Source organism: Hydrogenispora ethanolica, from assembly GCF_004340685.1.
GTDB classification, from domain to species: Bacteria; Bacillota; UBA4882; order UBA8346; family UBA8346; genus Hydrogenispora; species Hydrogenispora ethanolica.
Genome location: NZ_SLUN01000016.1, coordinates 57672 through 115342, shown reverse-complemented (window position 1 = coordinate 115342; position 57671 = coordinate 57672). Strand labels below are relative to the sequence as shown.

The following is a 57671-nucleotide window of genomic DNA, read 5'->3' as shown; positions in this document are numbered from 1 at the left end:
TGATCACGCCCAGGTTGGCGTATTCGCCGTCCACCGCCTGGCTGTACCGGTAATAATCGCGCAGGTTGTTAAAGTTGCGCGAAATCAGATACTTCTCCAGGCAAATGACGACGTTGTCGACATCGGCCCGGAACTCTTTCAGTTTGAGGTTATGGGTGAGCAGCACGTTCACCCGGTTTAAGAGAAAACGCTCGCTATAATACGAGATGAAGCTGACCAGGGCGAAGGTGGCCAACATCAACAGAAAGGCGATCAACAGCTTGCTGCGGATGGTCTGAAAGGCCGGCTGCTTGGTGGCCATGGCTCACCTGGACTCGGCCAGATTGAACTGGCGGTAGAATGAGTCGACATTTTTGGCGTTGATGAGATATAAGGGCATGTTGTAAACCTCCTGGGTCGACTGGCCCTCTTTCAAACGGATCAGAGCCGACAGTCCCTGAACCCCCAGGGCGCCCGGATCGTCGGCCAGGACTCCGGCGATGACGCCGCGCCGGATGTAGTTGGCGATCTCGGAGGTCAGGCCATAACCGATGATGGTGATGCGTGAGACCTGGTTCAGGTCGACCACCAGTTTGGCCACGCCCAGGGTGTCATTGGGGTCGGAACAGATGATCGCCTGAATCTCGGGGTGGTTCTTCAGAATCGATTGGGTTTGATCCTCGGCGCTGATGCTTTCGCCTTTGGAGTTGACCACCAGGCTGATGGAGAGCTCGGGCCGGTTGCGGATGGCCGCTTCAAAACCCCGCAGGTAGTTCCGGGAGCCGTTCTCCGAGAAGTTGGAGTTGACCAATAACGCCGCCCGGATTGGGCCCGTCGCCGCCTGGCCGAGCGCCTGGCCGGTTTTGTAACCCAGATCATAGGTGGAGGTGCCGACAAACGAGATGCGCCCGGACGTCTCCAAATGGTTGGAGAGGGCCACCACCGGGATGTCTTTGGCCATGGCCTCTTCGACCAGGGATTTTAGGGTCGGATCGTTGGGCGCGGCGACGAGGATCCCGTCAACGCTGGAGAGGACCGCCATCTCCAGGAACCTCTCCAATTCCTTGGGGTTCATAAACCGCGGCCCGTAGTTTTCCAGGGCAATCTTCTGGCTGCGGCAGAGTTCGGCCGAACCGGCCAGCACCTGCCGCCAGTAGCTTTCCTCGGTAACGTGGGCGATCATCACGAAATGGTAGCGGTAATTCTGATATTTCTGCGAATTCAGGGCCTCCGCCTCGTCGCCGAAGTAGCCCACGGTCTGGGTGACCAGCGTGAGCGCGACGGCAATCATGATCAGGGAGATTAAGGCGACGATCAGGGTGGTTCGCATTCGCTTTTGCAACCTTCTTTTTTCAGGAGATGCAAAAATTGTTATCTGCAGTTAAATTTTACACGGTTTTAAAAAATCCTTTTTCTAAATGTAAAACTTTCTTTGAGGGATTCTGGAAAGAAAAGAGCCCTTAACAGTGGGGAACGAATTTGCATATGGAAAAAGCGCCCTCTTATCGAGGACGCTTTTTTCATTCGTGATGATTAACCTTTGTAAAGCTCCTCGAAGATTCCGCAGGCGTCCACCAGGGCGGCGCGCATCATGTCTTCGGCCTTGGCGGTCTCGCGTTGCTCCAGATGCTTCAGGAGCTGCGGGGTGTCGAGCCGGCGGGCGGCTTGTTCGCAGGCGTCCCAGTAGAGGATGGAGCGGACCACCCGGTCGATGCCCTGTTCTTCGTCGTCGTAGGCCCGGACCTGCATGTCATGGCCTTTCCAACGGTTGAAGCCCGCCTCCTGGATCAGGCCGGCGATGGCGATGTTCATGCCGTTGATCCGGGTGCCGTGGTCGATATCGTATTTGCCGGGGCCGCCGAGGATGATTCCGTCGTTATAGCCCTGGCTGTTGAGGTGCATGTGGACCATGGCGTTGTTGTCCAGCTCCTCGACGGAGTCATAGACGTGGTCGAGGCCGATCATCTCGGAGTGGCCGAACTCTTTGTTGACGCCTTTCTGCTTGCGGGAGACGCCGAATTCCTCCTCCAGCTTCCGCCAGAAGAGCAGCGCCGAGGCGACGGTGGGGATCAGCATCGCCGGATGGCCTTCGTTCGGTTTGGGCTCGAAGCCGATGTGCAGTTTCCCGCCCAGCTCGGCCTCGCGGCGGCAGAGACCGGCCACGCTCTCCTTGAGGTTCTGGTACATGCGGCGGATGCCCACCGAGGCCAGGTCATAACCGTAGGAGCCGTTCCAGAGGATCAGGGACGGCGCCAGCGCCGGATCGGGATGCCAGGCTTTCTTCATGGTGCCGTAGGCCAGTTCGACGGTTCGGGTGCCCAGATCCTCGGCCGCTTTGCGTTCGTTGGGATCGAGCGAGGCGATCCCGCCGTAGGCGAAATGGGAATGGCCGCCGGGGGTGATCATCGCCAGGTGCATGCCCGCGTCGAGCAGGGCGTCGGCCATGGCCGCGGCGTTTTGGTCGTTGATCTCGGTGTCGTAGTGGACTTCATAACCGAGCTCGATGTGCTCAGGCATGCGGGGGGCGATCTTCTTTTTGATCAGGCCGATGACCGCCACCGAATCCAGGCGGTCGGCGCTCCAGCCGGGCCGCATGTCGGACGGGACGAAGCCGCCCTTGCCGGGGTTGAAGGTCCAGCGACAGACGCTGTGGTAAGACTTGGGAATAGCCATTGCGAAATTCCTCCCTTATTGGTTTTTATGGAGCTGCTGGTCGAGGATGGCCCGCCAGCGTTGGTACGCTTCCTGATAGGCCGGTTGCAGCGCCGGATCGGGTTCGATGACCTTGATCGACTGCAAGCCGGCGAAGGCTTCGTCAAAATTGCGGTAGAGGCCCGCGCCGACCCCGGCGCCCCGGGCCGCGCCCTGGGAACCGTCGGTGTTGTACAGCTTCACCTGGGCTCCGGTGACCGACGCGAAAGCCTCGCCGAAGAGCGGACTGAGGAACATGTTGGCGTGGCCGGCCTTGACCGCCTTGACCCCGACGCCCATCCGGCCCATGATCTCCAGGCCGTAATTGAGGGCGAAGACGATCCCTTCCTGGGCGGCGCGCAAGACATGGCGGCGGTCGTGGATGTTGAAGTTCAGGCCGTGGATGGCCGCGCCGATCTCCCGGTTCTGCAGGGTCCGTTCGGCGCCGTTGCCGTAGGGCAGGATCGACATTCCGGCCGAGCCGACCGGCGCTCCGGCCGCCAGCTGGTCCATTTGCTTGTAGGAGATGGCCGCCGGATCGAGCAGATCCCGGAGCCAGCGGTTGAGAATGGCGGTGCCGTTCAGGCAGAGCAGGATGCCGTAACGGGCCGCCGCCGCGCTGTGATTGACGTGGACGAAGGTATTCACCCGCGATTGCGGATCATAGTTGGGCTGATCGCCGACGCCGTAGACCACGCCGCTGGTGCCGGCGGTGGCCGCCACCTCGCCCGGGTTCAGGACATTCAACGAGAAGGCGTTGTTCGGCTGATCGCCCGCCCGGTAGGCGACCACGGCGCCGGGCTTCAGGCCCAGCTCGGCGGCTGCCGCGGCGGTCAACTCGCCCTGGTTCGAGAAGAGCGGCACGACCTCCGGCAACAGTTCCGGATCCAGTCGGTAATGGTCCAGCACCAGCCGGGCCGGGGCTTGCTCCAGGAAGTCCCACCAGATGCCTTCGGAGAGGCCGGAGGGGGTGGTCCGGATCAGGCCGGTCATGCGCATGGCGACATACTCGCCGGGCAGCATCGCCTTGTCGACCCGGCTGAAAATCTCCGGCTCGTTCTCGCGGATCCAGCGCAGCTTGGAGGCTGTGAAGTTCCCCGGCGAGTTCAAGAGGTGCTGGAGACAGGTCTCCGGTCCGATCGCGGCGAAGGCTTTGTCGCCGATGCCCACGGCCCGGCTGTCACACCAGATGATGGCCGGCCGGAGCACTCGCTGCTGCCGGTCGACGACCACCAGCCCGTGCATCTGGTAAGAGAGGCCGATGGCCGCCACCTCCAGCAGGTCGACGCCGCTTTTCGCCTTGATGGCCGCGGTCGCCAGCTTGACATGCTCCCACCAGGTGGCCGGATCTTGTTCGGCCCAGCCCGGTTGGGGCGCGGCGATGGCCAGTTCGGTGTTTTGGGGCGAGGTAGCCGAGGCGACCACCGCTCCGGTGGCCGCATCGAGCAGCGTGGCCTTGATCGAGGAACTGCCGATGTCATAACCGAGTAAATAAGCCATGAAATCACTCCTTTTATATTGAGAATAAAAACATTTAGTTTGGCGGGAATATCCTGTGCGAAGGGGCCGCTTCCCGCCGACCAAAAGCGGGGCAAAAGTCGCCGGTGGAACCCAGGTTCCCCCGACCCCTCCTTTATCCGGCGGCATCCATGACCGCCGGACTTTCTCTACACCATCCGATCCAGCGCCATCTCCGCCACGCCCAGGGCGGTGGCCCGGTCGCCCAGGCTCGAAAACTCCACCGTCAGCCCACGGAAGGTCCGTTCCAGGGTGCGCTCCTTGATTTCCTTCAATAGCCGGTTGCGCAGCATTTCGCCGCAGGTGGCGATCTTGCCGCCGACCACCACCAGCTCCGGATTGATGCCGTTGACGATGCCGGCGATGCCGATCCCCAGATAGGTGGCGATCTCCTCTAGCACCGCCCCGGCGTCGGGGTCGGCCGCTGCGGCCAGGGCCAGCAGATGGTCGTAAGAGGCGAGCTTGCGGCCGGTACGGTGCCAATACTGCTTCAGGGCGGCCTCGTTGGAGGCGAAAACCTCCCAGCAGCCGTGATTGCCGCAGCGGCAGGCCGGCCCGTCGGGGTCCAGGGTCATATGGCCGAATTCGCCCGCATGATGGCTGGCGCCCCGGTAGAGCCCGTTATTCAGGATCAGTCCGGCCCCGATGCCGATCCCCACCGAGATGAAGCAGAGATTAGCGGAGAGCCGGCCCGCGCCGTAGACCTTCTCGCCGAGCGCGGCGGCGTTGGCCTCGTTCTCGATCAACAGCGGCTGGTCCAGGGCCAAGAGCTGCCGCAGGTTGACATTGCGCCACTCCAGGTTGGGGGCGAACTCGACGATGCAGGAGTCGGGGTCGACGATCCCGGGGATCCCGATGCCGATATGGGCCAGTTTGGCGGGATCGATCCCCGCCTGGGCGACGGCGTCCCGGATGGTGGCGCGGATGGCCGCGGCCACCTCCCATTCGTCGGGCGCCTGGAAGGGGACGCTGTCCCCGGCGACCGGCTCGCCGTTGAAGTTCAGGACCACGCTGACCAGCCGGTCCACCTGCAGGTCGATCCCCAGACAATAGAGGGCGTCCGGGTTGAGGGTAAAGATCTCCGACTTGCGGCCGCCGGTCGATTTGGAGGTGCCCGAGGGAGTTAGCTTGTGCTCCTCGATCAACTCGTTGATGAAGGTTGAGACCGTCGTCAGGCTGGTCCCCAGGAGTTCGGCGATCTCCTTCTTGGAGACCGGGCCGTGGTTTTTGACGCAGCTGAAGACCTGCCGTTTATTGATGGAACGCATCCGTTCCTGATTGATGGCTTTACGCACAGGCTATCCTCACAACTTTTTAAAAAACTTTTTAAAAGTATTTTATAATATTCGGCTGAAGCGGCCGGTATTCCTTCCGGCCCCGAAAATTTTTTGAAAGCCGGACTCCGGGGCGGGGAAGAACCCGGGCGAACGCCGCAGGAATCTGCTGGAGAACTTCGGGGAAGGGAGGAAGGGAATTTCTTCAAAAAATTTTAAGAAAAGCGGGGCCAGGGCCGTACGGGGGCTGCATTTTTAAAAAAAGCCACTTTATGCAGGATTTTTATTTTCCGGCGCCGGACGGCGCTTCCTGACACTTTCAGGAAGGAGTAATGCGAATGACAGCGAATTTTTTTAATAGAGCCGCGCCGGCGGTTACTCCACTCAAAGGACGGAGAGGCATGGGTAAACGAGTCAATCGGGTCCATTATACCCTTGATCCCAAGAATATCACGGATTTGCCGTTCGAAGAGATCCGGACGATCCTGCGGGGCGCCGACGGTATGATTCTGCGCGCCGGCCGGACGATGCTCGCCAAGGTGCTCAAAGGATCCCGCGAGAAAAAACTGCTTGAGCTCGGGCTGGATCAGAATCCGGCCTACGGGTTCTACCGGCATTGTTCCATCGAAGCGATCACCGCCAAGATCGATTGGGCCATCCTCAATGGCTTTCTGGATCTGGAATACGACCACCGTCTGCCGCTGCTGGTCTATACCGAACGCGGCTGGGCCATTGAGAAGGATACCTATAGCGACGAGCTGCTGGAAAGGCTGCGCCAGGAAGCGCTGAGCGGCAGCTTTGAATTGGTGACCACCCTGAAGGACCGCGACCGGGGGCTGATCCTGCTGTTGTTGGCCAAGATCGAGGCCACCGGGGACCGTCGCTTCATTCCGGCCCTGGAGGCCTGGTGCAAGGCGGACTACAAGAAGGTGCAACGGGCGATCCGCCACGTCATCAGCACCCTGCAGCAGGCCGGCGATCTGCCCCTGCCCGAGGAAGCCCCCGAATCGCAAACGCGCGGCAATGTCATCGACCTGGCCGCCTACCGCGCCCGCAAAGAGGCCCGGAGCGCCACCTCGTAGCGCTGAACGTCTCGGAGCTCCCGGGACACGGGCGGCGAAAATCCGGGAAACGTAAGGTTGATTTTTATAGCAGGATAACGAAGCCGGGGGCCGATGGGTTCCCGGTTTTGCGCGCGCCGGACCGGCCGGGCCGGTCCGCTCCTCCGGAGCAGCAGCCGGAAGGACCGGATCCGGGTCCGGAGGAACCGGAATTTGGTTTAGCGGAACCGGCAAAGCCGCCGGAAGAGCCGCCGGACGGTTTGGCGGTTCCGGAAAGGGTCCGGGCGGTGCCGCCGGCGCCGGATCCGGAAGCGCCGGAGGCGGGAGAAGGGCTGCCGCGGCCGGCGGACGGACCGCGTTGCCCCAATACGCCAGAACCCAGCCGCCGGGGCTGGGTTCTGGGGTGGGAATGAATCGTTTCAATGGTTTCGCCCCGGCGCTCAATCCCGCCGGGTGGCGATGACCGCCGCCAGCTTGGCGAGGTCGGGGCGGCGCCGGTAGAGCGGTTCGCTCCGGTCGGCATAGGCCGGCAGCGTTTCCTCGAAGGGCCGGCGCTCCCGGTTCAGGTAGAAGACGCCCAGGGGCAGGCGGTCGGTCCGGAGCGCCTGGGCGAAGGCGGCCTCGCGGTCGGAGGGATCATGCCCGGCGTCCAGGTATTCGGTGTGCTCCTTGAACCACTGGAAGGTATTGAGCTTATTAAAGGAGACACAGGGATGGAGGATATCGACCAGCGCGTAACCGGGATGGCGGATCGCCTGCTTCAGGATTTCCTTGGTCTGCTGCAGATCGCCGCTGAAGGCCCGGGCCACGAAGGAGGCGTCGAGCGCGATGGCCGCGGCCAGCGGGTTGAAAGGCTCGTTGACCACGCCGCGCACCTGGACCGGGGTGATCATCCCCTGCGGGCTGGTGGGCGAGGCCTGCCCCTTGGTCAGACCGTAGACCATGTTGTCGTGGACCAGATTGGTCAGGTTCGGGTTGCGGCGGATGGTATGCAGCCAATGGTTGCCGCCCTCGCCGTACATGTCGCCGTCGCCGCTCTCGGCGATCACCGTCAGCCCGGGATTGGCGGCCTTGATGGCGGTGGCCGCCGGCAGCGCCCGGCCGTGCAGGCCGTTGAAGAAGTTGCACTTCAGGTAGTGGGGGGTCTTGGCCGCCTGGCCGATCCCCGAGACCATCACCAGCCCCTCCGGAGCGATGTCCAGCTCCGCCAGGGCCCCTTTTAGGGCGTTCAGGATGCCGAAGTTGCCGCACCCCGGACACCAGGCGATCGCGGCGTGTTCCAGGTTGAAATCCTTGGCTTCCATCAGACAGCACTCCCTTCGGCGGCCGTATCGGCCGTTAGCAATGCGGCGAACCGCTCCGCCAGTTCTTCCACTGCGAAGGGCATGCCGTTGTACTTCAAGATCCGGTCGCTCGCGGCCCTCCCGGTCTCCTGCCGCAGCAGCTTGCCGAACTGGCCGGTGGCGTTGTTCTCGACCAGAATGATCCGTTCGGCCTTTTGCAGATAGGCTACGGCGGACGGCGGCAGCGGATAGACCTGCTCCAGATGGAGCTGGGCCACATCCGGCCGGTCCAGGCCGGCCAGGGCCTCGCGGATCGCCGGGTAGGTCGAGCCCCAGCCGACCACCAGCGTCCGGTAGTCGGCCGGCCCGTGGAAGAGCGGCGGAACCAGGTCGGTCCGGAGCAGCTCCAGCTTGCGGAGGCGCTTGTCGACCATCCGCACCCGGAGCTCCAGGTCCTCGGTGATATGCCCGGCCTCGTCGTGCTCGTCGCTGTCCACGCCGACCAGGCCCGCGCCGTGGCCGGGAATGCCGCGCGGCGAGAGACCGTCCGGCGTCAGCTCATAACGGCGGTAATCGGCCGGGGTGGCGACGATCCGGGGCTCGTTCTCCAGCCCGGCGGGATCGAGCTCCGGCAGATTCAGGAAGGAATCCACCAGGAATTGATCGGTCAGAATGAACACCGGCACCTGAAACCTGTCGGCCAGTTGGAAGGCCTCGGCGGTCCGGTAGAAGGCGGCGTCGATGGAGCGCGGCGCCAGGATGAGCCGGGGGAATTCGCCGTGCCCGGCGTAGAGGGCCAGCTCCAGATCGCCCTGCTCGGTGCGGGTCGGCAGTCCGGTGGCCGGTCCGGGCCGGCCCGCGATGTGGATCACCATCGGCGACTCGATCATCCCGGCCAGGCTGACTGCCTCGGTCATCAGGGCGAAGCCGCCGCCGGAGGTGGAGACCATGGCCCGGGCCCCGGCGTACCAGGCGCCCAGCCCCATGTTGATGGCGGCGATCTCATCCTCGGCCTGCTCGGCGACGATGCCGAAGTCGGCCGCGAATTGGGAGAGGTAGATCAGCACCCCGGTGCCCGGGGACATCGGATAGGAAGCGATAAAGTTGCAGCCGCCGGCGACGGCCCCCAGGGCCAGCGCCTCGCTGCCGTTGATGATCGGGTCCCCGGCAACGGCCGCGTCCTTATCCGGCGGCGTCAGGCCGGCCCGCCCCGCGGCGGCCAGCTCTCGGCCGGCCTCGTAGCCGGTGCGGGCGGCCGCGATATTCTGGTCCACCATGGCCTGGGGCTTGCCGCGGAAGTAGGCGGCGATGGCCCGTTCGACGCCGGCGAAATCCACTTGAAAAAGGCCGGCAACCGCGCCGCTGGCCACGCTGTTGGCGAAGAGCTTGTTGCCGGCGGCCGCGGCGATCGCGGCGAACGGAATGTCGAGCACCGGCCGGTCCAGGCCGAGCCCGGCGGCGTCGCCGACGATGATGGTGGCGGGGCTCAGCCGGTCGGCGAGATGGGCCGGGGCCTCCCGGTCCAGCGCCACCAGCAGGTCGATTCCCGCGGCATAGGCGGCCACCCGTGCGGAGCTGACCCGGATGGCGGTGGAATTGGCGCCGCCCCGGATTCTGGACATATACTCCTTGGAGGCAAAGATGTGGTAGCCTTCGGACTTTAAGATCTTGGCCAGCAGGTATTCGACGGTCTGGATCCCTTGGCCGGCCTCGCCGGCGATGACCACCGTCACCCCAGTCCGGCTTGGTGTGGCTTGATTCGTCTGGCTCACTTTGAGAAGTCACCCTTTCTGCATGACAAATTTGGAGACCAGGCATTCTGCGGGCTTGGTTTGGAAATCCTCTTGGTAAACTTACCATAAACAATTCGGCGTTTTTTCCCAGGAACCTGCCGTGGGCGGGCGCGATATTCCCGGGAAAATTTCACCGTGAGCCGATGCTCTGACATCCGAGAGAATTTCAAATCGCTTCGGAAAAAGCTTCGCCATACAATATATTGATTGATATATCCTGGCTACTCACTATATATTGTATGGCGAAGGGAATGTTAGGGTAATTTGAAATTCTCTGATCCCATAGAATAATATTGCTATAATGGTTCTGAAAATACATGAAGAAAAGCCGGCCCGGGGCGGCCGGAAATTGAACGGGGGAATGCGAGATGGTTCGATTGCGCCAGATGGCGGCGGCTTTTTTGGCCAATGGGGAGGACCTGCTGTTGATGAAACGGGCGGAGACCCGGGAGTTGGCGCCGGGGTTGTGGGCGCCGGTCGGCGGCCACTTGGAGCCGGCCGAGCTGAACGATCCGGCTGCGGCCTGCCTGCGCGAGATCTGGGAGGAGACCGGGATCCGCCCGGAGCGGCTGGCCGACTTCAAGCTGCGCTATATTATCTCCCGGCTGCGCGGCGCGGAGATCCGGTTACAGTATATTTATTTTGGGCGGACCCTGGACCGGTTCTTCCACCCGACCGGCGAGGGCGAGCTGCACTGGATCCCCGCCGCTCAGGCGTTGAGCCTGGAGATGGCGCCGACCTCCCGTTTGCTATTGGAACACTACCGGCGGACCGGCAAGGAGAACGGCGCGATTTATATCGGGACCATGGCGGCGGCGCCCGATGGCCGCCACCCCCTGGTCAGCTGGGCGGAACTGAGCGATTGGGAGTGAGCCCTTTCCGTGCCCCAGGCTGTCCTGCCGGCGGCGCCCGGCAAAAAACCCGGCGGTTTTTTGAGAACCCGCCGGGTTGACTGCGTATCAAACTTACAATTTGCGATAGATGTATCGCGCTCCATATTCCGGACAAATTTCAGTTTCCAGCGAATTCCATTCCGACGGGGTATCAGATGGCAAAAGTGCTGGTGGAGACGATCAACAGGATCAGGACCAAAAAGATGAGAAACGCCAATTCCTCGCCACCCAAACCGAAAAATCCGTCAATGCCGCGACTGCGTTTATCCTTCTTGCAACTGCATTTATGCTTGTGTTTCTTTTCGCAGGGGTCGCACGGGCAGCAGAAATTACGATGCTTCGACATAGGCGATACCTCCTTATTCCAAAAGACTGGTTGGTACCAGGGCCTTTATTCCCTTTGGTAATAAAATATTAAAAATCCCGGGCGGGTGGAACGAGGCGTTTGGAATTTGTTGCAAAACGGGCTTCCGGCCGGGTGGGACGGAATGCCTCCGGAAACAAAAAACCAGCCCTGCGGCTGGTCCGTCCCGTAATGGATTCTCCGGCCGTTTACGACCGTGAGCCGGATTTTTGTTTGAAGCCATAGTCGAAAAGCTTGATGCTGTCGTCGTAGATGGCGTTGGATTTGAGTACGACCGAGATCAGGGTGGCGCCGTCTTTCTTGGCCGCCGCCACCAGGCAGCCGCCGGCGGTCAGGGTGTAGCCGGTCTTGACCCCGGTGGTGTAGGGGTAGCGCCAGAGCAGCTTATTATGGTTGTAAAGGGTCACCGTCTCGCCCGGTTTGGAGCCGGGGATCGTCTTGACCTTGGTGGCGACGATGCGGGCGAAGATCGAATTCCGCATAGCGTAGGCGGTCAGTTTGGCCAGATCCCGGGCGGTGCTGTAATGGTTTAGGGCCGGGAGCCCGTTAGGGTTCTTATAATTAGTGTTGGTCAAGCCGATCTTCCGGGCCTTGGCCGTCATTAGCCGGGCGAATTCTGCCTCGGAACCGGCGATGGCGTCGGCGATAGCCACGGCGGCATCGTTCCCCGAAACCAGCATCAATCCGTAAAGCAAGTCCTCCATGCGCAGGCGTTCGCCGCTTGCCAGGGCCATCGAGGATCCGTCGATCCCGACTGCGTTGGGACTGACGCGGATGGTCTGGCTGAGGCCGCCGCGTTCGATGGCGAGGATGGCGGTCATGATCTTGGTGGTGCTGGCCGGGGCCATGGCGGTATCGGGATTCTTGGCGAATAGCACCTTGCCGGTGGCCGGATCCAGCAGGACGGCGGCCTTGGCGTCAACTTGGGGCAGAGCCGCCGCTTGGGCCCGCCAGTTGGCGAAACCCGCGATCAGAACGGTGAGGCCGATGAGCCCAAGCAAGAGAAAGCGAAAGCGATGGCCTGTTTTGAATTCCACGGATTTTCATGCTCCTTTGCCCACAGGGAAATGGAATCTTCCGCTGCAATAATTGTAGTCACGGTTACGAGCGAATGAGTCGAGCTTTTGCCAGTAGAGGTGACCGCCGACGCATCGATTTCGACGTATAGATGTATATTCAAAAACCACCTCTAAAATTATCGGCAAAAAGGGGAACTCCAGCTAGAGATGATTAATAAATTTTGGAAGTTTTTTGGGCCGCTACCAGCCTTTGCAGCAACTCCGCCAGCGCCGGGGCGGAGCGCTCGTGCCGGCAATAGACATAGCAGTCCCACCCCCGGCTGCGCCATCCTTCCAGCTTGGCCAGGATCGGTTCCAGTTGCGCCGCGCTGTACGGGGCGGACCGCAGGCGCAAATAAGCCGCGCCGCCGCTCGGTTCCGGCCAGTCGCCGGGCCGGAGAAATTGATCGTTTAAACATATTCCCAGGCCCTGGCCGGCCAGAAAGTCAAAGAATCCCGGCTGGAGAAGCGCCGGGTTGCGCATCTCCACAAAGCAATGGTTAAGTAAGCTTTGGCTAAAGTCGGTCGCGGCGGCCAGGGCCGCGACCAGCCGGTCGACTTCCGCCGCGCCACGGGCCGGCGGGAACTGGAAAAGCACCGGACCCAGCTTGGCGCCGAGCTCCACGATGCGGGACAGAAACAACCGCAGCAGAGCCGGGTCCGGCTCCTCGGCGACGGTGAGGGTGCGGCGCGCCTTGACGCCGAAGCGGAACTCCGGCCCGACCGCCGCCGCCCAACGCTGCAGGGTGGTCACGGCGGGCAGCCGGTAGGCGGTGTTATTCAGTTCCACGGTGGGAAAGCGCGCCGCATAGTACGGCAGCATTTCCGCATCGGGGAGGCCGGGCGGATAAAAGATCCCGCGCCATTCCGAATATGAGAAGCCTGAGATCCCGATATAAATGTCCGCCATGGCCCTAGTATGCCCCGTCCGGACGCGCCAAACGCATCGTCGGGGGGAACGGGCCTTCCCGGGTTTATCTTTTTAAAAGAAGGCTGGCTCGATCTGGAACCTTCGCCCAGCTGCGGATCATACAATGTCATAGACGGGAACGGAGGGAGGAATGTTCATGACTCCGGAAGCAGTGGCTGATTTTCTCATTGTCGGCCTGCCCTTGGTCACCGCGGGCGGCGTCTATGCCATGACCGCGACGGCGCTCTATCTGACGACCCGCTACCGCGACAATAGGCTGGCCCAGGCCCTGGTGGTCCTGGATGAGGTGGTCATCAGCGTGGTCAAGGAGCTTAACCAGACGGTGGTCGACGATCTCAAGAAGGCCCGGGCCGACGGCAAGCTTACCCGGGAAGAGGCCGAACAGATCAAGAAACAAGCCGTGGAGCTCGTGATGAGCCGTTTAGGTGCGGGTTTGCCTCGGATCCTGCAGAAAACTTTCGGGCCGCTGTTTGATCTGGTATCCACCAAGATCGAGGCGACGCTGTACGATTTGAAAAAGGGCCGGCAGTCGCCGCGCCAGCAACGCCCCGCCGGGGCCCCTGCTCGGCCGCGTTTGGCCGCGGTTCGCTGAGCCAGGCTGAACCGGTAAACCGGAGAGGATTGGAAAACCCGGACGGGCCGAAGAATGCCTCCGAAAATGGAAGAGAGGGTGTTTGGGATGGGATTGCAAATCAATGGCGAAAAATGCAACGGCTGCGGCCGCTGTGTGGATATCTGCCCCGGGGATCTATTGGCCCTCAATGAGCAGAAACGCAGTTATATCCGGAATCAGGCCGACTGTTGGGACTGCATGGCTTGTGTCAAAGCCTGCCCGACCGGCGCGCTCAAGACCCGGCTACCCTTCAGCGTGGCCGATTGCGGCGCCGCCTTGATACCCGCGCTGACCGAGACGGAGATTCGTTGGCAATGCATTCATGCGGATCAGCGGACCGAGGAGTTTGTAGTGCCCCGGAAATAACCGCGCTCCAGGAAGTACGGCTGCCCCAAAACCGGCTCAAGCGGCGCTCGAGCCCAATAAAAAAGAAGGCTGAATCCAGCAATGGCGAGGCTTGCGGCAGCCTTTTTTTTTATGGTATACTCAGATAAGTTAATTTCTCATTACAATTGCTTTTTTTTGCGATGTGCGGTTTTAGAATGCGTTATGATGGAAGGCAACAGCTTAAAATTCCCCGCCTGAGCTGGGAATATTTTGGTTTGTGCAACAATTGGGAGCGGTCTGTTTGTGACAATCGCTCCTGTATAAAGCCTCAAATCGTCCGCAAGTTCAAACTGCCGGAACAGCGCGCGGTGTTATGCAGGCGCGCAATCCGGAATCCGCCGTTTTGAAACAAAGGCTGCAGCCGCCCAGCGTAATCCGGGAGAACCGGGATGGGCCAGGGTGGCGGCGGCTGGAATGTTGCACAAGTAAGGAGGGAAACTCTTGGAAATTGTAGCCAAAGATTGCCTCGCGCCGCGGATCGTCCGGTTGGTGGTCAAAGCGCCGCGGATCGCCGCCAAGGCTCAGCCCGGCCATTTTGTGGTGGTCCGGCTGAACGACCGCGCGGAACGAATCCCGCTGACCATCGCCGATTTTGACCGGGCCGCCGGCACGATTACCCTGATCATTCAGGAGGTCGGCAAGAGCACCGCCATGATCAATGCCATGGAACCGGGGCAATCGTTCGCGGATGTGCTGGGGCCGCTGGGGACTCCGTACCCCATCGAAAAGGTAGGCACGGTGGTCGGAGTGGCCGGCGGCCTGGGGGCGGCTCCCTTGTACCCCAAGGTCAAGGCGTTGTATGAGGCCGGTAACCGGGTGATTGTCATCCTGGGCGCTCAGCGCCGGGAACTCTTGATTCTCATGGAGGAGCTCCGGGCGGTCAGCCACGAATTGATCGTGGCCACCGACGACGGCAGTTACGGCGAGCATGGCTTGGTCACCGTGCCGCTCCGCCGGGTCTTGGAGCGGGAGAAGGTCGATGAGGTGATCGCCATCGGCCCGGTGCCGATGATGGACGCCTGTTGCCGGATTACCCGGGAGCTGAATGTCAAGACCGTGGTCAGCCTGAACGCGGTGATGGTCGACGGCACCGGCATGTGCGGCGGCTGCCGGGTCACCGTGGGCGGCCAGAGCAAATTCTGCTGCGTCGACGGTCCGGCCTTTGACGGGCTCCAGGTGGACTTCGCCGAGCTGCGCCAGAGACAGCGGTATTACAACGCCCAGGAGCGAGAGGCTTATCAAGCTCATCAGCATGGAATGGAGGGTTGCCGATGCCGCGCCAAGTAATGCCCAAACAGGATCCGGCCGAACGGAGCCGGAACTTCGGTGAAGTCGCGTTGGGCTTCACCCCCGAACAGGCCGCGGCCGAAGCGGCCCGCTGCCTTAACTGCAAAAAGCGTTTCTGCGTCCAGGGCTGTCCGGTCGAGGTGGACATCCCCGACTTTATCCAATTGCTCAAGGCCGGCGATCCGGCGGGAGCGGCCGCCAAGATCAAGGAGAAGAACAGCCTGCCGGCGATCTGCGGCCGGGTCTGTCCCCAGGAGTCGCAATGCGAGAAAGAGTGCATTCTGGCGAAGAAAGGCGAACCCATCGCCATCGGCGGCCTGGAGCGGTTCGTGGCCGACTATGCGGCGGAGCAGGCCGGCGGAACGGTCCGGCCGGCCAAGGCGCTGCCCTACCGGGCGGCAATCATCGGCGCCGGTCCGGCGGGCTTGACGGCCGCCGCCGACCTGGCGCTGCAGGGCTTCGACGTCACCATCTTCGAATCGCTGCATGAAGCCGGCGGCGTCCTCCAGTACGGCATTCCCCAATTCCGGCTGCCCAAAGAGATCGTCGGCCGGGAAGTGGAGTATATCAAGCAGCTGGGCGTCAAGCTCGAGACCAGCGTGCTGGTGGGCCAGACGGTGACCGTCCCGGAACTTCTGGAACAGGGTTTTCAGACCATTTTCATCGGCACCGGCGCCGGCTTGCCTTATTTCCTGAATGTCCCGGGTGAAAACCTGAACGGAGTCTATTCGGCCAACGAGTTTCTGACCCGGGTCAATCTGATGAAAGCCTACCGTTTTCCGGAGTATGACACCCCGGTGCGGATCGGTGAGCGGGTGGCGGTGGTCGGCGGCGGCAATGTGGCGATGGACGCGGCCCGCACCTCGCTGCGGCTGGGGGCCAAAGCGGTCTATATCGTCTACCGCCGTTCCGAGGAGGAACTGCCGGCCCGGTACGAGGAGATCGAGAACGCCAAGGAAGAAGGGATCATCTTCCGGCTGCTCACCAACCCGGTGCGGATCATCGGGGACGAGCAGGGCGTGGTTCAGGCCCTGGAGTGTATCCGGATGGAGCTGGGCGAACCCGACCGGAGCGGCCGGCGGCGGCCGGTGGCGGTCCCCGGTTCGGAATTCCAGTTCCCGGTGGACAGCGTGATCGTGGCCATCGGCCAGGGCCCCAACCCGGTCCTTTTGCGCAATACCACCGGCCTGCAGCTGAATGAGAGGGGCTACATCCAGGCCGATCCCGAAACCCTGGCCACCAGCATCCCCGGAGTCTTCGCCGGCGGCGACATCGTCACCGGCGCGGCCACGGTCATCGCGGCCATGGGCGCCGGCAAGAAGGCAGCCCGCCGGATGGTGGAGTACTGCAAGCAGAAGTATCCCAACGGCTGAGGGCCGGTGCGGAACAGTGCAACGGCATTCACGGAAACTCCAGTCCCCCGCGGGATTGGGGTTTTCTTTATTGAGGCTTGCCGGGGATTCGTCGAAGTCCCGCAGCGGCGCGGCGGCGCCCGCCTTGAATCATAATACTCTGCGCGAGTCAATGCTTTGAATGACTTTGACGCAACCCTGGGGTTTGCGGGTGACGCTTGTTTTTCGAACAAACGTTTGGTATAATCAAAGGACGCCGTTTAAAACAGGAGGGATGATCGTTGGTTGAGAATGAACCGGAACTCCGCGAGTTCCTGGTCGAGGCCAAACAGAACACCTACGCCGGCAACGGAAGGGAGAAGGAGTCCTGCCGGCCCAGTTCCAAGGATCTGCCGTACCAGAAGGGCAAGTACTACTATCTGGACAGTTACATCGGCGCGTCCCATTTCATCGGGGAAGAAGTGGTCTGGCACGACGGCCGGATCCTCTGGGGGATGAATTATTACGGCGAGCTGCTGGCCCCCCAGGCGCCGGCCGGCTTCGCGGAGTTTCTCAAAGACGCCCTGCGCCGCTGTACGCCCGAGCGGCCGTTCCGGGGACCCCGGGATTACGCCGCCGGAGGCTTCGAGTACTGTTGCGAGGCTGCGGGAGACCTGGGCAGCTTCATGGGGGAGGAGCGGGTCAGCCACGGCGGCGCGATCGTGTACCGCCTGCGTTTTCACGGCGGCTACCTGCGCTGACTCCGCCGCAGGAAGAAGAGTTCCAGGCATGTTTCGGCATTCCCGCCATTAAACATATAGTAACAGATTCGAAAGGAACCCGGGACGCGGCTGTTCGCCGCCTCAAAAACCGGCGGCCGGCGGGTCCGGGGGCTCCGATGCGGGGGTGTCGTTGTGTCCCGGTTTATTAGAGTTTTGGCCATCGACGGCGGCGGAATCCGGGGGATCATCTCCGGCCGGATCCTGGTGGAGCTGGAACGGATCCTGCAGGATCTCAGCGGCGACCGGGGGGCGCGGATCGGCGATTTCTTCGACCTGATCGCCGGCACCAGCACCGGCGGGATCTTGGCCTGCATGCTGCTGTCCCCCGCCGCAGGCACGCTCCGGCCCCGCTATAGCGCGGCCGAGGCCCTGGAGAGCTACCTTCGTTTCGGGCCGTGCATCTTCAGGCAGTCCTGGCGGCAGCGGCTCTTCTCCCTGGATGGCCTGATCCGGCCCAAATACGGGGAGCACAGTCTGGAGAAACAGCTCCGGCTGGTTTTCGGCTCGCTGAAGCTGAGCCAGCTTTTAAAACCCTGTCTGATCACGGCTTATAATGTCAAGGAGCGCTACGCCCACTTTTTCACCCAGCCCAAGGCGGCGCGCGATCCCTCCCACGACTTCTGGGTGCGCGACGTGGTCCGGGCCACCACCGCCGCGCCCACCTATTTCAGCGCCGCCTTGATCTATTCGCAGACGCGGCGGTTCTTTCCGCTGATCGACGGCGGCGTCTTCGCCAACAATCCGGCGCTCTGCGCTTATACCGAGGCCTGCAAGGAATTTACCGCCCGCTGCGGCGCGCGCGATATGGTTCTGCTCTCGCTGGGCAGCGGCCGGGACAGCCGGCCCATCCCCTATCAAAAGGCCAAACAATGGGGGAAACTCGGCTGGGCGGTGCCGCTAGTCGGCGTGATGTTCTCGGGGAGCGCCGAGACGGTCGATTACGAGCTGCGGAATATTTTTCACTCCTACGGTTGTCCCGATCATTACCTGCGGGTCAACCCGGAGGTGCCGCCGGAACGGGCGGCGCTGGATGACGTCGACCCCGCCAATCTGAGCGCCCTGGCCGAGGCCGGCGCGCGGGCCGCCGGCGCTTACCGGCTGCAGCTCCTCAAATTCGCCGAGTTGCTGCTCCCCGGGAGCCCGGCTGCGGTCCGGCGTCCGTGCTGAAGCGCGCAATCCGGGACTGGCGGAACGCGGCCGCTTATTGTACAATGGATGAGTTGGAGGCAAACGGGCGATTCGATTGCCGCTGGCCGGCGATCGGAGACGGAGATCTCGATTCAGCGGTTTTACAATGGAACTGCATTGGAATTGCAAATTACGGAGGGACCCCTGCCGGAGCGGCGGGGGTCCTCGACTTGAGGTGGAACCATGGCGGAAATCATCATTGAAAAGGCGGTCCTGCATATTCTGGACACCAATGTGGGACTGCCGGTCTTATCCCAGCAAGAGCTGGAGTTGAAGGGCGAGGCCGCCGATTTTCTGGAGAAGCAGCTGCGCAAGGTGCTGGAGGACGACCGGCTCAAACCGGCCGAATTCAGCGGGGAGGCCAACCCGGTGCGCGAGCGCTGTGCCAAGTATGCCGCGGACGGTGATTTTCTCGGCTTCAGCCAGGGGCTGGCCGACGCCTTGTACCGGCTGATGCTGGCCCACGTGGATATCAGTCCGGCCGATCTGGTCTGCTGCCATTTCAGCGAGGACGGCCGGAGCTGTTTCGGCGCGCTGAAACTGAACTACCGGAAGGGCTTCATCCATCAGATCGGCTACGAGGAGGAGCGGAGCATCAACAGCCTGGTGCTGCAGCAGGCGGTCCTCCCGTCGGAACAGCAAAAGCCGGAGGAATGCTTCGTGGTCGCCCTGGACGACCTCAGCCTGCGGCTGATCGAGAAGGAGTACGAGATCGACGGGAATAAAGAGCTGTACCTTTCCAAGCGCTTTCTGGCCTGCGCCGACCGGCTCTCCAATCACGAGAAGGCGCGGGTCCTCGACAAGGTCACCCAGAAGATCAGCCAGAAGTATGGCATGGGGGACGATTTCACCCCCATGGTCCGGCTGCGCCAGGCGGTCTCCGAGGATCTGGACGATGCCGGCGCCATCGACATGCAACACGTGGCCCAGGCGGTCTTCCGGGGCGACCCCGACGCCCAGCGGGAATACCTGGAGGAGGTACACCGGGCCGGCCTGGTGGAGCGGGCGGTCGAGCTGCCGGAGCGGATCGCCAACCGCAAGTTCCGGAACCAGAAGATCTGGACCGACACCGGGATCGAGATCAATTTCCCGGCCGATTATTACAACAACCGTGAGAAGCTGGAGTTCGTGAGCAATGTGGACGGGACGATCTCGATCATCATTAAGAATGTGGGAAAGATCATCAATAAGTAAGGACAAGCGGTGCCGCAGCACCGGCGAAGCTTTGGGAAGGGACGCCGCCCGGATTGGCGGGACCGCCGGAGGGCCGGGAGGTTCGGCTGAACCGTCCGGAGGACCGGCGCAGCGGCCCGGAAGAACCGCCGCAGGATTCGGAAGGACCGGAAAACGGCTTGGCGGTTCCGCGCCCCCGCCGGGAAGGAGCGCCGGGGAGTCCGGCGGTCCGGCCGGGGAGGCGGGAGGAAGCTGGAAAGACTCAGGGAAAAAGCACCCGTCCGACACGGGTGCTTTTTCCGTGCCCGGCTTTGATTCAGAAAATTTAGCATTTTGCCGATATGATGTAAAAGGAACTATATCCATAATACCCCAGCCCGAGGTATAATGAATTATAAGTATCTTGATCCGATTTGAGGCGACCGCCGCATGTCCCTACGCTTAAAGACCGCCCTTATCTTTATCCTCTCCCTGACGGTGCTGATCGTAGCGCTCACTTTGGGGCTGCGGGGCTACCTCTTGAACCGCCTGGACGAGCTGGAGCAGCAGGAGATCCGTTCCAACGGCGAGCGGGTCTTGCGCGCGCTGGCCAACGAGACCGACGGCTTGGACGCCATCTTGCGCGATTGGGTCCATTGGGAGAGTGGCGCGGAAGGTTTTCCTGGCCGGGAACGGCGCATCCCCACCGGGACCTTCCGCCATCTCCGGCTGGGGCTGGTGATCCGGCTCGACGCCGCCGGACAGCCGCTCTTCCACCGGCAGTATGATGCGGCGCAACAGCGTCAACAGCCGGTCCCGGCCCCCCTCCTCCGGAAGGTGATCGCCCCGGTCATGCCGCGGTTGGCCGGCTCCGCCGGAAGCAAGGGCTTTCTGGAGCTGCCCGGCGGCCTCTTGATCTTCGCCGCCCGGCCGGTGGGCGCCGTCCCCGGGCGCGAAACGCAGCAAGGCTACCTGATCATGGGCCGTTACCTGACCCGGCCCGAACTGGCCCGGATCGCGCGAATGCTCGACCTGCGGCTGGAATTGCTCTCGCGGCGCCAGTTCCGCGAATGGCGCGGCAGCCGCGCCGTGAGCCCGGAAGGCCAAGCCCGGGTGTGGGTGGAGGCGCGCAGTTCCAGGGCGATCGACGGCTATGCGCCGCTGGCAGACTTGGATGGCCGTCCGGTGGCCGCAGTCCGGCTGACCATCCCGCGCGAAATCTATCACCAGGGGCAGCTGAGCCTGTGGTATTTCTCCGTGGCCATGCTTATCCTGGGAGTGATCCTCTCCCTCTTGGTGCTGGCTTTCCTGGAAAAGTCGGTCCTGTCCCGGCTGGCCTTTTTGAATGAAAGAGTTTGCGAGATTGCCGCCAGCAACGATCTGTCGATCCGCATTCCCATCAGCAAACGGGATGAATTGACCAGTTACGCCACTGTTTTCAACCAGATGATGGACAGCCTGGAGGACTCCCGGCTGGAGCTGGAGCGGAACCGGGAGCAACTGGCCAGCGCCAATCAGCAGTTATTGAATATTATCGACTTTTTGCCCGACGCGACCTTCGTCATTAACTGCCAGGGCAAGGTCGTGGCCTGGAACCGGGCCATCGCCGAGCTGACCGGCATCACCAAGCAGGAGATCCTGGGCCTGGGCTATTATGCCTACGCTTTCCCGTTCTGGGGCGAGCCGCGGCCGTTGCTCATCGATCTGGTCACCGCCGACTTTGACGAGATCCGGCGCTATTATCCTTCCGCCGAACAGAACGACCCGATCCTTCAGGCTGAGGTCTTCCTGAGCAAGCTTCATCAAGGCCGCGGGATCTACGCCCTGATCTCGGCGGCGCCGCTATACGACCATGCCGGGAACCTGGTGGGGGCCATCGAGACCATTCACGACATCTCCAACCGCAAGAAGGTCGAGGAGCAACTGCGCTACCTCGGCTGGCACGACCAGCTCACCGGAATGTATAACCGGACCTATTTTGAAAGGGAGATCGAACGGTTCCAACACGGCGAGTACAGCCGGCTCGGTCTGGTCATGTGCGACGTGGACGGCTTGAAATCGGTCAATGACTCGCAGGGCCACGCCGCCGGCGACCGCTTGCTGCGCAGCGCCGCGGAGTTGATTGCTGCCGCCGCGCAGGGCAATCAGATCGCCGCCCGGGTCGGCGGGGATGAGTTCGCCATTCTGCTGCCCGATTGCACCCTCGATGAGCCGCAACAGATCCAGCGGCGTCTCACGGAACTGCTGGACGCGCATAATCAGGCCGCCCTCGCCGGAAGCGAGCCGAAGCTGAGCATCTCACTGGGCTGGGCGATCAGCGACGACCGCAAGACGGTTCAGGAAGTCTTCGAGGAAGCGGACAACAATATGTACCGCAAGAAACTGCACCGCAGCCAGAGCCTGCACAGCAACGTCATCCAGATCCTCATGAAGACGCTGGCGGCGCGGGATTTTATCACCGAGGGCCATGCCGAGCGCATGAAACACCTGGTTCAGCACCTGGCCGAACGGACCGGGCTGCCGGAGCGCAAGGTGCAGGATCTGAAGCTGCTGGCCGAGATTCACGACATCGGCAAGATCGGCATCGCTGACAATATTCTTTTCAAGCCTGGCGTCCTGACCCCGGAGGAGCAACAGGAGATCCAGCGCCATTCGGAGATCGGCCAGAGCATCGCCGAATCTGCCCAGGAGCTGAGTTACTTATCCGATTGGATCTTGAAGCATCATGAATGGTGGGACGGGAGCGGCTATCCGCTGGGACTGAAAGGGCTGGAGATTCCGCTGGAGTGCCGGATCCTGGCCATTGCCGACGCTTTTGACGCGATGACCAGCGACCGCCCGTACCGGCGGGCGATGCCGACCCAGGAGGCCCTGGCCGAGTTGGTCCGCGGCGCCGGGACGCAATTCGATCCCGAACTGGTGAAGAGCTTCGTCGCCTTGGTCACGGAGGGCGTCATCCGGCGGAGCGGGGACGCTTCCTAAAAAGATCAGGGGGGCGTTTGGGCCTGGGGGGTGAAAAGGTATTGACGGCCCCGCGCCGGATATGTCATGATGAAACAGTACTTCGTATGATAGGGTCTTTTTCGTGGCGCGGCGGAGCCTCCCCGGTCCGCGCGGCGCCCCATTCGATACCATCTCCCTGCTGAGGGGTTTTTCAGCGAGAAAGGACAGCCATTGCGGCAGGAATCAGTGCAGGAGCAAGCAGTCGAAGTTCAGGATGGACCGGGAAGTTTTGGCGGAGATGTCCTGGCCTGGTACCGGGGGAACGCCCGTTCCTTGCCATGGCGTGATACCCGCGATCCTTACGCCATCTGGGTTTCCGAAGTGATGTTGCAGCAGACCCGGGTGGAAACGGTCATCCCCTATTACCACCGTTTTCTGGAGCAGTTCCCGACCATCGCCGACCTGGCGGCGGCACCGGAGGAAGCGGTGCTGAAGGTCTGGGAAGGACTGGGCTACTACCGGCGGGTGAAGCTGTTTCAACAAGGGGCCCGTCAGGTGGTCGCCGAATACGGCGGCCAATTGCCGGCCGAACCGGAACAGTTGGCCGCCCTGCCGGGAATCGGCAGCTATATGGTAGGCGCGCTGGCCAGCATCGCCTTCAACCGGCCGGTTCCGGCGGTGGACGGCAATGTCATCCGGTTGGTCAGCCGGTTGCTGGCGTTTCCGGAAGATTCGACCACCGGACGTTCCCGGCGCATCTTTACCGATTGGATTCAGGCGCGTTTCCCGGCGGGAGCGGCCCGCGATTTTACCCAAGGCCTGATGGAATTGGGGGCTTTGATCTGCCTGCCGAAGGCGCCGCGCTGCGACGGCTGCCCGGTCCGCCGCCACTGCCGCGCCATGGCGGCGGGAGATCCGGAACGGTTTCCGGTCAAGAAGACGGCCCGACCCATCCCAACGGAACGCCGGATTGTCCTGTGCATCAACTGGAATGACCGGCGGCTGTTCGTCCGGCGCCCGGACCGCGGGTTGCTGGCCGGCTTTTGGGAGTATCCCAACCTGCTGGATGGCCCGGCGACCGATGCGGCCCGGCTGGCCGCTGCGTGGACGGGGGAACAGTTGGGGCGGGAGCTGGCGTTCGCGAAACGGTCGGAGCTGACCCAAGTCTTCACCCACCGGCGCTGGGAGATTGAGCTCTGGGAGGCGGAGTGGTCCCAGGCCGAACCGCCAGCCACGCCGCTAGGCGGCGCCTGGCTGAGCCGGGTGGAAGCGTCGGCCCTGCCGCGCGTGGCGTTTCTGCGGCAATGGGATTGAACTGCCGGCAGCGCCGCTTCGGCCGCGGAACCGGCTCCGGCCCCGTCGCGCCGCAAGCGTTCCCGGCACGGCAATTCGGCTTGAACGCCGCGCGGCCGGGAAATGAGGATTGGTGCGGCGTTCGGAGAGAAGGCAAATCTCTTAATTTGGTAGGAGAATTGGATGCGTTTAATCCCCATTGATAAAGTGCAGCCCGGCATGGTATTGGGAAAGACCCTGTACCGGGAGGAAGACGGCAAAATACTGCTCGTCAAAGGCACTGTCCTAAAGTACAAATACATCGAAAGGATGAAAAGCTTCGGCTTTCCCTACCTGTATATACGCGATCCCTTTTCCCTGGAGGATGAAGAGATTATTCAGCCCATCCGGGATGAGACCAAAATCAAGGCGGTCCAGGTGTTGAAGTCCGCCATCCAGCAAGTGGAACGGAACGAGGAGGTCAATATCAAGCGGATCCGGGAAGTCGTGGTGGAGGTCGTCGACCAGATTCTCGAGGATCAACGGATCGCCTATAGCCTCTTGGAGATGAACAGCCATGATGCCTATACGTACAACCATTCCGTGAATGTGACCATCCTGGCCCTGCTGATCGGCAGTTATATCGGGCTCTCCCGCGACGACCTGGAACTCCTGGGTGTCGGCGCCATGATGCACGATATCGGCAAGACCTTAATTGACCCGCATATACTGAATAAACCGGCCCGTCTGGATTATCAGGAGTTTGAGATTATGAAGCAGCATTCGCGGAAAGGGTTCGAGATCCTCAAGGACAAACTGCCCAGCTTTATCCCGGCCCATATCGCGTTGCAACACCATGAGCGGGAGGACGGCAGCGGCTATCCGCGGGGAATCACCGGCTCCGGAATTCACCGTTTCTCGAAGATTGTGGCTGTGGCCGATGTTTTCGACGCAATGACCTCGAACCGAATCTATCAGGTGGCGCGGCCGCCCTTCGAAGCCATTCAGGAGATTGCGGCGGAATGCGATCAAAAATTCGACCGCCGGGTGGTCCGGGCGCTCTCCAAAGTGATCGCGCCGTTTCCCATCGGCAGCGTGCTCCTCTTCCAGAATGGCCTTCAAGGAGTGGTTACTTTCGTTTCCCGGATCAAATGCCTGGTGGAGCTGATGGATGGGCCCTCCAAAGGGCAGCGCGTCGATCTTTATCAAATGGAGGACCTGCAGGTCGCAAAGGTGCTCGGCCCGGTTTGAACCACCGAACGGTAAAAACTCCTGCGACAGGAGTTTTTACCAGTGTGAAACCACAGAGGTTACAGGGATGACTCCGTCTCCAAGGCGCGTTCATCGAGCATCTCCTTGATCTGCTGAGGCGAGAGCCCGCTGGCGTCGATGACCGGGGCCTGGGTCTTGATGTCATGCATTCCCAGGAAGTTCTCATCCATTCCCGAAGTCACCACCGCTGCGACATTGGCGAATTGGGCGCCGGCCTCCCGGTTGTGCTGAAAATTCAGCACATCGTAGCCCTGATGGGTCAGATATTCGCTGATATTGGAGAGTTGGGACTCCACCGCAATCTTCTTTTTCACCCTTATCACCTCCGTCCGTTATTTTGCCCGCCCCGCCTCAAAAATCCGTTGGAACTAATACCCAGGCTCAACCGCACGGTTCTTTTGGTAACGGACGAGATAAGCTTTCACGGGATGGAAAATAGGACTATTCTCCTATAACTTTTGGCCGGCCACTTCCGATACTTGTTATATAGTAGGTAGCCGGGTTTTTGCCCGGGGGATTGGCTGATAGAAAGGGTTAATTGCGGTCCAATAATTTTGGAACGGGATCGGAGTAAACAATGGTGATGCAGAACGATCCGCTGGTGGATGCCATCAACCGCCGCGTCAATACGGTGGCGGCTATCAAACAATACCAGCATATCAAGAACTTGATGGCCGATTTTACCGAGCAGGAGCGGACGGAACCGGAGCAGTCCGCCCGGGTGGATCAGAGAATCAACTGAAGCTCCGGCTCTCTGCTTCACATTAAGGCTAACACCCGCTTGGCGGGTGTTTTTTTATCATATCGAATTCAAAGGATTCTTTCCGGGTGCGTAGTATTATTATGATTCGGGATAACGTTTTTTGGCTTTCGAGGGAACCTTTGGGGAACGAACTGCGTCTAACTGGTCAAGAGCTCTAAAAAACCCATAGAAGAAAGGAGTGTCGCCAATGAATAGTTGGCAACGGAAAACGGCTCTGGTCTTCGCGATGATTTGTTGCGCTTTCCTGATTGGCTTAGTGGGATGGAAGGGGGTAACCGCCGCGCCCTCTTGGGATGAGTGGGAAGCCATCTCCGGACAGACCTTTTCCCGTCCCTGGCTGACGGTGTACGGAGACCGGGTCATGGCCGGCGTCACGGGCACCGATTCCAATATTTATATCGCCGGCATGAATCGGTTCGGCGAATGGAACAATTGGAAAAATTACGGCCTTCGTTGTGTAGGCGGACCGGCGCTGGTCTCCTTCGGCGGCCGGCTGCAGGCTTTTATCCGCAGCTCCGACGGGAGGCTTTATTCGACCATCTCCGGGGGTTCCGGGCCCCGCATTAGGCTCAACATCGATGACGGGGACTTTCAATTCTTTTGGCAGGACAATCGGTTGCGGATCAGCTCCGAGCCTTCGGCTGTCGTCTACCGGGGACGGGTTTACGTGGTGGTCCGCGGTTCCGACGGCCGGGCCTATCTCAATTCAGTCACGGAAAACGGCCGCTGGGGTAATTGGCAGAATCTTGGAATCGCGACCCCTTCTGCTCCATTTATCGGAGTCTTTCAAAACGAACTCTTAATCGCGGTGCGTAGCTCGGATAACCGAATCATGATCAGTAGCGACCCGTCGGGCTCCTTCCGGCGCAGCCCCTGGCGTGAAGTGCCGGGCGGCGGACGGACCCCGGATACACCGGTTTTCGCCGAGTATCGGGACCGTTTATATATGGTGGTGCGGGGCACCGACAACGGGATTTACTTCAATTCCCGCTCCCGCAACGGCTGGTCCGGCTGGTCGGCCATCGGCGGCGCCACCCCTTCGGCCCCGGGCATCGTTTCGTTTGACGATCAGTTGTATCTGATGGTGCGAGGGACGGATAACCGCATCTATGTGAATCAGTTCTCCGGCTCCGCCTGGCGCAAACCGGTATGGAACCGGCCCGGCCCCGGACCCCGACCGGATCCCGGCCATTGGCCCAATCCTGGACCCGGACCGCGCCCCGACCCTTGGAGACCAGGCCCGGATCGTCCGGGATCTCCCGACCGCGACCGGCACCAGAGCTGGCAAGGCTGGCAACGGTTCCCCGACGGTGAAACGCCTTCGGGAGCGGCGTCCATCGAATACAATGGCCAACTCTTTACCATGGTTCGCGGCACCAACAATGGTATTTTCGTAAAGACCGGGCTGGGCCCCGGCTGGCGTGAGATTGGCGGAGCGACGACCGGTAGTCCGGCTTTGGAGAAACACGAGGGTTCTTTATACGCATTGGTGCGCGGAACCGATAATGGCCTCTATGTAGCCCGTTACAACGGATCCTGGCGTGACTGGACCGGCATCGGCGGAGCGACCCCATCCGGCGGCGCACTGGTCTCTTATAATGGCAGTCTTTACGCCATTGTGCGGGGCACTGACGACGGCGTCTACGTCAATCAGATGGTTCGCGGCAACTGGCGCGGCTGGACCAACATCGGCGGCAAAACCAGTTCCGAGCCTGCGGCAACGGTTCACCAAGGCCGGCTTTATCTGGCCGTCCGGGGCACAGACAACAAGATTTATCTTCGAACCCTCGCCGGACGGGGCTGGGACGACTGGTATGAAGCGCCCGGCGGCGGATTGACTACCTCCGGGCCGAGTCTGGCGAGCTTCCAAGGCCGGCTCTGGATAGTCGTCCGGGGCACCGATAACCGTCTCTGGGCCAATACCCGCCAGGGAGAGGGCAGTTTCAGCGGCTGGTCGGAATTGCCGGGCAATGGCTTGACGAGTGCCAATCCCAGTTTGGCAGTATATCGCGACGACCTCTACCTGGTAGTAAAAGGTTTTGGCGATAATTCCATTTGGTGGAATAGCTACCGTTAGAAAATCGGAGTTTACCCATTCCCGCAGAATTTCCGATCCTCAACTGCGGGATGGAATGGAGAACGGGATTCCAGATGTTCATAGTATCGCAGGGAACCGGCGGTTTCGCCGGTTCTTCGTTTTTCCTTTGGGCAACCAAAGGATTTTTTATTTATAAGATCTGGTATTGCTGGCAATAATGAAAGGGAGAGGAAAATGTTGCAAAGGAGTCGATGGGATGAGAAAGAAGCTGCTTTCGCTGTTCATCCTGGCCATCCTGATCAGCGGCGGCATCAGCCGGCCCGCCCAGGGCTTTTGGTCCCGGCCGCAGGAGGTCATGCTCTCTACTTTCGAGGGCAGGAGCAATACGCAGATCGAGTTGGCGGTCAACGCCAAAAAGCTCGGGACCGAAGTGGAGATCCGGTTGCTCAAGGAGGGCCAGCCCGATATCGTGGCCACGGGTCTCCGGCGTCCCGCACGCGACCAGATCATCGGCATTCTGGACTTGCGCGAGAAAGCGATTGGCGCTTGGGACGTCGAAATCGTCAATCATTACCGGTTTCTGTTTATAAAATTCCGCCGCGCCACCTTGATCCGGCGGGGTTTTGTCATTACCAATCCCACCCTCGGCCTGGCGGGGGTGGCGCCACGCGAGAGTTCCGGCGAGAGCGCCGTGGGGGTTACCCTGATTGGCGCGGGGTTTCGTCCCGGCACTGCGGTAACCCTGGAGAACGGCGTGGCCAGCCGAGGCGCGGCCCAAGTCCATGTTCTCTCCGACACGCTTCTGACTTGCCGGTTTGATCTGATCGGGCTGGAGGCCGGAGTTTACGATCTGAAGGTCGTTGGGGACGACGGACAGCAGAGCGTATTCCGGGGGGCTTTTGCGGTCAGACCCAGTTTAAGCATTCCTGAATTGCGGGATCCGGCGCCGGAACCGGCGAGCCAAACGCCTTCCCTGACCGCCGATGGGGCGGAGGGAGAATCGGAACCGTCGGAGTCGCCGGGGGCCGGGACGCCCGGCACGGAAGAAAGAGCTGCTTCGCCGGCCAACCGTCTCTTCAAACCGGTCTTTTTCGCCTTGAACAAGACGGTGCTTCGTGCCGATCAGCTGCCGGCCCTGGAAGAAGCCGCCGCTTTTCTGCGGCAGCATTCGCAAGGCTATCTGATTCTGGGCGGTCATACCGATGAACGCGGCGACCGGCGATACAATCAGCAGCTGGCGGCGGCCCGGATCGAAGCGGTCAAACGTTATTTGATCCGCCAAGGAATCGTCCGGACCCGGCTGATCGGGTATCCTTTCGGCGAAGCCCAGCCGGCCCGGACCGGCCATGATCCGGACGCCTGGGCATACAACCGCCGGGTCGATCTGCTCTATAGCGAAGAGCGGCTTAGTCCGGATAAGGCCTGGCAGTTGATGCGGCCTTAATTCCGTCCCGGGGCGTTTGATTGCGGAAAACCTAACGAGGCTCTGAACTGAAATCAGTCAGAGTCTTGTTTTTTGTCCAAAGAATCCTCCAGAAACTGCCAGGATAATTCCGTTTTTTTTTAACGGCTGCGGAAGGAATCGGGGTCAATGTCGCTAATAGATGAATAGATCTTTACAATCTTGTTAAAAACGGAGTGAGGCCGGTGCTCTTTTCCGCACGAAGACTGCTGCCGCTGCTGTTGGCGCTGGTATTAGGGTTCGGCTCCGGCTGCAGGATCGGAGGGCCTTCCCGCGCCGCCGGGCATGACCAAGCAGCTGCGGCCGGGCCGTCCGCCCGGCCGGGCCCGGGCCAATGGGTCTTCCGCCTGGCCGAGGCGATGCCTGCCGATTACCCGGCCACCATCGGCGATTTTGAGTTTGCCCGTTTGGTGGAGGAACGGAGCCGGGGCCGGATCAAGATCATGGTCACTTACGGGGCCAAGTTGGGCGATGAAACTTCGGTGATGGAACAGGTTCAATTCGGAGGGGTCGAATTCGCCCGGCTCAATGGGGCGGTCCTGGTCTACCGGCCGATGAGCGTCCTGTCTCTGCCCTATTTGTTTAAGGACGCCGACCACCTGTGGAAAGTGCTCTACGGCCCGATCGGCGATGAATTGCTGGCGGGTTTGGCCGAGAAGAATCTGGTGGGTCTGACCTACTATACTTCGGCCGCCCGCAGCTTTTATACAAAGAAGCCGGTACGCACCGTGGCCGACATGCGCGGCTTGCGGATTCGGGTGCAACCGAGCAAGCTGTATATGGACCTGATTCGGTCCCTGGGGGCCGAGCCGGTGCCGATCTCTTTCAGCGAGGTCTATAACGCGCTCCTGCTGGGAAAGGTGGACGGGGCCGAGAACAATTGGGCCAGTTATTACGCGGGCCGCCATTATCAGCTGGCCAAGTATTATATCGTGGATACGCATACCCGCACGCCGGAAGTGCTGATGGCCAACAAGACCGCCTTTGAGCGGCTGAGTAAAGCCGACCAAGCGCTGATCCGGGCCGCGGCCCGGGATTCGGTGAAAAAGGAATGGCGGGCTTCGGCGGCCATGGAGGCCGACCTGGAAGCGGAGGTCCGCCGCAAGGGCGGGATCGTAATTCACCTGGCCGATGCCGAGAAGGAAAAGTTCAAAAAAGCGGTGGAACCTCTATATCTGGTCCATGGTCGGGAATATAAACGCTTGATCGAGCGGATCCGCGCCACCGAATGAGCGGGACGGAGGCGGATAAGCTCCGGGAGGAGAGCATGGCGGGCGGGAATTGGCGGGATAAAGTCAGAAAGCTATCGATCCGGACCAAACTGATCATTTTCATGACCGCGTTGATCGTCATGACCAGCCTGGTGAATTTGTACTTCTACTACCGGGCGTACATCGCGATGGATGAGTTCAACGCGATGCTCAGGGATTATACCCGGGTGAACAGCTTATCGATGCAATTGGTTCAGGGCCGGAACTATCTGGAGGAGTATATCACCACCCGGGACCGCGCCGCCAAGGATGCTTTTCTGGACTACCGGCGCCGGGTGGACCGCCTGGCCCTGGAGATCGACAGCAAAAATGCCACGCTGGAGACATACCTCTGGAGCAAGTCGATCCGGAACAGCCTCGCCGCTTACGATGAGAAAGCGGCCCAGCTGCTGGAGGCCGAGCCGGGCAGCGCCGATTTTTCCAGCGAGTACGCGGCGCTCAAGAGCATCTCCACCTATCTGGAGAGCTACATCAAGCAATTGCTGGACACCAAGCTGACCGAGGGAGAATGGTACCACCAGCGGCTGAATCAGCGGGTGGGCTTCATCCGTCTGCTCAATCTGGGCTCGGTGATCGGCATCACCGTCTTCAGCCTGCTCGGCGTGCTGATCCTCTCGCGCAGCATTACCGAGCCCCTGCGGAAGCTGGCCCACTTCTCCAGCAATATCGCCAAAGGCAATTTCAAGACCGAAAAACTGCCGCTCGACTTCTCGGAGGACATCAACATCCTGGCCGTCGCCTTCAACAAGATGGCCCAGAGCATCGAGCAGATGATCCAGGAGATCACCTCCAAATCCGATCTGGAGCGGAAGCTGCACGAAGAGGAGTATAAGAACCTCAAGATCTCCGACCAGTTGACCGAGGCCAAGTTCCTGGCCCTGCAGTCCCAGATCAACCCGCATTTCCTCTTCAACACGCTCAACGCCATCATGCGGCTGGCCATGTTCGAGCGGGCCCGCAAGACCACCGAGCTCATCGAGGCCTTGGCCCGGATCTTCCGCTACAATCTGGGCCATGCCAACCGGGAGGTGCCGCTCGGTGAGGAACTGGCCATCGTCCGGGAGTATCTGAATATTCAGCAGACCCGGTTCGGCGACCGGATCCAATTCAGCCTGGTCTGCCGGGCCGACATCGCCCAAGTGACCATCCCCCGCCTCACCCTGCAGCCGCTGGTCGAAAACGCCATTGTGCACGGACTGGAGCCCAAGGAGCGGGGCGGCGCGGTACGGGTCAAGATCACGGCGGGCGACGGCGTCACCCTGATCAAGGTCATCGATGACGGCACCGGCATTCCCCCCGCGAAGCTGCGCCAGCTCCTGACCGGCGAAGGGGAGGCCGGCCGCCACCAGGGGCATACCACCGGCATCGGCCTGAATAACGTGAAGGAGCGGATCGAGCTTTTCAGCAAGGAAGCGGGGGCCTTCCGCATCTGGAGCAAACCGGACCTGGGAACCGTGGTCATCCTGAGATTGCGACGAATGGAGGCCCCAGCATGTATAAACTGTTGATCGCCGATGACGAGCCGCTGGAGCGGGAGGCCATCCGCTTTATCGTGCGGGAGCATTTCGGCGCGGTGTTTGAGATGCGCGAGGCGGCCAACGGCCGGGAAGCGGTCAAGCAGGCCTTCGAATTCCGGCCCGACGTCATCTTCTTCGATATCAAGATGCCCGGCCTGAACGGCCTGGAGGCGGCGGCCCGGATCCGGACCGAGCTGCCGGAGTGCCGGCTGATCGTGATCTCCGCCTATCACCACTTCCATTACGCCAAAGACGCCGTTTCGCTGCGGGCCGACGAATACATCACCAAGCCGGCGCCGGCCGACGAGATCGTGGCGGTGCTGCGCAAAGTGACCGGCATCATCGACGATCACCGGACCCGCCAGCGCCAGGAGGAGGAGATGGCGGAGCGGCTGCGCCAAGTGACGCAGTTTTTAAAGGAAGAGCTGCTGCTGCTGATCGTCCGCGGCGAGGCCGAAGAGGAACTGATCCGGGAGTATTTCAGCCTGGTCAACCTGCAAAGCCATTCCTTCGTCTTCGCCGTGCTGGCTCTGGACGACGGCCGTGCCCCGGGCGGAGGGGCGGGGATCGAGTGGACCCTCCGGCGCAAGACCGCCTTGGAGCGGGTCAAGCTCATCCTGGCCGACCGGGGCTACGACTGCCTGACCGGCTTGGTGGGGCAGGAGATCGACCTGCTGCTCCTGCTCGACCCGGGGCTCGACGAATACGGAGCCCGGCTCGCCGGAGTCGAGCTGCTCTCGGCCATCAAGGAAACGCTCGAACTGGAACTGGAGCTCACCGTCAACGTGGGCATCGGCAATCTCTGCAGCGACAGCGCGGGCATCTACGCCTCCTTCCTGCAGGCCAAATTCGCGCTGCGCTACGAACCGGCGCCGGGCGCGCTGAACAGCTACGGCGACATTCACAAGGGCGAAGCCGGCCAGGCCTATCCCTTTAATAAGGAACGGTCCCTCTGCGAGCAGCTGATCCAGGGCGATTCCGAAGCCGCGCTGCGACTGTTGGAGGAGATTCTGGAGTGGTTTTCCCTGGACGGCGCCGGCCTCGACGCACTGAAGGAGCGCAGCTACCAGCTGCTGCTGGCGCTGCTTCGCGAGGCCGGGCTCAACGCCAATCTGAACGAGTTCGGGGCGGACCCCGTGGCGCTGCGCCGGGATCTCTTCCTCCAGGAGAGCGGCAGGGAGGTCAAGGCTTTTGCCAAACAGTTCCTGATGGCCAAGATCGGCGAGATCAACCGGCTCAAAATCTCGCGCGCCAATGCCCTGCTGGCCCGGGCCGTCGCTTACCTGGAGGAGCATTTCAGCAAGGAGATCTCCCTGGAGGAGGTAGCCGAGGCCATCCGGATCAGCCCCTTTTACCTCAGCAAGCTTTTTAAGAAGGAATTGGGAGCCACCTTTCTGGACTATCTGACCGCCCTCCGCATCCAACAGGCCAAGCTGATCCTGGCCGACCCCTTGAGCAGCGTCAAGGACGCCTGTTTCCAAGTGGGCTACCGCGACCCCAACTATTTCGCCCGGGTCTTCAAGAAGAGCTGCGGCATGACGCCGACCGAGTACAAGGCCAATCCGCTGGGGCATTAAGCCAGCCCCATCGCAGGTAACCTCCGCCGAATCGTCCCGCCGGGCCGCGCCGCCCGCCGGCAACCCGGCTCCGCCGCTTGGCGGTTCCGCTCCTTCCTTTTGCGGTCCCGCCCCAGGGGAGGGAGCTTCCGCTAAAGTTTCCGGCAGACCTTCTGAAGGGTTTGGACGGCCTGGAGAACGCTCTGACGGTTCCGCCAAACCGGCCGGCGGCCCTTCCCGTGCCTTTTCACCCTCTTGCGGCGGCGTTTCCAGCTCCGCCGCGCGCTACTCCGATCCCGCCCGCAGCTTTCGGCGCATTTCTCCTTTTTAAAAATGAGTTACGGTTTCATTTCGTTTCCATTACAAGATTGTGCTATAATTGACAACTTTGTATAGAGGTAAGAGTCCGCCGCTCCTGGTATTTTTAACTCATGGAAAGAAGCGCGAGCTTCTATAAAAATAAGGGGAGGTAGTCCAAGTGAAAAGATTGAAGTTTCTAAGCCTCTTTTTGGTGATCGTGACCGTGTTCAGCATCTTCTCGGTGGGCTTCGGCGCCGAGAAACCGGTCAAGCTGAGCATCATCGACGTTGCCGGCAACCTGCAGCTTTCCAAGCCGGCCATCGACGCCTTTAAGGCGCTCAATCCCCAACTGGTTTCGGACATTGAGTTTATCAAGGCGACCGCTCCCGAGCTGCCGGCCAAGATCAAGGCCCAGCAACTCGCCGGCAACCTCGACACCACTCTGGTGCTGACCGGTTACGACGCGATGGCTTCCGGAGTCGAGATGAAGCTGTGGGAGAAATTGATGCCCGCCTATAAAGAGTACTTCCCGAACCTGGAGAAAAATTATCTGCCGGGCGCCAAACAAGCCTACGACTTGTTCGAAGGGTTCGGCATCACCTATGTGTACTGCCCCGGCGGCCCGATGTTCACCTATAACCCGGACAAAGTGAAGAAGGTTCCGACCACGCCCCAGGAATTGCTGGAATGGTGCAAAGCCAACCCCGGCAAATTCTTCTACGCCAGGCCGGCCAACTCCGGCCCGGGCCGCGCCTTCCTGCAAGGGCTCCCTTACATTCTGGGCGACAAGAATCCAAAAGACCCCAAGACCTGGGATAAGACCTGGAAGTTCCTGAAGGAACTGGATCAATACATCGATTATTATCCGACCGGAACCGCCATCACCTTCAAAGAGTTGGGCGAGGGCACCCGCTGGATGGTCGCCAGCCACCTGGGCTGGGACATGAACCAACGGATCCTCGAAGTCATTCCCCAGACCTACAAGGGCTTCTTCCTAAAGAAGACCACCTGGGTGACGGACGCCCACTTCATGTGCATCCCGAAAGGGCTCGACGACGCCCGCAAGAAGGCCACCCTGGAATTGATGGCCTTCCTGATGAAACCCCAGAATCAAGCCGTCACCTATGACAGCGGCTACTTCTATCCCGGTCCGGCCATCAAGGGCGTCACCATCAACATGGCCCCCAAGGAGAGCCAGGACAAGGTGAAGGCGGCCATGCGGCCCGAGTATGAGAAGGCCATCAAATCCTTCCCGTCCGCCACGCAACTGGATTCCAAACCGATGGTGGAAGCGATGGACATGTGGGACCGCCTGGTCGGCTCCAAGATTAAAAAGTAAGTCCTGCCACGGGTAATGCGGTGAAGAGACGTTGCCAGACGTCTCTTCATCGTAATAGCATTTTGCGAAAGCATAAACGGCTTTGTTCGCGCTTTTCGCTCCAAATCCGTCAAGGCTTTCGCAAAATGCGGCAACAAAATGAAAAAGAACGGTGACGGTGATAAGCATATGAGGGATTTTAAAACCTTTACCATCAAAAATGTCTGCAAGTCATTCGGCCCCAAGCAAGCGCTGAATAATTTCAATCTGACGCTGGAGAAAGGCCAGTTCATCACCTTCCTGGGACCGTCGGGCTGCGGCAAGTCGACCGCGCTGAATTGCATCGCCGGCCTCATCCCCATCACTAGCGGCGCGATGTTCATCGACGACGAATGCATCGATGACGGGGTGCACAGCGTGCCGCCGGAAAAACGCGAATTTGGGATGGTCTTTCAGAACTACGCGCTCTTCCCGCATCTGACGGTCTTCAATAACATCGCTTTCGGCTTGGAACTGAAGAAACTCGACAAGCAGGTGATCCGGGAACGGGTCAAGAGCGTGTTGAAAATGGTCCACCTCGAAGGGTACGAGGAGAAATTCCCCAACCAGATGTCCGGGGGAGAGCAGCAACGGGTGGCCATCGCCCGCTGCATCGTGATGGAGCCGCGCCTGCTGATGCTGGATGAACCCCTGTCCAACCTCGACGCCAAGCTGCGGATCGATATGCGCTACGAGATCAAGTCCATCCATAACCGGCTCCAGATCAGCTCCATCTATGTCACCCACGATCAACAGGAAGCCTTGGCGCTCTCCGACCGGATCGTGGTGATGAAAAGCGGCCATATCCAGCAGGTGGGCACGCCGGAGGAGGTCTACTCGCAGCCGGCCAACCTGTTCGTCGCCGACTTCATGGGCTTCCGCAATATTTGGCCGGCCGAGATCGAAACGATCACCGAGGGCGGCGCGGAGCTGGAAGTCCGGCTCAACGTCCAAGGCGTCAAACTGGCATCGCGGCTAGGGCCGGAGGCGGCCCAGGCCAAACGGGCCGGCCTGATGGCGGCCTTCCAAAAGCGGCAACCCGTCTACACGGCCATCCGGCCCGAGGACATCGCCCTGGGCGAAAACGGCCCCAACCAGCAGGAATGCCAGGTCGACGTGGTCGAATACCTGGGCCAGACCAGCCAGGTGGCGGCCAGCTTTACCAATGGCGTCCGGATCGATCTACGGCCGGAGGCCCGGGTGGACCAGGGCGAGACGATCCGGCTGACGATCGCGCCCGAAAAGATTCAGGTCTTTACGAAAGAAGGTTAGCCGCCATGAATAATACGAACAAGTGGGATCGGGCCCTCTTTTTGACGTTGCTGCCGGCGATCGTCTTCATTATCGCGCTGTTTATCTATCCGTTCTTTCACGGCTTCTATCTGAGCCTGACCGATGCCGACGGCGCTTTCACCCTGGATAATTATCTGAAGTTCTTCACCGACCAGTGGGAAGCCCGGACCATCGGGGTTACCCTGGGACTGGCGCTGCCGGCGACCTTGCTCAATGTGATCCTGGCGATACCCTTCGCTTATTTCATGCGCCACGGCATGAAGGGGGAGAAGCTGATCACCTTCTTCCTGATTGTGCCGATCACCCTGGGAACCGTGCTGGTGGCCGAAGGAATGCTCACCTACATGGGGCCCAACGGCTGGCTGAATCAGCTCCTGATGGCGCTGCACCTGGTGAAACGGGGCGCGCCGTTCCAGTTCACCCATAATTATCTCGGCGTCATGATCTCCCTGATCATTCAGGGGTTTCCCTTTGCCTTCCTCATGCTGCTCGGCTATATCTCGGGGATCAATCCCGACCTGGAGAAGGCCGCCAAGATTCTGGGCGCCAGCCGCTGGCAGACCTTCCGGAGGATCCTCTTTCCGTTGCTGGTGCCGGGGATCGCCATCGCTTTCTGCCTGAACTTTGTGATGGCTTTCTCGGTCTTTCCCTCGGCGGTCTTGTTGGGGCAGCCTTCGGGACCGACCCGGGTGATCTCGATCGCCGCTTTCCAGTGGGCCTTCGAGAAATTCGATTTCAATATGGGCTCCGCGGTCTCCATGATCATGGCCGCGATCGAATTATTCGTCGTGATGCTGGTGCTTTTCTGGCGGTCCCGGGTCTTCAAGAGCGCCTCCATTAGCGGCGGCAAAGGCTGAAATTGTGATGTGAGAAAGTGGGGGCATGACCTTGCAAAAGAAATGGAGTATCTCCAAGATCGTCTTTATGATTGCGATCCTTATTTATAGCCTGAATATTTGCGGGATTTTACTGACGGTTATCCTCAACTCCGTCAGCAAACGCTGGTATTCGGGATTTCTCCCCAAAATCTACACCTTCGAATGGTATCAGTACGTCATGACCGACCATGATATACCCAATCTGTTGAGCGTCACTTTTACGGTGACCATCGTGGTGGTCCTGATCTCCTTGCTCATCGCCTATCCGGCGGCCTATGCTTTGGCCCGCTACAACTTTAAGCTGAAGGGCTTTCTGATGTCGCTGTTTCTGTTACCGATGATCGTCCCGCCGATGGCTTACGGTATTCCCTTGGCCACCGTGCTCTATAAGTTTCACCTGGCCAGCCGGGTCAGCGGCGTGGTACTGGCCAACCTGGTGCCGATCGTGCCCTTTATGATCCTGATTTTGACTCCCTTCATCGAACAGATCGGGGTCAATCTGGAAGCGGCCGCCAAGATGCTCGGCGCCAGCAAGTTGCAGACTTTTTTCAAAATTCTGGTGCCGCTGACCATGCCGGGGATCCTCACCGCCGGGATTTTGTCGGTGGTCAAAACCATCTCGATGTTCGAATTGACCTACCTGGTGGCCGGGGGCAAGTCACAGACGCTGATCGTCGCCCTGTACGCCGACGCCTACGCGGCCGGGGCCCGGCCCGCCCAGGCCATCGACGCCATGGCGGTCGTTTATTTCACCACTGCATTGGCCTGCCTGATTGTGGCGCTGAAGTTCGTCAGCCCGACCCAGATGGTCTTCAAGGTAAAATAAAGCTTCGCTCCATAAGCACGCGCTTCTTTTTGCCCGGTTGGTTTGGGTACGCTATTGCTTTCCCGAATCACCGGGCTTTTTTTATCGATTATTCAAGCCGGGGGCGGAATGAGATGTATAGCCGGACGGTCGAGGCTGAAAACTAACAGGGAGATTAATCCGAGGAGGACCAAGATGAATCTCGCTGGAGCCGGATCGCTCGTTCAAGCCCATCCCTGGCATGGGATCTCCGCCGGAGAATACGCCCCGGAGATCGTCAACGCCTTCATTGAGACCGTTCCCTTCGATACTGTCAAATATGAGATTGATAAGGATTCCGGCCATCTGAAACTGGACCGGCCCCACAAATACTCCAGCCTCTGCCCGACGCTTTACGGGTTCGTCCCCCGCACTTACTGCGATCAGGCGGTGGCCCAATTCGCCGCGGCCCGATGCGGCCGCCCGGTGGAACGCGGCGACCGGGATCCGTTGGATATTTGCGTGCTGACCGAGAGCACCATCAACCGCAGCGGCATTCTGGTCTCGGCCCGGCCGATCGGCGGATTCCGCCTCTTCGACCGCTCCGAGGTCGACGATAAAATCATCGCGGTCCTGCTCCAGGACTCGGTCTTCGGGGAATGCACCAATCTGGGCCAGGTCCCGCGCGGATTGCTGGAACGGTTGAAACACTACTTCCTTACCTACAAGGAATCCCCCGAAGATTCCCTCGTCGCGCCGCGGCACATTGAGATCTCCGATGTTTATGACGCCGCCGAAGCCCGGCAGGTCATCGAACACGCCCGGGCCGATTATGCCACGCTGGTCTCGTCCGCCCTGGTGGCGCCCTTCTAAAAGCGTTGTGATAAACCCTGTCCGAAGGCCAGGGTGAACACAAAAGCTCAGAGAAGCAAGTGATAAAGTCGATTTTTAATCCTTTGAAAGAGTGATTTCCGAATTTGAGGACTTTATCACATGGCTTCTAAAACTCTCCAATGAATAAATATTACTGGGAATTGTGAGTTCCCGAAAGTCGCGGGATTCATAAAAAATCAGTCTTCGCAGGCATTATGCCGTTGATGACCCTTGGTAAGGAAACGTTGTATATTGTATTTTTTGTCAAACATATTGACACTCAAGGGTTCAGATTATAAAATTTTAAGTAACTATCCTGAAATGCGGAAATCATTTCCGCAATACGGAAATCAATGTTATATTTTTGAGCTATGCAACGACGTTCGCCGCCGGATGGCCGGAAGGTCGCGGCATAGTATTGTGACCCGTCCGGGTCATAAATTGTCTTGAGTAGAAAGGTTGAACGGAAATGAAACGAGACGGAATTCCTCAGAGACAGGGTCTTTACGACCCGCAACACGAGCATGATGCCTGTGGCATCGGCTTCGTGGTCAACATCAAAGGCCTCCAGTCCCATCAGATCGTCCAGCAAGGCTTGACGGTCCTTTGTAATTTGGATCATCGCGGTGCCCGGGGCGCCGAACCCAATACCGGTGATGGCGCCGGTATTTTATTGCAGATCCCGCACCGCTTTTTGCGGAACGCCTGTGCCGGGCTGGGGTTCGAACTGCCCGAACCGCAAGCGTACGCCGTGGGAATGGTCTTTTTGCCGCCGGATGCGGAGGCGCGCCAGGCTTGCGAGCAATTATTCAATGAATTGGTGGCGGAGGAGGGCCAGCAGCTGTTGGGCTGGAGGACTGTGCCCACCGACGGCGCTACCTTGGGCAGTTCCGCCCGGGTCTGCCAGCCTTGCATTCGACAGGTTTTCATCCAGCGTGGCTCGGACCAGCGTGACGATCTGTCATTTGAACGGAAATTATATGTGATCCGCAAGCGTGCGGAAAAAGCGATCCGCTATTCAGGTATGAATGGCGGTCATTTTTTCTATGTGGCCAGTCTTTCCGCGCGCACCATCGTTTATAAGGGAATGCTCACTCCGGAGCAGGTGATCGCCTTCTTCCCGGATCTTTCGGATCCGGCGGTGGAGAGCGCGTTGGCGGTGGTCCATTCGCGTTTCAGCACCAACACCTTCCCCAGCTGGGAGCGGGCCCATCCCAACCGCTACCTGATTCACAACGGCGAGATCAATACCCTGCGCGGCAACATCAACTGGATGCACGCCCGGGAATCGATGTTCCAGTCGACCCTGTTCGGCCCGGATATCGACAAGGTGCGTCCGGTGATCAGCCCCGACGGCAGCGACTCTTCGATGTTCGACGAGTGTCTGGAGTTTCTGATGCTCTCCGGCCGTTCGTTGCCGCACGCCATGATGATGATGATTCCCGAGCCCTGGTCCAAGCATGAGAGCATGGACCCCGCCAAACGGGCCTTCTACGAATACCACAGCTGCCTGATGGAACCCTGGGATGGACCGGCGGCGATGGCCTTCTCCGACGGTAAGATCGTCGGCGCGGTGCTCGACCGGAACGGCCTACGGCCGGCTCGTTATTACGTGACCAAGAACGACCTGGTCATCCTGGCCTCCGAGGTCGGAGTGGTCGATCTGCCGCCGCAGGAGATCGCCTACAAGGGCCGGCTGCAGCCGGGCCGGATGTTGCTCATTGATACTGGGGCCGGGCGGATCATCGCCGACGAGGAATTAAAACAGAGCCTGGCCCAGGCCCTGCCGTACCAGGAATGGCTCGACCGTTATCTGCTCAGCCTGGCCGACTTGCCGGAAGCGCCCGCCTCGATCAAGCTGGATCATGCGGCTTTGCTCCGGCGGCAGCGCGGTTTCGGTTATACCTACGAGGAGCTGCGCAAGATCCTGGCTCCGATGGCTCAGGACGCGGTGGAACCCACCGGCGCCATGGGCACCGATATTCCGTTGGCGGTCCTGTCGGACCAGCCCCAACTGCTCTATAATTACTTCAAACAGCTCTTCGCGCAGGTTACCAACCCGCCCATCGACGCGTTGCGCGAGGAGATCGTCACCGGCACCGAGAGCTATCTCGGGTCGGAAGGGAATATTCTGGACCCGCAGCCCCAGAGCTGCCACCAGATCAAGCTGGAGATCCCGATCCTGACCAATGGCGAGCTGGCGCGGTTGGCTCATCTCGACGGGCCCGACTTCAAGGCGGTCACCCTGCCGATGCTCTTCCCGGCGAGCGAGGGCGGGTCCGGCCTGGAGAGGGCGCTCGACCGGCTTTGCCAGGAGGCCAGCCGCCAGATCGCGGCCGGAGCCAACATCCTGATCCTGTCCGACCGGGGCGTCGACCGGGAGCTGGCGCCGATTCCGGCGCTGCTGGCCGTGGCCGGCCTGCATCACCATCTCATCCGGGAACAGGTCCGGACGCAGGTCAGTCTGGTGGTCGAGTCCGGGGAGCCGCGCGAGGTGCACCATTTCGCCCTGCTCCTGGGGTACGGCGCTTCGGCGATCAATCCTTATCTGGCCTTTGAGACGGTCGACCAATTGATCCGGGAGGAGCTGCTCTCCGGAATCGACCAGGCCAAAGCGGTTAAGAACTACATCAAGGCGGTGGTCAAGGGGATCGTCAAAGTCCTGTCGAAGATGGGGATCTCCACCATCCAGAGCTATCAGGGAGCTCAGATCTTCGAGGCGGTCGGCTTGAATCAGACGGTCATCGACCGCTATTTCTCCTGGACGCCATCGCGGGTCGGCGGCATCGGCCTGGACATCATCGCCCGGGAAGCGCTGCTCCGGCACGAAGAGGCCTTCGGCGAACGCCAGGCCGGACCGGCGACGCTGGAGAGCGGCGGGGTCTATCAATGGCGCAAGGACGGCGAGTATCACCTGTACAATCCGGAGACCATTCACACCTTGCAGCAAGCCTGTTGGAACGAGGATTATTCTTTATATAAACAGTATGCGACGCTGATCAGCGGCGAATCCGGGCAGCAGAGCACCCTGCGGGGGCTGCTGGAATTCAAGGACCGCCAGCCGATTCCCTTGGAGGAAGTGGAGTCGGTGGACGCCATCTGCCGTCGTTTTAAGACCGGCGCCATGTCTTACGGCTCCATCAGCCAGGAGGCTCACGAATGCCTGGCCGTGGCCATGAACCGCCTCGGCGGCAAGAGCAATACCGGCGAGGGCGGCGAGGATCCGGCCCGTTTCCAGCCGGAGGCCAACGGCGATTCGCGCTGCAGCGCCATCAAGCAGGTGGCTTCGGGACGGTTCGGCGTGACCAGCGAGTATCTGGTCAACGCCCGGGAGATTCAGATCAAGATGGCCCAAGGAGCCAAGCCGGGCGAAGGCGGCCAGCTGCCGGGGAGAAAGGTCTACCCTTGGGTGGCCAAGACCCGCCACTCCACGCCGGGCGTGGGCCTGATCTCGCCGCCTCCGCACCACGATATCTATTCCATCGAGGATCTGGCCGAATTGATCCATGACCTGAAGAATGCCAACCGCCAGGCCCGGATCAGCGTCAAGCTGGTCTCGGAAGTCGGCGTCGGCACCGTGGCCGCCGGGGTGGCCAAGGGCCGGGCCGATCTCATCCTGATCAGCGGTTACGACGGCGGGACCGGCGCTTCGCCCCGGACCAGCATCCGCCATGCCGGCCTCCCCTGGGAGCTGGGCCTGGCCGAGACCCATCAGACCTTGCTCCTAAACAACCTGCGCAGCCGGGTGGTGCTGGAGGCCGACGGCAAGCTGATGAACGGCCGCGACGTGGCCATCGCCGCGCTGTTGGGCGCGGAGGAGTTCGGCTTCGCCACGCTGCCGCTGGTCGCCATGGGCTGCGTGATGATGCGGGTCTGCAACCTGGATACCTGCCCGGTCGGGGTCGCCACCCAGAATCCCGAACTGCGCAAGAAATTCAAGGGCCGTCCCGAGTACGTGGTGAACCTGATGCGTTTCATCGCCCAGGACCTGCGGGAGATTATGGCCGAGCTCGGTTTCCGGACCATCGACGAGATGATCGGCCGGACCGATAAATTGCAACCGAAACGGGACATCAAGCACTGGAAAGCCAAGTATCTCGATTTCACCAATATCCTGTACCAGCCGGAGGTCGGGCCGGAGGTGGGCCGCTACTGCCAGATCAGTCAGAACCACCAGCTGGACCAGGCGCTGGACCACCGGACGCTGCTGGAGAAGTGCGCTCCGGCATTGCAGGACGGCACTCCGGTCGAAGTGGCCGTGGCGATCCGCAATACCAACCGGGTGGTCGGCACCATGCTGGGGAGCGAGATCACCCAGCGCTTCGGCGCCAAGGGATTGCCCGAAGACACCATCCGGCTGCGGCTCGAAGGTTCGGCCGGCCAGAGCTTCGGGGCCTTCGTGCCGCCCGGCGTGACCCTGAATCTGACGGGCGACGCCAATGATTATCTGGGCAAGGGATTGTCCGGCGGCAAGATCATCGTTCAGCCGCCCGCGGCGGCGTCGTTCCGGCCGGAGGAGAACATCATCATCGGCAACGTGGCCTTTTACGGCGCCACCAGCGGCGAAGCCTACATCCGCGGCCTGGCGGGCGAGCGCTTCTGCGTCCGGAACAGCGGCGTCAAGGCGGTGGTCGAGGGCGTCGGCGACCACGGCTGCGAGTATATGACCGGCGGCCGGGTGGTCATCCTGGGGCCGACGGGCCGGAACTTCGCCGCCGGAATGTCCGGCGGAGTCGCCTATGTGCTGGATGAGAGCGGCGATTTCAAGCACCGCTGCAATCCGGAGATGGTCGACCTGCAGTCTCTGGCCGACGCGGCCGAGATTCAGGAGGTCAAGACGCTCGTCGAGCGGCACGCCGCCTTTACCGGAAGCGAGCGGGCCCGGCGCATTCTGGCCCATTGGCCGGAGTACCTGCCGCGTTTCGTGCGGGTGATCCCCCGCGATTATCAGCGGGTGTTGCAGGCGTTGCACGATCTGCAGGCCTCGGGCGTCAGCCCCGAGGAAGCCTTCATGCTGGCTTTCGAGGCCAATAAGAGCGATTTGAAACGGGTCAGCGGCAGCTGATGACGGCTGCCGGTTTCCCGGATGACATATTTTTCGGATTGCACCCCGATCTTGACTGGAGGAAGTACAATGGGTAAACCTACCGGATTTATGGAATACCAACGCGAAGTGCCGCCGGACCGCCCGCCGCGCGAACGGCTCGCCGACTGGGGGGAGTTTCATCTGCCCGGCCCGGCCGAGCAGCGCCAGACTCAGGGGGCCCGCTGCATGGACTGCGGCATTCCGTTCTGTCATAGCGGTATTTTGATCAAGGGCATGGCTTCCGGTTGTCCGCTGAACAACCTGATCCCCGAATGGAACGATCTGGTGTACCGGGGGTTATGGCGCGAAGCGCTGCAGCGGTTGCACAAAACCAACAATTTTCCGGAGTTCACCGGCCGGGTCTGTCCGGCGCCGTGCGAAGGCTCGTGTACGCTGGGCATTCATGAACCGCCGGTGACCATCAAGCATAACGAATGTGACATCATCGACCGGGCCTTCGCGGCCGGCTGGATCGTCCCCGAACCGCCGGCGCTCCGCACCGGCAAGCGGGTGGCGGTGGTCGGCTCCGGCCCGGCCGGGTTGGCCGCCGCGGCCCAGTTGAACCGGGCCGGGCATTCGGTGACCGTCTTCGAACGGGCGGACCGGGTCGGCGGACTGCTGATGTACGGCATTCCCAATATGAAGCTGGATAAGAGCCTGGTGACGCGGCGAGTCGGGCTGCTGGCCGCCGAGGGGGTCCAGTTCCGGACCGGCGTCGAGGTGGGCAAGGACTATCCCGCCGACCGCCTGTTGGCGGAGCACGACGCGGTCCTGCTCTGCGGCGGCGCCACCAAGCCCCGCGACCTGCCGATCCAGGGCCGGAACCTGGCCGGGGTCCATTTCGCCATGGATTTCCTGAAGGCCAATACCAAGAGCTTGCTGGATTCGGAGCACCGGGACGGCGATTATATCTCCGCCCAGGGGAAAGACGTGATCGTGATCGGCGGCGGCGACACCGGCACCGACTGCGTGGCCACGGCATTGCGCCACGGCTGCAAGAGCCTGGTGCAGTTCGAGATCGTGCCCCAGCCCGCCTTGGAGCGGACTTCCGACAATCCGTGGCCGCAGTGGCCGAAGGTACTCAAGGTCGATTACGGCCAGGAGGAAGCCCTGGCGGTCTACGGCGTCGACCCGCGGATCTATTGCATCAACACCGTTCAGTTCGTCGGCGACGCGGAAGGCCGGCTGAAGGAGGTCCATACCGTCGAGGTCCGTTGGGAGAAAGACGCGAACGGCCGCTACCTGCCCAAACAGATTCCGGGCAGCGAAAAGGTCTGGCCGGCGCAGCTAGTTCTCCTGGCCATGGGCTTCCTCGGTCCCGAGGATACGCTCCTCGACCAGCTCGGCGTGGCCCGGGACAGCCGCAGCAACGCCCAGGCCGCCGAGGGCCAATACGCCACCAATGTCCAAGGCGTCTTCGCCGCCGGCGACATGCGGCGCGGCCAGAGCCTGGTCGTCTGGGCCATTCACGAGGGCCGCGAAGCGGCCCGGGAGTGCGACCAGTATCTGATGGGCGAGAGCTGCCTGCCGTGAAATCATGAAATTCACCGGATGTCATTAAGGTAAATCGATTGAAAACCCCCTTGATTAGAGATAGGGGGTTTTTTCATGCAGAAGAGTTGCCGCTGGGAATTTTAATCCTGTGCGAGAAAGCAACGCCGCGCTGACCGCTGTGGTCCGCCCTATCTCATTCTATCTTTGGGTCTCTATTCTCTGGTGAACTAGGGTAAAACGGGTCCCGCCGCCAAGGAAGGCGGCGACGCGGCGTTGATGGCGGATGAAATCACCGCCGTCGGCAGCGCGGAACGGACCCGGAAGCCGCCGGCAAGGGAGGCCGGCGGCAAACCATCCATGTCCATTTACCTTACCGGTCCAAGGACGGACCGGCCGCCCCCGGGGATACCCAAGGGGAAGCAGCGTCCCCTTGGGCGGCCGGGTGCAGGGAGTAATACCAAGTTGCATTCATCCTTTTTAAAAAAGATGCTGAACAAAATATCTGGCAGTAGAGATTTTTGTTCAGCATCTAAAATGAAAGAATGCAACTTGGTAGGACTCACTCCCTGCCCGCCTTCAGGCGGAAACACCCCGGAGGCGACAATAATAAACCGCTGAAAAAAGACCTACATGTTCTCCAGCAGTGTCCGGGAGAAGTACTTTCCAAGCGAGCATCAGCCTGTGCGAAGAGGCTCAAGGGAATGTGCGGACAGTACCCTGCTGCAGTGCGAGGAAGTCCCGCCATTCCCCGGAGAAGACCGGCAATCACGAAAAGAACCTCCTCCCGCTCCGAAGGAAGTCCTTCCATTCCGTTAAGCAGCTCTTCCAAACCGCTTAGAAGACCTTCCAACTTCCATGGCTGACCCTCCGAATCCTTCGCCAGAACCGGAAAAGCCCAGGGAAGAATTTCCGGGGCCTTGCGACGCTCCGCGCGACGGATTCGAAATTATTCGCCGCCGTCGGCGAGCAGCGCCCGGAGCACCGTCTCCCGGGCCCGGTCGAAACGGGCGAAGGTCGCGGCGGCCGCTTCCGGCTGGTGATAGACTTTCCAGTAGCGACTGAAAAGACAGTTCCGGCCGCGGTTGGCGATGAAGCCGCGCACGTCGGCGGCGGGGATCCCCAAAAAGATCCCGGCCTCGTGCGGGAAGGGTCCGTTCTGGAAACGCAGCCGCAGCAGGCTCAGGCAGCCCATGACGCCGAGGCCCGCCGGGTAGCCCGACTCCGCCAGGAAAGAGCGGTTGTCCCGCTCCGCCAGCACCGCGGCCAGCCGCAGGCGGTGGTGGAAGAGGACCGCCATTCCGCCGCTGCGGCGCGGCATCTCCCACAGCGACAGGCCGTAGCTCCGTCCCAGTCGCCGGGCCAGTTCCCGGCGGTGTTCCTGCCAGAGCAGGTCCAGCCGGCGGCGGTTGGGGACGAAACTCAATAAACTGGCCGGCTTGTCTCCGGCGATGGTCGGCGCGGCCAGGTAGAGAATGAGGGCGCTCAGGTATTCCCGTCCGGTCAATTGGCGCTGGTAGGCGATGAAGCGGGCCATCAGTTCCTCGGTCATGGGCAGCCTCCCGGTCGACAGCAACGGCATGGACCCTTACGAAAGCAACGGGCGTGTAAGGTTTTTCGCAAAGGATGCAAATTTAATCATGACGCCGCTGATTTATCTTGCCGGAAGCGCGGCCTTTTCATGCGCCGGGATCGGACCCCCGGAGGGGGGCTTAAGAATTTCTTAATCCGAAACGGAGCGGATCGCGCTGGCGGCGGAACGGGGCCGGGAAGGGTTGTTAAATTTTGTTGAATCGCTCACGCGAGCAGGGAAAAGATGGAGATGGGCGAATTCAATATTCTGTCAAAATAACTTTGGAGGTGTTATGATGTTGCGAATGAAAAAAGCGTGGCTCTTGCTCCTCAGCCTGGTTATGCTCTTCGGGCTCCTGGGGATCCACGCGGCGCAGGCGGAGAACAGTGTCCGGATTACCATCTTGGGCACCAGCGATCTCCACGGCCGGCTTTTCCCCTGGGATTACGCCATTGACAGCGAGGAACCCGGCTCGGGTCTGGTCAAGGTGGCGACCGTCGTCAAGGCGGTGCGCGCCGAGAATCCCAACACCATCGTGGTGGACAATGGCGACACCATCCAGGACAATATGGCCGAGCTCTTCAACGATGAGCCGGTCCATCCGATGATCCAGGCGTTGAACGCCATCGGCTACGACACCTGGACGCCGGGCAACCACGAGTTCAACTTCGGCCTGGATGTGCTGAACCGGTGCATCAAAGGCTCCAAGGCCACGGTGGTGGCGGCCAATCTCTACCGCGCCGACGGCAAGCGCTATGTCAAACCCTACAAGATCATCAACAAGGGCGGCGTCCGGGTGGCGATCATCGGGATGACCAATCCGCTGGTGCCGCGCTTCGAGGCCAGCACCCCCGATAATTTCAAGGGGCTGACCTTTACCGATCCGGTCTCCGAGACCAAAAAAGTGATCGCCGAATTAAAAGGAAAAGCCGATGTGCTCATCGGCGTCATGCATATCGGGGTCGATCCGGAGTACGGCGACGAAACTTCGGGCCTCAAGGCGGTGCTCGCCGCCAATCCCGAGTTGACGGCGGTGGTCTGCGGCCATGCCCATTCCGACATCCCCGGCCAGACCATCAACGGCGTGCTGGTGGTCGAGCCCAAGGTCAGCGGGAACAAAGTTTCGCGGATCGACCTGACCGTGGCCAAAGTGAACGGCAAATGGACCGTCCAGGATAAGAGCAGCACCAACATTGACACCCTGGCGGTGAAGGCCGACCCGGACCTGGCGGCCAAGTTCCAATGGGTCCACGACAAATCGCTGGCCGATGTGAACACAGTCATCGGCAAGGTATCCGGCGCTTTCCTGCCCGGCCTGGAAGTGCTGCCGGGGATCCCCACCGCCCAGGTGCAGGATACCGCGTTGATGGACTTCATCAATGAGGTGCAGCTCTATTACACTGGGGCCGATGTTTCGGCGGCGGCCCTCTTCAGCAACAGCTCCAACCTGGTTCCCGGCGACTTCAAGAAGAAGGACGTCGCCAACATCTACAAGTACACCAACACCCTGATCGCGGTGAAAGTCACCGGCAAACAGCTGAAAAACTACATGGAATGGTCGGCCCAGTATTATAACCAGTCCAAGCCGGGCGACGTCACCGTCAGCTTCAATCCGTACATCCGGGGCTACAATTACGACCTGTTCGCCGGGGTCAATTACGAGATCAACATCGCGGCGCCGGCCGGCAGACGCATCGAGAACCTGACCTTCAAAGGCAAGCCGGTCACCGACGATATGACCCTCACCCTGGCCGTGAATAACTACCGTTTCGGCAACATGGTCAAGGACAAATACTTCAATGAAGCCGACAAGGTCTACGACTCCTACGAGCAGCTGGGGGACAAAGGCCGCTTGCGCGACCTGATCGTCGCTTATGTCCAGAAGGTGGGCACCGTCGCTCCGAAGCTCGACAATAACTGGAAGATCACCGGGGTCAATTTTGACAGCCCGCTCAAAGCGGAGATCTATCAAAAGGTCCGGGCCGGGCAGATTAAGATTCCGGCCTCCTTCGACGGCCGTACTCCCAATGTCAAAGCCCTGAACGTCTACGAGCTCTGCCGGGACGGCGCCTTGAACTACCGGATCGTCGACGTGCTGGCGATCACCGACTTCCACGGCTCGCTGGCGAGAAGCGGCAAGAACATCGGCATCGCCAACCTGGTCGGCGAGCTGAAGAAGTTGAAGGCCGCCAATCCGGACAGCATTTTGGTGAGCGCCGGCGACAACTATCAGGGCAGCGCCGAGTCCAACCTGCTCTACGGCAAGCCGGTCAGCGCCGGCTTTAAAGAGGCGGGCATCGTCCTGTCGGCCATCGGCAACCACGAGTACGACTGGGGCAGCCAGCGTATTCCCGGCTGGGCGGCGGACGGCGGCTTCGACTTCCTGGCGGCCAACATTTACGACCGCAAGACCGGGCAACCGGTGGCCTACGCCCAGCCGTACCGGATCATTACCGTCGCCGGGGTCAAGGTCGGCTTCATCGGCTTGACCACGCCGGAAACGGCTTGGAAGACCAACCCCGAGAATGTCAAGGACGTTGAGTTCCGGGATCCCGTGGCGGTCCTGGCCCACTACGTGCCGGTGGTCCGGGCGGCCGGCGCCGACATCGTCGTCGCCCTGACCCATATGGGCGGCGCGCAGGATAAGTCCGGCGCCATCAGCGGCGAAGCCGCCGACCTGGCCAAAGTGCCGGGCCTGGACGGGATCATCGCCGGACACTCTCATGACATGGTGGTTGGCAAGGCGGGCAATGTCCCCTATGTGATGCCGTATTATAACGGCCGTTCCGTCGGCCGCCTGAGCTTCATCGTGGCTAGGGACCAGCCCAAAGTGGTCTCGGCCCAGGCTTCGCTGGACCATTTGTTCCTGCGCCAGAGCACGCTGCAGGAGGATGAGGCCACCAAGGCGATCCTCGCCCAATACCTGGAACAGGTCAAACCGATTCTCTCCGAGCAGATCGGCGAGACCAAGGTGGCCCTGGTCCATGATACCAAAGGCCCGTCGCTGATGGGCGAGTGGGCTTGCGACATCATGCGCCAGCTGACCGGCGCCCAGATCGGCATGCAGAATGGCGGCGGCCTGCGGGTCTCCCTGGATCAAGGGGTCCTCACCGTGGGCGATCTCTACCGGCTGATGCCTTTCGACAACACGCTGGTCACCGCGGAGTTGACCGGGGCGCAGGTCCGCGAGGCCGTCGAGAACGGCCTGGGTAATCCGAAGGTCGGCTATTTCGGCCAAGTCACCGGCCTGAAGGTCACCTACGACCTGAGCAAACCGTTCGGCCAGCGGATCGTAACGATCACTCTGGAGAACGGTCAGCCCCTGGACCCGAATAAACTGTATACCGTGGTCGCCAACGACTTTATGTTCGCCGGCGGCGACAACTACACCTCGCTCCAGAAGGGGCAGCATATCAAGGACACCGGCATTCCGGTCCGGGATGCCATGATCCAGTATATTAAGGAACGGAAAGTGATCAGCCCGGTGTACCGGGAATGCCAACGCCCGGCCGCAGCCGCGGCCGAGGCGGTCAAACCGGCGGCTTGAGCACGGGTTTTTTGGAAGGGTTGTTAAACAAAAGCGATCGAATGGAATCCAAAAAAAAGGGGCTGCCCAAAAGGCGGCCCCCTTTTTTGGAGCGGTCGACTTTCGCACGAGCAACTCCTCCCAACTCCTCCAGAAAAGTTTGGTTACTCAGAAAAACATTGACAGTGATCTTGGCGGCGGTTTATAATTTATATTGCGTAACCGATAACGCATTTGACAAACCAAGCTTTGGAGTTGAACAGGATTGCGCCGAAGTTTGGTCCGGCAAGCCATTCTATCATAAAGGAAAATCGCCATGGCCGTAACCATTCATGATATCGCCAATAAGGTCGGAGTCTCCAAAACCACGGTGTACCGCGCGTTGAATAATAAGCCGCGCATCAGCAAGGAAACCTATGATCTGATCATCAAAACCGCTCAGGAATTAAACTATTTCCCGAATAAACTCGCCAGTGGGCTGCGTTCCAAACGCTCCATGGCGATCGGCTTGATTTTTAACGACTTAATTTCCGGGCATTTCTTTTCCGATATCTTTAACGGGATCGAAGACAGCGCCATTCAGAATGATTACGGCGTGATCCTGGGCTGCTCGAACGGTGATCCCCATAAGGAAAAATTATTGCTGAATTTATTCGCCGAAAGACAGGTGGACGGGATTATCGTTGCCCCGACTTACGGCGTGGATACCGAATGCTATCGCCGACTGCAAGAAGAGCGGATCCCCTTTGTTTTCATTGATAAATATATCCCGGAGATCGCGACCGATATTGTGACCACCGATGATTTTTTCGGCTCTTATGAAGCCGTATCGCACCTGATCCGGTTGGGCCACCGCAACATCGCGATTCTAATCGGCCCGGAATATCCCTGCAGCACGATTGAGAAACGGATTGAAGGGTATCGGAAAGCCTTGCGAGATAACCGTTTGGAGCACGAAGGAATCATCTCTTTTACCGAAAAAATGACCAATCAGCGGAAATACGGCTATTTGGCGGTAGGGCGCTATCTTGCCGAGAACGAGAGTAAGAATACGGCGATTTTCGCCATCAACGACAGTTTGGCCATTGGGGCGCTCAAGGCATTAAGGGAGCATAATTTGAGAGTCCCGGCAGACGTGGCCGTCATCGGCTATAACAATGATGAGATCGACGAATATCTGGATATTCAGCTGACTACCGTCCTGCAGCCCAAGTACGAGATGGGCAAAAAAGCGATGGAGCTGTTGCTGAAACGGATTAACCGGGACAAAGAGGCGGCGGCGCCGGCAACCCATTATGAATATATCAACTTGAGACCGCAATTGATCATTCGTGACTCTTGCGGCAGCCGCTAATTTTTTTTGGGGAATGCGGGAACGATTACGCGGATGACCGCACCGCGGAGAGGAGTGGATGAAACCCAAAAAGAGCTCCATGTTGCTTGGTTTAGGTATCCGGTATTGAAAAGGGAGGAAGAGATCATGAAGAAAACAATGCTGATCGGGTTGTTGCTATTGTTCGTGCTCAGTTTGGGCGCAGTCGGGTATGGGGCTTCCAACGATAAGATCGTGGTCACTCCGCAACTGATCGGGAATGAAAATGCCAAGATCGAGATCACCTGGCAACCGGTTCCCGCCCATTCCCTGGGGGATTCCAACAAGGCCAAAGTGGCGTATCTGATGCAAAAGGCGAAAGAATGGGCTGAAAAGCATCCCGATGTCAAAATCACTCCGATTCAAACCACCATCGCCATCAACGATTCGATGGCCAAGATTCTGGTCCAGGCGGCCGAGGGCCGGGCCCCGGACGTGGCGGCCATTGATTCGTACATCTTCCCGAATTTCGCGAAATACGCCCAGCCCATCGACGATGTCATGAAAGAGAAAAAGCTCAATGTGAAAGACTGGTTTCCCTTCGCCCAAAAAGTGATGAAACCGGCTGGCAAAACGCTGGGTCTCTGGTATACCACGGATGTCCGGATCCTTTTCTACCGCAAGGATCTGGTGAAGAATCCGCCCAAGACCTGGCCGGAACTGTTCAAGCTCGGAAAACAGTTGAAGGACAAAGGCTATGACACCCTGCTCTATTCGGCCGGCCGGGATGAGAATGTCACCATGAATACCCTGCCGTATTACTGGGGACTCGGCGGCGAGTTGGTCGATGAGAGCGGAAAACCAGTCTTCGGCCAGGGTAAAAACAGGGAAGCCATGATCAGTTACTTAAAATTCCTCAAAAATACGGTGGACACCGGGATCACTCCCATCCGCGTGCTGAACTATAAAAGCGACCCCGAAATGCTGGGAGAGTTGGCCATCGGCAAAGCGGCCATGTTTGTGGGCGTCAGCAATATGGCCAACCAACTGCGTTCGGTGATCGGCGATCGCTTTAATGAACAATGGGATGTCGCTCCCATTCCCATGGCCAAGCGCGGGGTGCGGGTCAGCGCCTCCGGCGGCTGGGTATCGACGATCTTCACCAAGGACGAACAGAAACGGAAATTGGCGGCGGATTTCATCATCAGCTTGTATGTGGACAATGCGGGGATGGAAGGCTGGTGCAAGGCAGGCGGATATCTGCCGCCGCGCAAGAGCGTCTTTGAAAAGGCGCAATTCTTTAACTCGGACGCCTTTGCGCAAAAGTTTAAAAAGGAGTTGCAGTACTCCCGGGTCCGGCCGGCGGCCCCGGTTTATCCCGCCATCTCTCAGGAGATCCAGATTGCCATCAGCAATGTTCTGACCGGAAAAGCTTCTCCGGAACAGGCCGTGGACGATGCATGGCGCAATGTGAACTCTCGGAAATAAGGATGTTGATACGATGAAACTGGCGAGCGACGACTACCGGAACTGTAGCGCCAAAGAGCGGAGGGGACTGGGCGAAAGCCCGGTTCCCTGGCTGGCGCCGCTCTTCGTGATGCTGTTACTGGTCTTTATTTATCCTTTGTTTGAAGTAGTCCGGTTCAGCTTCACCAATGCCCGGATCGGGCAATTGAATTATAGCTATACCATCGAATCGTTTCTGGTCTTCTTTCGTGACCAGGGTTTCTCCGATATGCTCAGGGTTACCGGTGTTTTTGTAACATTCAGCGTGCTCTGCCAACTGCTGCTCGGATTCCTGATCGCGTTTTCGGTCACGGAAGGAGAAAAGCTCCATCTGAAAGGCACGGTGTTGATCCGCACGATTGTCCTGATGTCCATGGTCATCCCGGGGGCGATCATCGGCATCATCTGGCGGATGATGTACAGCGAAGCGCCCGGCGGGTTGCTAAACTACCTGCTGACCATGGTTGGCGCGGGCCCGGTTCGCTTTCTCTCCGATCCCGCCATTGCGGTCATCTCGGCCACGGTGGCCAATGTCTGGCGCGGCACGGCCCAAAGTATGATTCTGCTTTATGCCGGACTCAAGACGGTCCCGGTGGAGATCATGGAAGCCGCCAAGGTCGACGGCGCCAACGCCTGGCAAAGATTGACCAATGTGACGATTCCCACGATCATGCCGGTGGTCCTGATCAATCTGATCCTCAATACGATTTATACGTTCAATACTTTTGACATGATCATGGCGCTGACCGGGGGCGGTCCGGGAAGAAGCACCGAGGTGCTGGCGCTCGGGGCTTACTCCCAGATCTTTCAAATGCTCAATCTGGGCCGGGGCTCGGCGATCGCCGTCTTTTTGCTGGCGATCAATACCGTGATGGCCGCCGTTTATTATTACTTTATGAAAAAGAGCGAGGCGTGAGGAAAATGGTGAGAGGCCAAGCCCAAACTGGGAAACGGGCCGTTCTTTACGGATTTTATCTATTGACCGGCCTGTTTTTTCTGTACCCGATGATCTGGTTGCTGTCGCTTTCATTCAAGACAGTGCCGGAATTGTTCCAGTTGCCGCCGCGACTTTTGCCGGAACATTTCAATATCGATAATTACGGGTTTGTGATTCAAAATACCGGGATCATGAAGAATCTGCTCAATTCGGCCTACATCGTCCTGTTTACCGTGGGCGGCACTTTATTGATGGCCCTGCCGGCGGCTTATGCGTTTACCCGGATCAAGTTTGCGATCAAAAAGAGCTTGCTCTTCGGAATTCTCACTTTTCAGATGATCTCGCCGCTGGTGGTGGTAATCCCGTTATACCGCTATTTCGGCAGGATTGGGCTTTTGAATAACCATGTCGCCCTGATTCTGGTTTATATCGCGCTCAACCTGCCCTTTGCGGTTTGGTATCTGAAAGGGTACCTGGATACGATCCCCGAGGAGCTGGATGAAGCGGCCCGCATCGACGGCTGCGGCCGGCTGAAGGCTTTGAGCCGGATCCTGATCCCTTTGATCACCCCGGGCATCGTCTCGGTGGCGGTGTTAATCGCGGTGAATGCCTGGTCGCAGTTCGTGGTGCCGTTCATATTGGTGGATGACGGCAGCAAACTACCGATCTCCGTGGCGTTGGTGAATTTGCAATCCACCACCGAGGCGGTTACCACCCATTATTTGGCTGCTGCCTGCGTGTTGGGAATTTTGCCGACCGCCGTCCTGTTTGTTTTGTTGCAAAGATATATTGTCGCGGCACTGGTCGAAGGAGCCGTCAAAGGTTAAGCGATACGCCGCCATATTCAGTAGAGTTGGAAAAGGAGTCATTGGATGAACACGATGAAAACCGCCCACATTATTTCCCATACCCATTGGGATCGTGAATGGTACTTAAGCAGCAAATATACGAATGAATGGCTGGTTCCGTTCTTTGAGGCGCTCTTCGGCATGCTGGAAAAGGAGCCGGCTTACCGGTTCGTCTTGGATGGACAGACCCTAATTATCGAGGACTATTTGGAGCAGTTGGAGTTACAAGGAAAGGATGTCGAGCGCTCGCGTTCCCGGTTAAAAAAATACGTCAACCAAAAGCGATTGCTGATCGGACCGTATTATTTACAGCTTGACTGGCAACTGGTCAGCGAAGAGGCGCTGATCCGGAACCTGCTGATCGGCGAGGCGGTGGCGCGGCAGTTCGGCGAGCCGATGCGTGCCGGCTGGCTGTTGGATAATTTCGGCCAAATCTCCCAGACGGTCCAGATCCACCGGGGCTTCAACCTGCCGGGAGTGTTCGTCTGGCGCGGCGTGGCCTTGGAACCGGAGCAGATCCGTTCGGAGTTTTACTGGGAGGGGCCGGATGGCGGCAAGCTCCTGGCGATCTATTTTTTAAGCAGCTACCGGAATGCGATGCGGTTGGCCGAACGGAGCGGCATGATGGAGGGCCGGATCCGCAACGAAGTGGCAAAGCTCCGGCCGCTCGCCTCCACCGCCAATGTGTTGCTGATGAACGGTTACGATCAAGAGATGGAGCCGGATGATGTTTTACCCTTGATCCAAGGGGGAATGGGAAATAGCGGCGATTTTAAAGTGATACAGAGCATTCCCGAAGAATATCTGGCGGCTGTCCAAAAGGAGCAGCCCCAATTGCCGACTTTGCGCGGGGCTCTTTACAGCGGCCGTTACATCTCGGTATTTCCGGGAGTGTTATCGAGCCGGATGTACTTGAAGATCCAGAATGACCGCTGCCAAAAACGGCTCGAAAAATACGCCGAGCCGCTGGAGGCTATCCTCTGGAGCCTGGGCGGGGAGTACCGCCGGGATTGCCTGACCAAGGCCTGGAAGTTGCTGTTGCAGAACCATCCGCATGATAGCATCTGCGGGGTCAGCGTCGATGACGTGCATGCCGACATGGAGGAAAGGCTGGAGTGTTCCGAGCGGATCGCCGCGGAGCTGTTCCATGATGATTTGCGGAAACTGGCGGCCAACGTTGATACTGGCGGCTACGAAGCGGCCCTCGCCAACCTGATCGTCGTCAATACGTCATTCCGCCAGCGCGGCGGGGTCATTGCCATTCCGGACGAGTTTCCGGCGGAGATCAGCATCCGGGACAGCGCGGGCAACGCTCTTCCGTTCCAAAGGGACGGCGGGAGGAGTTTGCGTATCGGGGTGCCGGAGATTCCGGCCCTGGGCTATGAGAGCCTTTATGTGCTGCCCGGAGCGGCGGAACACGGCGCGGGCGGGGCGCCCCCGTTTCCGGTCACGGTCGATGTTGCCGCGCGGGTCATTGAAAACCGCTATTTGCGGGTGGCTGTCCGGGACGACGGTTCGCTGGAAGTGACCGATAAATTGACCGGAACCATCTACCATGACCTGCTGGTCTTCGAGGATGGCGCCGATGCGGGCGATGAATACAATTATTCCTATCCGGAGCGGGATCAATTGATTACGAGCAAGGAGCGGCCGGCGGCCATCGAATGGTGCGCGATGGGGCCGTTGGAAGCCGGGATCCGCATCCGTACCGTGCTGGAAGTGCCGGAAGGCTTGAGCCCGGACCGGAAAAGCCGCAGTGCCGAAAGGCGTCGCCTGCCGCTGGTTACTTGGCTGACGGTCAGCGCCGATTCGGCGGTCGTAAAATTCCGGACTACAGTCTGCAATACGGTCAAGGATCACCGCTTGCGGGTGCTCTTTCCGACCCGGCTCTCCAGTGAGTTCGCGGAGGCAGAAACCCAATTTGATGTGGTTCGGCGGCCGATCATCCCGCCGCCGTTCGATGACTCCAAGCTCTCCCCCGAAGTCCAGCGGATCATCATCGGGGCGCGCGAGCCGGAGCCGACCACCATTTTTCCACAGCGCACTTTCGTCGATATCCATGACCGGCAAAAGGGGGCCGGAGCGGCCGTGCTCAACCAGGGCCTGCCGGAATACCAGATCCTGCCGGAGCAGAACACGATTGCCCTGACCTTGTTGCGCGGTGTGGGCTGGATCGCCAGGCCCGATCTGTTGACCCGGACCGGAGACGCCGGGCCCATGATCGCCGT

At 60.2% G+C, this 57671-nt stretch carries 44 protein-coding genes (2 of these 44 cut by a window edge); 32 read left to right on the top strand and 12 right to left on the bottom strand.

What is annotated here, in order from left to right:
• From EDC14_RS13990 to EDC14_RS13970, 5 genes are all read right to left on the bottom strand, one after another.
• Positions 1 to 301, bottom strand: the 5' end (the start) of a protein-coding gene (locus tag EDC14_RS13990; RefSeq protein WP_132014928.1) for a sensor histidine kinase. It extends 1199 nt beyond the left edge of the window; 301 of the gene's 1500 nt are visible here — the first part of the coding sequence; the start codon lies at positions 299 to 301; the stop codon falls past the left edge of the window.
• Between the two features lie 3 nt (positions 302 to 304).
• Positions 305 to 1309: a sugar ABC transporter substrate-binding protein gene (locus EDC14_RS13985; RefSeq protein WP_132014927.1), complete on the bottom strand. Its 1005-nt coding sequence runs from the start codon at positions 1307 to 1309 to the stop codon at positions 305 to 307.
• A 203-nt stretch (positions 1310 to 1512) separates the two neighbouring features.
• Positions 1513 to 2496 carry a xylose isomerase gene (locus EDC14_RS13980; protein ID WP_243662930.1) on the bottom strand — a complete coding sequence of 328 codons (984 nt, stop codon included), beginning with the start codon at positions 2494 to 2496 and terminating at the stop codon, positions 1513 to 1515.
• Positions 2497 to 2667: 171 nt separating this feature from the next.
• Entirely contained in the window at positions 2668 to 4170 is a 1503-nt protein-coding gene (locus EDC14_RS13975; RefSeq protein ID WP_132014925.1) for a xylulokinase, read from the bottom strand.
• A gap of 167 nt (positions 4171 to 4337) precedes the next feature.
• A complete protein-coding gene (locus EDC14_RS13970) occupies positions 4338 to 5483 on the bottom strand; it encodes an ROK family transcriptional regulator (protein ID WP_132014924.1) in 1146 nt (381 codons plus the stop codon).
• Between the two features lie 380 nt (positions 5484 to 5863).
• Here EDC14_RS13970 and EDC14_RS13965 point away from each other — a divergent pair, with 380 nt between their 5' ends.
• Positions 5864 to 6544, top strand: a complete 681-nt coding sequence (locus tag EDC14_RS13965) for an RQC-minor-1 family DNA-binding protein (protein ID WP_132014923.1) — start codon at positions 5864 to 5866, stop codon at positions 6542 to 6544.
• 107 nt (positions 6545 to 6651) lie between these two features.
• Positions 6652 to 6936: a hypothetical protein gene (locus EDC14_RS13960; RefSeq protein ID WP_132014922.1), complete on the top strand. Its 285-nt coding sequence runs from the start codon at positions 6652 to 6654 to the stop codon at positions 6934 to 6936.
• 27 nt (positions 6937 to 6963) lie between these two features.
• Here EDC14_RS13960 and EDC14_RS13955 read toward each other — a convergent pair whose 3' ends face one another.
• The gene (locus tag EDC14_RS13955; RefSeq protein ID WP_132014921.1) at positions 6964 to 7827 is read right to left on the bottom strand and encodes a thiamine pyrophosphate-dependent enzyme; all 864 of its coding nucleotides are present in this window, start codon (positions 7825 to 7827) and stop codon (positions 6964 to 6966) included.
• Positions 7827 to 9578, bottom strand: coding sequence for a 2-oxoacid:acceptor oxidoreductase subunit alpha (locus EDC14_RS13950; RefSeq protein ID WP_243662929.1), 1752 nt, complete (start codon positions 9576 to 9578; stop codon positions 7827 to 7829). The genes EDC14_RS13955 and EDC14_RS13950 overlap by 1 nt, the downstream gene beginning before the upstream one ends.
• Positions 9579 to 9967: 389 nt before the next feature.
• Between EDC14_RS13950 and EDC14_RS13945 the strand changes: the two genes are divergently transcribed.
• The gene (locus tag EDC14_RS13945; RefSeq protein ID WP_132014920.1) at positions 9968 to 10471 is read left to right on the top strand and encodes an NUDIX domain-containing protein; all 504 of its coding nucleotides are present in this window, start codon (positions 9968 to 9970) and stop codon (positions 10469 to 10471) included.
• A 172-nt stretch (positions 10472 to 10643) separates the two neighbouring features.
• Here EDC14_RS13945 and EDC14_RS13940 read toward each other — a convergent pair whose 3' ends face one another.
• From EDC14_RS13940 to EDC14_RS13930, 3 genes are all read right to left on the bottom strand, one after another.
• The gene (locus tag EDC14_RS13940; RefSeq protein ID WP_132014919.1) at positions 10644 to 10838 is read right to left on the bottom strand and encodes a hypothetical protein; all 195 of its coding nucleotides are present in this window, start codon (positions 10836 to 10838) and stop codon (positions 10644 to 10646) included.
• Between the two features lie 206 nt (positions 10839 to 11044).
• On the bottom strand, positions 11045 to 11893 hold the full coding sequence (locus EDC14_RS13935) for a D-alanyl-D-alanine carboxypeptidase family protein (RefSeq protein ID WP_132014918.1): 849 nt from the start codon (positions 11891 to 11893) through the stop codon (positions 11045 to 11047).
• Between the two features lie 193 nt (positions 11894 to 12086).
• Entirely contained in the window at positions 12087 to 12824 is a 738-nt protein-coding gene (locus EDC14_RS13930) for a DUF72 domain-containing protein (protein ID WP_132014917.1), read from the bottom strand.
• Positions 12825 to 12981: 157 nt separating this feature from the next.
• Between EDC14_RS13930 and EDC14_RS13925 the strand changes: the two genes are divergently transcribed.
• The 10 genes from EDC14_RS13925 to EDC14_RS13880 all read left to right on the top strand — a co-directional run bounded on the left by EDC14_RS13925 (position 12982) and on the right by EDC14_RS13880 (position 25051).
• Positions 12982 to 13437: a hypothetical protein gene (locus tag EDC14_RS13925; protein WP_132014916.1), complete on the top strand. Its 456-nt coding sequence runs from the start codon at positions 12982 to 12984 to the stop codon at positions 13435 to 13437.
• Between the two features lie 87 nt (positions 13438 to 13524).
• Positions 13525 to 13824, top strand: a complete 300-nt coding sequence (locus EDC14_RS13920) for a 4Fe-4S binding protein (RefSeq protein ID WP_132014915.1) — start codon at positions 13525 to 13527, stop codon at positions 13822 to 13824.
• A gap of 462 nt (positions 13825 to 14286) precedes the next feature.
• Positions 14287 to 15132, top strand: a complete 846-nt coding sequence (locus tag EDC14_RS13915; RefSeq protein ID WP_132014914.1) for a sulfide/dihydroorotate dehydrogenase-like FAD/NAD-binding protein — start codon at positions 14287 to 14289, stop codon at positions 15130 to 15132.
• Positions 15117 to 16505 (top strand): NADPH-dependent glutamate synthase, encoded by a 1389-nt coding sequence (gene gltA / locus EDC14_RS13910; RefSeq protein ID WP_132014913.1) that lies wholly within the window; start codon positions 15117 to 15119, stop codon positions 16503 to 16505. The genes EDC14_RS13915 and gltA overlap by 16 nt, the downstream gene beginning before the upstream one ends.
• Positions 16506 to 16765: 260 nt before the next feature.
• Positions 16766 to 17224, top strand: a complete 459-nt coding sequence (locus tag EDC14_RS13905) for a DUF5680 domain-containing protein (RefSeq protein WP_132014912.1) — start codon at positions 16766 to 16768, stop codon at positions 17222 to 17224.
• Between the two features lie 153 nt (positions 17225 to 17377).
• Positions 17378 to 18412: a patatin-like phospholipase family protein gene (locus EDC14_RS13900; protein ID WP_165908018.1), complete on the top strand. Its 1035-nt coding sequence runs from the start codon at positions 17378 to 17380 to the stop codon at positions 18410 to 18412.
• A gap of 204 nt (positions 18413 to 18616) precedes the next feature.
• Positions 18617 to 19627: a nucleoid-associated protein gene (locus tag EDC14_RS13895; protein ID WP_132014910.1), complete on the top strand. Its 1011-nt coding sequence runs from the start codon at positions 18617 to 18619 to the stop codon at positions 19625 to 19627.
• A gap of 408 nt (positions 19628 to 20035) precedes the next feature.
• Positions 20036 to 22567 (top strand): HD domain-containing phosphohydrolase, encoded by a 2532-nt coding sequence (locus tag EDC14_RS13890; RefSeq protein WP_132014909.1) that lies wholly within the window; start codon positions 20036 to 20038, stop codon positions 22565 to 22567.
• Positions 22568 to 22759: 192 nt separating this feature from the next.
• On the top strand, positions 22760 to 23842 hold the full coding sequence (gene mutY, locus EDC14_RS13885; protein WP_165908017.1) for an A/G-specific adenine glycosylase: 1083 nt from the start codon (positions 22760 to 22762) through the stop codon (positions 23840 to 23842).
• A 162-nt stretch (positions 23843 to 24004) separates the two neighbouring features.
• A complete protein-coding gene (locus EDC14_RS13880) occupies positions 24005 to 25051 on the top strand; it encodes an HD-GYP domain-containing protein (protein WP_132014907.1) in 1047 nt (348 codons plus the stop codon).
• A gap of 59 nt (positions 25052 to 25110) precedes the next feature.
• Here the strand turns inward: EDC14_RS13880 and EDC14_RS13875 are convergent, their stop codons facing one another.
• Complete coding sequence (locus tag EDC14_RS13875) at positions 25111 to 25386, bottom strand: YkuS family protein (protein ID WP_165908016.1); 276 nt, start codon at positions 25384 to 25386, stop codon at positions 25111 to 25113.
• 266 nt (positions 25387 to 25652) lie between these two features.
• On the opposite strand from EDC14_RS13875, the gene EDC14_RS26820 reads away from it, so the two are divergent.
• From EDC14_RS26820 to EDC14_RS13815, 13 genes are all read left to right on the top strand, one after another.
• Positions 25653 to 25814 carry a hypothetical protein gene (locus EDC14_RS26820; protein ID WP_207930749.1) on the top strand — a complete coding sequence of 54 codons (162 nt, stop codon included), beginning with the start codon at positions 25653 to 25655 and terminating at the stop codon, positions 25812 to 25814.
• A 208-nt stretch (positions 25815 to 26022) separates the two neighbouring features.
• A complete protein-coding gene (locus EDC14_RS13870; protein WP_132014905.1) occupies positions 26023 to 27912 on the top strand; it encodes a DUF8189 domain-containing protein in 1890 nt (629 codons plus the stop codon).
• A gap of 217 nt (positions 27913 to 28129) precedes the next feature.
• Positions 28130 to 29317 carry an OmpA family protein gene (locus EDC14_RS13865; RefSeq protein ID WP_165908014.1) on the top strand — a complete coding sequence of 396 codons (1188 nt, stop codon included), beginning with the start codon at positions 28130 to 28132 and terminating at the stop codon, positions 29315 to 29317.
• Between the two features lie 203 nt (positions 29318 to 29520).
• Positions 29521 to 30567, top strand: a complete 1047-nt coding sequence (locus tag EDC14_RS13860) for a TRAP transporter substrate-binding protein (RefSeq protein WP_132014903.1) — start codon at positions 29521 to 29523, stop codon at positions 30565 to 30567.
• Complete coding sequence (locus tag EDC14_RS13855; RefSeq protein ID WP_132014902.1) at positions 30564 to 32114, top strand: sensor histidine kinase; 1551 nt, start codon at positions 30564 to 30566, stop codon at positions 32112 to 32114. Before EDC14_RS13860 ends, EDC14_RS13855 begins: the two co-directional genes overlap by 4 nt.
• Complete coding sequence (locus EDC14_RS13850) at positions 32099 to 33700, top strand: response regulator transcription factor (protein ID WP_132014901.1); 1602 nt, start codon at positions 32099 to 32101, stop codon at positions 33698 to 33700. The genes EDC14_RS13855 and EDC14_RS13850 overlap by 16 nt, the downstream gene beginning before the upstream one ends.
• Positions 33701 to 34157: 457 nt before the next feature.
• Positions 34158 to 35318: an ABC transporter substrate-binding protein gene (locus tag EDC14_RS13845; RefSeq protein WP_132014900.1), complete on the top strand. Its 1161-nt coding sequence runs from the start codon at positions 34158 to 34160 to the stop codon at positions 35316 to 35318.
• Between the two features lie 168 nt (positions 35319 to 35486).
• Positions 35487 to 36608, top strand: coding sequence for an ABC transporter ATP-binding protein (locus tag EDC14_RS13840; protein WP_132014899.1), 1122 nt, complete (start codon positions 35487 to 35489; stop codon positions 36606 to 36608).
• Between the two features lie 5 nt (positions 36609 to 36613).
• Positions 36614 to 37486 (top strand): ABC transporter permease, encoded by an 873-nt coding sequence (locus EDC14_RS13835; RefSeq protein WP_132014898.1) that lies wholly within the window; start codon positions 36614 to 36616, stop codon positions 37484 to 37486.
• Positions 37487 to 37511: 25 nt separating this feature from the next.
• Positions 37512 to 38333 carry an ABC transporter permease gene (locus EDC14_RS13830; RefSeq protein ID WP_132014897.1) on the top strand — a complete coding sequence of 274 codons (822 nt, stop codon included), beginning with the start codon at positions 37512 to 37514 and terminating at the stop codon, positions 38331 to 38333.
• 174 nt (positions 38334 to 38507) lie between these two features.
• Positions 38508 to 39164, top strand: coding sequence for an inorganic pyrophosphatase (locus EDC14_RS13825; protein WP_132014896.1), 657 nt, complete (start codon positions 38508 to 38510; stop codon positions 39162 to 39164).
• A gap of 469 nt (positions 39165 to 39633) precedes the next feature.
• Positions 39634 to 44229, top strand: coding sequence for a glutamate synthase large subunit (gene gltB, locus EDC14_RS13820; protein WP_132014895.1), 4596 nt, complete (start codon positions 39634 to 39636; stop codon positions 44227 to 44229).
• Positions 44230 to 44298: 69 nt separating this feature from the next.
• A complete protein-coding gene (locus EDC14_RS13815) occupies positions 44299 to 45783 on the top strand; it encodes a glutamate synthase subunit beta (protein ID WP_132014894.1) in 1485 nt (494 codons plus the stop codon).
• 907 nt (positions 45784 to 46690) lie between these two features.
• Here EDC14_RS13815 and EDC14_RS13810 read toward each other — a convergent pair.
• Positions 46691 to 47293, bottom strand: coding sequence for a DUF3793 family protein (locus tag EDC14_RS13810; RefSeq protein ID WP_165908013.1), 603 nt, complete (start codon positions 47291 to 47293; stop codon positions 46691 to 46693).
• Positions 47294 to 47609: 316 nt separating this feature from the next.
• Here EDC14_RS13810 and EDC14_RS13805 point away from each other — a divergent pair, with 316 nt between their 5' ends.
• From EDC14_RS13805 to EDC14_RS13780, 6 genes are all read left to right on the top strand, one after another.
• A complete protein-coding gene (locus EDC14_RS13805) occupies positions 47610 to 50861 on the top strand; it encodes a 5'-nucleotidase C-terminal domain-containing protein (protein ID WP_132014892.1) in 3252 nt (1083 codons plus the stop codon).
• A gap of 295 nt (positions 50862 to 51156) precedes the next feature.
• Positions 51157 to 52194 carry a LacI family DNA-binding transcriptional regulator gene (locus tag EDC14_RS13800; RefSeq protein ID WP_132014891.1) on the top strand — a complete coding sequence of 346 codons (1038 nt, stop codon included), beginning with the start codon at positions 51157 to 51159 and terminating at the stop codon, positions 52192 to 52194.
• 126 nt (positions 52195 to 52320) lie between these two features.
• On the top strand, positions 52321 to 53640 hold the full coding sequence (locus tag EDC14_RS13795) for an extracellular solute-binding protein (protein WP_165908012.1): 1320 nt from the start codon (positions 52321 to 52323) through the stop codon (positions 53638 to 53640).
• A gap of 13 nt (positions 53641 to 53653) precedes the next feature.
• Entirely contained in the window at positions 53654 to 54574 is a 921-nt protein-coding gene (locus EDC14_RS13790; protein WP_132014889.1) for a carbohydrate ABC transporter permease, read from the top strand.
• A gap of 5 nt (positions 54575 to 54579) precedes the next feature.
• Positions 54580 to 55422: a carbohydrate ABC transporter permease gene (locus EDC14_RS13785; RefSeq protein ID WP_132014888.1), complete on the top strand. Its 843-nt coding sequence runs from the start codon at positions 54580 to 54582 to the stop codon at positions 55420 to 55422.
• Between the two features lie 45 nt (positions 55423 to 55467).
• Positions 55468 to 57671: the 5' portion of an alpha-mannosidase gene (locus EDC14_RS13780; protein WP_132014887.1), read on the top strand. 943 nt of this gene lie beyond the right edge of the window; only the first 2204 of its 3147 coding nucleotides appear in the window; its start codon is at positions 55468 to 55470; its stop codon lies off the right edge, out of view.

What these genes read in the sequence shown, in the direction of transcription:
- EDC14_RS13985 (WP_132014927.1), bottom strand. Translation starts at nt 1,309, where the DNA reads ATGCGAACCACCCTGATCGTCGCCTTAATCTCCCTGATCATGATTGCC.
- EDC14_RS13980 (WP_243662930.1), bottom strand. Translation starts at nt 2,496, where the DNA reads ATGCCTGAGCACATCGAGCTCGGTTATGAAGTCCACTACGACACCGAG.
- EDC14_RS13975 (WP_132014925.1), bottom strand. Translation starts at nt 4,170, where the DNA reads ATGGCTTATTTACTCGGTTATGACATCGGCAGTTCCTCGATCAAGGCC.
- EDC14_RS13965 (WP_132014923.1), top strand. Translation starts at nt 5,864, where the DNA reads ATGGGTAAACGAGTCAATCGGGTCCATTATACCCTTGATCCCAAGAAT.
- EDC14_RS13955 (WP_132014921.1), bottom strand. Translation starts at nt 7,827, where the DNA reads ATGGAAGCCAAGGATTTCAACCTGGAACACGCCGCGATCGCCTGGTGT.
- EDC14_RS13945 (WP_132014920.1), top strand. Translation starts at nt 9,968, where the DNA reads ATGGTTCGATTGCGCCAGATGGCGGCGGCTTTTTTGGCCAATGGGGAG.
- EDC14_RS13940 (WP_132014919.1), bottom strand. Translation starts at nt 10,838, where the DNA reads ATGTCGAAGCATCGTAATTTCTGCTGCCCGTGCGACCCCTGCGAAAAG.
- EDC14_RS13930 (WP_132014917.1), bottom strand. Translation starts at nt 12,824, where the DNA reads ATGGCGGACATTTATATCGGGATCTCAGGCTTCTCATATTCGGAATGG.
- EDC14_RS13925 (WP_132014916.1), top strand. Translation starts at nt 12,982, where the DNA reads ATGACTCCGGAAGCAGTGGCTGATTTTCTCATTGTCGGCCTGCCCTTG.
- EDC14_RS13920 (WP_132014915.1), top strand. Translation starts at nt 13,525, where the DNA reads ATGGGATTGCAAATCAATGGCGAAAAATGCAACGGCTGCGGCCGCTGT.
- gltA (WP_132014913.1), top strand. Translation starts at nt 15,117, where the DNA reads ATGCCGCGCCAAGTAATGCCCAAACAGGATCCGGCCGAACGGAGCCGG.
- EDC14_RS13895 (WP_132014910.1), top strand. Translation starts at nt 18,617, where the DNA reads ATGGCGGAAATCATCATTGAAAAGGCGGTCCTGCATATTCTGGACACC.
- EDC14_RS13890 (WP_132014909.1), top strand. Translation starts at nt 20,036, where the DNA reads ATGTCCCTACGCTTAAAGACCGCCCTTATCTTTATCCTCTCCCTGACG.
- EDC14_RS13880 (WP_132014907.1), top strand. Translation starts at nt 24,005, where the DNA reads ATGCGTTTAATCCCCATTGATAAAGTGCAGCCCGGCATGGTATTGGGA.
- EDC14_RS13870 (WP_132014905.1), top strand. Translation starts at nt 26,023, where the DNA reads ATGAATAGTTGGCAACGGAAAACGGCTCTGGTCTTCGCGATGATTTGT.
- EDC14_RS13865 (WP_165908014.1), top strand. Translation starts at nt 28,130, where the DNA reads ATGAGAAAGAAGCTGCTTTCGCTGTTCATCCTGGCCATCCTGATCAGC.
- EDC14_RS13855 (WP_132014902.1), top strand. Translation starts at nt 30,564, where the DNA reads ATGAGCGGGACGGAGGCGGATAAGCTCCGGGAGGAGAGCATGGCGGGC.
- EDC14_RS13850 (WP_132014901.1), top strand. Translation starts at nt 32,099, where the DNA reads ATGTATAAACTGTTGATCGCCGATGACGAGCCGCTGGAGCGGGAGGCC.
- EDC14_RS13840 (WP_132014899.1), top strand. Translation starts at nt 35,487, where the DNA reads ATGAGGGATTTTAAAACCTTTACCATCAAAAATGTCTGCAAGTCATTC.
- EDC14_RS13835 (WP_132014898.1), top strand. Translation starts at nt 36,614, where the DNA reads ATGAATAATACGAACAAGTGGGATCGGGCCCTCTTTTTGACGTTGCTG.
- EDC14_RS13830 (WP_132014897.1), top strand. Translation starts at nt 37,512, where the DNA reads ATGACCTTGCAAAAGAAATGGAGTATCTCCAAGATCGTCTTTATGATT.
- EDC14_RS13825 (WP_132014896.1), top strand. Translation starts at nt 38,508, where the DNA reads ATGAATCTCGCTGGAGCCGGATCGCTCGTTCAAGCCCATCCCTGGCAT.
- gltB (WP_132014895.1), top strand. Translation starts at nt 39,634, where the DNA reads ATGAAACGAGACGGAATTCCTCAGAGACAGGGTCTTTACGACCCGCAA.
- EDC14_RS13815 (WP_132014894.1), top strand. Translation starts at nt 44,299, where the DNA reads ATGGGTAAACCTACCGGATTTATGGAATACCAACGCGAAGTGCCGCCG.
- EDC14_RS13810 (WP_165908013.1), bottom strand. Translation starts at nt 47,293, where the DNA reads ATGACCGAGGAACTGATGGCCCGCTTCATCGCCTACCAGCGCCAATTG.
- EDC14_RS13805 (WP_132014892.1), top strand. Translation starts at nt 47,610, where the DNA reads ATGTTGCGAATGAAAAAAGCGTGGCTCTTGCTCCTCAGCCTGGTTATG.
- EDC14_RS13800 (WP_132014891.1), top strand. Translation starts at nt 51,157, where the DNA reads ATGGCCGTAACCATTCATGATATCGCCAATAAGGTCGGAGTCTCCAAA.
- EDC14_RS13795 (WP_165908012.1), top strand. Translation starts at nt 52,321, where the DNA reads ATGAAGAAAACAATGCTGATCGGGTTGTTGCTATTGTTCGTGCTCAGT.
- EDC14_RS13790 (WP_132014889.1), top strand. Translation starts at nt 53,654, where the DNA reads ATGAAACTGGCGAGCGACGACTACCGGAACTGTAGCGCCAAAGAGCGG.
- EDC14_RS13785 (WP_132014888.1), top strand. Translation starts at nt 54,580, where the DNA reads ATGGTGAGAGGCCAAGCCCAAACTGGGAAACGGGCCGTTCTTTACGGA.